Origin of the sequence: Leptospira abararensis (genome assembly GCF_016918735.1) — a bacterium.
GTDB lineage: Bacteria > Spirochaetota > Leptospiria > Leptospirales > Leptospiraceae > Leptospira_A > Leptospira_A abararensis.
Window position 1 is genome coordinate 1 of the sequence record NZ_JAFFPR010000005.1, and the last position, 43,785, is coordinate 43,785.

Here is a 43,785-nt window from a genome sequence, read left to right on the forward strand (position 1 = left end):
CTAAATTAGTTCTAATTCGTAGCCATGGTTTTCTCAACTTTCCTTTCAGACTTAATTCTTTCCTTAATTTCCTTAGCGATGGCTTACCGATTCGTTGGGAAGTCTTCGATCCCTTCTCGTTCTGCTTTTTATGGATTTGCCATCATCGGTATTTCTGCAGGACTTGGATCCATCCATTTTTTAGGGATCAATACCCTTGATTCCATCTATCGATTCTTTGTAGGATTGTCTGGATGTGTGGGTGTTCCGCTTCTTGGACTTGCATTCTTTCATTTTACTTTCCGATCCCTTTCGGAAAAAACTTTTTTCCTTTTCATTGCCGTAGCATTCCTTCTCTACTTAGCATTCTCTTATCTATATCCACTTCCTATTTACTCGACTGTTGTTGGTGGATTATCTATGTTTATCATTCTAATCAGTTCACTTGTTCGGTTTCCTAGAAAATCAAATGCAGCAGTGATGGGAATCATAGGATCTGTTTTGTTTATTGTTGCAGGCCTTGTGATCGGAACTAAAGGTTCAACTGGCCCTGTTCTGAACGTTGATATCTTTCATATTTTACTTGCGATTGCTAATTATTGTTTAGCAGAGGGAATTCGAAAATTAAGCTAGATCAAAAGAGAGGAGTTTAAAATATATTTCCAAGTGTATCTATGGAAAACTCCTCCGATTCAACATTAGAAAAAATACTAAAACTCCAGACAGAATTAACTGCAGCCAAACCAGATGTCCCGTTTTTATTAGACCTCATCACTCTCCGAGCCAAAGAAATTACAAGTTCGGAAGGTGCTGTGTTTGAACTTGTGGAAGGAGAAGATTTAGTTTACCGTGCGGCTAGTGGAATTGCTGAAAAACAAATTGGACTTAGAATTCCAAGGGAAGGTAGTTTTTCCGGCCTTAGCCTTCAGTTGAAAGAAACATTGTATTGTACTGATTCCGAAGTGGATGATCGAGTCAACAGAGACGCATGTCGTGTTGTTGGTCTTCGTTCTATGATTGTACTTCCCTTGTATTTTGATTCTGAAGTATTAGGTGTATTAAAAGTCCTTAGCTCTGAAATTGGTGCATATACGTCTAACGATTCTTATGTGCTCAATATGTTGTCCGGCACTATGGCTGCCATTTTACATAATGCTTACCGATGGGCCGAAAGAGAAAAAAAACTACAAACTATGGCATACTTGGCGAGCCACGACACCCTCACTGGGGTTTACAATCGCTCTGCATTTTATGACTATCTAAGGCGAGGACTGCATCGAATTCAAAATGACAAGTCCAATGTTACAATAGCTCTGTTTGATTTAGATGATTTGAAAGTGGTGAATGATACTTACGGGCATGCAGCGGGTGATTTTTATTTATCCAAATTTGCAAATCGCCTTTCCCATTTGCTTCCAGACCAAGATGTTTTGGCTCGTCTCGGAGGAGATGAATTTGGCCTTATTATGATCCATCAAGAATCAAAAGATTCTGTCATCGCAGATCTTGAAAACCTAACAAAAATGGTTGAGGGAGAAGTTGAGTTCGAAAATACAAAGCTCAAAATCAAAACCAGTGTAGGCGTTGCTTTTTATCCAGAGGATGGGTCAGAGCCGGAAACTTTAATGGCCATTGCAGACAGCCGAATGTATGAAAACAAACAATCTCGAAAAAAAGGACAAAATCCTTAAGATTCATCTATTCTTTATCCATTGATTTCGAAAAAGGAGGTTTTCGATTTCAGGATGCAAAAGAAGTCATTTCCAAAATACAAACGTTAGGTGTCGATTTTATTGAATTGTCTGGAGGAAATTATGAAGCTCCTGCTATGCAAGGTGAATCTCGGGATGGTTCTACACTAGCAAGAGAAGCATACTTTCTTGACTTTGCAAGTGAGGTGGCAAAAACGGCAACGGTTCCCATTCTTGTGACAGGAGGAATTCGAAGAAAACAAATTGCAGAGTCTGTTTTGGAATCAGGAGTTCCCTTGGTAGGCATTGCAACGGCTTTGGCTCTCAATCCAAACCTTCCCAGTGATTGGAAAGAAGATAAACAAATTGTGGAAAGTTTGCCTGATCCTCAATGGAAATCAAAAACATTAAAAGGATTGGCTAATATGGCCATGGTCCGTTACCAATTGAATCGTTTGTCAAAGAACCAACTTCCAATAGTGAATGTTTCTCCTTTGATACGACTCATATTAGACCAACTTCGTTTGTCGAGGTTAACCAAAAGGTACCGAAGCTGGATCAAAGGCCGTTCTCATTGAGAATCGTTGAGAACGGATCTGCATTTACGAGAGTTTGGTATTTTCTTTATAAAATTTGTTCCTAAATCCTATCGCAAATTTAACGAGTAAAATAAGAGCTGGCACTTCGATGAGTGGGCCAATCACTCCCACGAAGGCAACTCCACTTTGGATTCCGAAGACACCGATGGCTACAGCAATCGCCAATTCAAAGTTATTACCAGTTGCCGTAAAACTAACGGCCGCATTTTTTGAATAATCCACACCGAGTTTGTATCCAATCCAAAGGCTTACAAAAAACATAATGCCAAAATACAAAAGTAGGGGAATCGCTACGCGAATCACATCATCCGTTAAATCCAAAATCATTCCACCTTTCAAACTAAACATAACGATGATGGTGAATAGAAGTGCAGATAATGTTACTGGCGAAATTCGAGGAAGGAATTTTGTTTCATAAAACTCTTTGGCACCGAATTTTTCAAATCCATAGCGGGAAATAAAGCCTAAGAAAAATGGAATGCCTAAATAAATTCCCACAGTTTCTGCAATATCCGAAATCTGTATAGAAACTTCCGTTCCAACCAAACCAAAGTGAGGTGGTAAAATAGTTATGAATAAATAGGCATAGAAACTATAAAAGAAAACTTGAAAGATACTATTCAGTGCTACAAGAGCTGCCCCGTATTCTCTGTCTCCATTTGCCAAATCATTCCAAACTATCACCATGGCAATACATCTAGCCAGACCAATTAATATGAGTCCCGTTCTGTACTCCGGTTCGTCTGCCAGAAAAAAAATCGCTAATAAAAACATAAGGATGGGGCCAATAACCCAATTGAGAACCAGAGAAAGGATGAGTAACTTTCCATCCTTAAATACTTTTCCCATTTCTCTATACTTCACCTTGGCAAGCGGGGGATACATCATCAGTATCAGTCCCATCGCCAAAGGGATATTGGTAGTTCCAATCGATAGAGAAGAAAATTCTAAAACAACGGAGGGTAAAAAATTTCCAATGAGTAACCCAATGGCCATGGCACCAAAGATCCAAAGGGTTAAAAATCTGTCTAAAAAAGAAAGTTGTTTCATCTAACAGCAGCCTGCTGGTTCACTAATGTCTTCTCGTGATACTTTAGGAGAACAACAAGAGGCACTGGTTTTCTCTAATTTTGGAAAACTAACCACATCTTTTGGTAAACCACAACTGACAGATGCTTTACATTCTGTTTTTCCATCTTTTAAGTGGATGAGAAGAGAGTTTTCTTGTGGCTTCATCTCCGATACAAAGTATTGCCTCATCGCTGTATCTTCATTTCCAAATTCAATTCGTAAGGTAGCCTCTTCTGGTATATTCATAGAATTTGTTACTTTTTTTATAATGGAATTCACTTTTGCGAGAGTCATAGACTCGGTATCTTTTTCCACCTTTGGCTCTAATACTTGTAAAATGATCTCGGACCAAGAATCTGATTTCCCACCACAATCAACAGATTGGATATTTGCTAATTTGAATTCGGTAATATGATAGTTTGGAAATATGTTTTGGTTTTTGCCATATTCAAATTTTAATTGAAGTTCTGGATATAAATCCAATTTCGTTTTAAAGTCTTTCCATGTGAGTGTATTCATTGTATCCTTCTTTATCCTTTATAGTTCGTTCTTTATAAAATTTTCGCAGTAATTTCTGATCTCTTCTCTGGTTTCTGCGAAGGCTTTTTTAATTTCTTCTTCTGATCCTATCTTTTTGGATGGATCGGTAAAGTTATGGTGGAATTGTTTTGCATTTGTTGGGAAATAAGGGCAGTTTTCTTTTGCGTGGTCACAAACTGTAATTAAAAAATCAAACTGGATTTCCTTGTATTCGTTTATATGATTGGATGTGTGATGAGAGATATCGATTCCTGCTTCTTTCATAGTCGCAATAGCTTTTGGATTCACACCATGAGTTTCGATTCCTGCACTATAAACATTGGCCTTGTCTTTTGCAAAAAAACGCATCCAACCCTCTGCCATTTGGCTCCTGCAACTATTTCCGGTGCACAGGATTAAAATATTTTTTGGATTACTCACAACAGTTTCCTTCCTTATTATTTTTAAATTTTTGAATGAATGCAATATGCTCTGAAAATTCACTATAGGCCTTGGATAAATTTTCCCAATGGATACAATAACAAGAAGATGTTCCTTCAACCTCTCCCTTAACTAGCCCGCCCTCTTTTAGTTCCTTTAAATGTTGGGATACAGTGGATTGGGCGAGGGGAAGGATCTCTACAATTTCTCCACAAACGCAGGTTTGTCGGCTTGCCAATACTTCTAAAATAGCAAGCCTTGCAGGATGGGAGAGTAGTTTGGTGAAGGAAGCAATCCTTTGGATATTTTCCGGAAATTCCGATTTTTTATTCTGGGCCATAGTTTATCGTAAATATACGATAAACTGAACCTTCCAACTTCCGTCAAGGGAAATTGGAGATTTTCTGAATTTGGATTGGAAACTTTTTTAAGGTTCTCGGAGTGAAATTGTCTATCTAGAGTCCAGAGTTATCGGGAATGACCACAGGTTCATCAGAAGTAGGGGTATCTGGTTTTACATCGGCTGGAGTGTACCCGCTGTCATTGGGGGATGGTTTGGTACGGTTGTCCCATTCGCCTGTGCCCGGTTTTTTGTTTCCTTCCACAGAAAACAACCATTCCTCATCTTGTTTGTTTACTACCCCGTGTTCGTGAGGATAGGAATCAATGGGTCTTATCGTAATGGAGATGTATTGGATGATCCTTTCGTCTTTGATCGGATCAAGGTATGCCAAACTATCATTGCGCCATCGGTTTTTAGTCCGAGTTTCGCGGCGAAAACTTTTCATCACAAGGTCTAGGTCTTTCGAATACTTTGCAAAAAAGGCACGGGGTGTTTTTGCCTGAATTACATAGTACAATCCACCCTTTCTATGGAATAAAAATCGATTGGAAACAATTTGTTTGTGTTCCGTGTAGTGTAACACAACAAAGACGGATTCATCAAATCCGGCCACTTCATTCTCTAACATTTTTTCTCGGACTAATTTTAAGTCCGGGTATTTTGTTAAGAATGTATCTACTGTTTCTTCAATGAAACGGTCGATATCATAGTCTTTGGTCCTACGAGCGACATCAACTTGCAGGATGGCTTCTCTGTTGGTTTTGGAAAATTGGATTCGGACTGTGTCGGGGTGTCGTAAAACAGACTTTGCCCATCCTCTTGGATATTCAAATGCAAAACTCAAAGAATCTTCGATCCAGGTTGCTGCATCCAAATGAGAAAGAGTAAGACATAATAAAACAAGTAGGCAAAGTCGCTTTTTCATACTTAGAATATCGGCCCCCAGTACCTTAATTATTGATAGTCAGTGAGGCCTTTTCGTAAATCTCGTTCTGGAAAAATTCCTAAATTTTCAAAGGATTGGGAATCATAAATGGCTACCGATTCTAACAAAGGTTGGAGAGGGGAACCGTGGAAGGGTTTTCTTCTGAAAAAAGAGAGAAGTCGGAAAGCCAATTCGAAAAATTTGGCCCAAAATCCACCCACGGGAATGGGAATGAGGAAGTCTCTTGCGATCCCGAGTTCCTGAAATGTTTTTATCACTTGGTTTACTGTCACAAATTCGGGGTGAGAAAATACATACACCGGTTTTGGTGGTTTCCCACCTAGTGTTTGTTTGGTCCATGTCACTATAACTTTTGTGGCATCATCAATATGGAGAAGGGATTTTTTACGGTTGGACGAAATGAACGGATAAACCCCTCGTTTGGTGAGGGAGCGTAGTTTTGAAATAAAACTTTTTGTCCCCTTACCATAGATACTCGCCATTCGAAATATAGAGTAGGCCTTACCCGAATTTAATACATAATCTTCTGCCAAAGCTTTAGTTTTAGCATAAATGGTGGTTCCAGACCTTTCACTACTTATGTTCAAATTGATTTCTTTGGATCCATAGACAGAAACAGAACTCACAAATCCAAAATGGGGAACATTTTTTGATTTTGCAAATTCCACAAGTAATTTTGTGGAATTAACATTGATTTGGTGGTATATTTCTTCTGTGACTTTGACTCCAGAAACAACAGCAGCTAAGTGGAGGATCAAATCGATAGATTCTGGAATCAAAAAATCTTCGATTTTATGGATGGAAACGAGATCTCTTTCGTAAAATTTGAAATTTTTATGGAACCGGATGGAATCGGGAAAACTCGCATAGTTTTTCCCAATGGCTAAAATTTTATAGTCTTCGATCAAGTCCGATAATAATCTTTTTCCAAGAACACCACTACCACCGGTGATGAGAATTGTTTTTGTCATACAATAAATACCATTTGAAACCATCCCACCATAGCACCGAGTGCTGCACCTACTAAAATTAATAACAATTCATCTTCTTGAAATGCAGATCGTAAGATGGATTCAAATTCTTTGGGAGGAAGGGCTGACATTCTGTCCCCCATCATCTTTTCTATCTCCAAGGCCTCACCTAAATATTCTTCTAAGTGAAACGATTTTTCCACGGCATTGTCTGCCATAGCAACAGCAATCCTTTCTTTTGCAGCTTCAAACTCTTCGATCTTTCCAGCTGCGTAAAGCGCCGGTTTTGCGAGAAAAGTAATGGTATCCACATGTTGGATCACCTCTTTTCTGATGATGGTAATGATATCATTAGAAGCCTTTCCAAAAATTAGTTCAGACAAAATGTTTTTAGGAGTTAGAATTTTTTCGCTTACCAGCTTTGCATAAAGTCTCGAAACTTCGGATTGTCTTTTCAAAAACAAACCTTGGTAAGTGAAAATTCCTAAAAACTTTTTCGGGATTAGCGGTCGAAAGATCATTTCTAAAGCTAGGTAATTGGTTAAATAACCCACAATCACACCTTGGATGGGAAGAGTCCATGGTACGGGAAAATAAATCATAAAAACCATTTGGACAAGACCAAGTAAAAATCCAAAATAAAATCCAGACCGTTCAATGAAACGAAACTCAGGGGCTCCTACTTCTTTAAAAAGTTCTACCACAAGGCCTACATTTTTGCCGGAAAGTTTTTTTAATACTAAGGCTTTTACATCAAATAAAGAATCGATATCTCTTTGGAGTTTTCGAATCACTTTTCGGATCGTGACACCACTTTCCCTTTTGACCTTATGATAGATTTCTTCTCGAACCACTTCGGGAATCATATCCCAAAGTTTGGGATCCAAACTATCGGAAAATTCTCTCATCGTATAGCGAATGCTAGTTTCTAGTGCTGGTAAAAAAACCAATTCTGCTTTTTTCGGGTCTACTTTTAAAAAGACTTCTCTAATATTGAGGAGGCGTTCCGTAATCACATCCACTGATTTACTGGCCATCTTATGGGCCTTTCTAGGAATGATGCCTTGCCAGCCCAAATAGGGTGGGATTCCCACAAACTGAATTGGATAAAAGGTCATTTTTAGGGCAAGCCAGTTCGTCACCCAACCCACAAACCCATAGGTAAAGGGAATCATGAGGAGTTTCCACTGTTCTGGTGTCATCCAATTCTCCCACATATTCCGCTATGAGTAAGCTAAAAAAACAAAGGCAAGTGCAATACAAATTCCTCTCCGAGTTCTATTTTTCACTAATTTCGATAAGATTTGGTTTTTTTTTGCCGATACCCCTAAAAAAGATTTGATTTGTGTACGGAAACGAACTACAAATAGTACACTTCAGGTGTTCTTAGGTATTTCCCGAAGTGAAGTGGAAAGTCAGTGGTTCAACCACAAAGCGAATTTTGATTAGAGGGTAAGTCTATGCGCGTTCGAGGAATTTTTACAATTCTCGTTCTCATCTCTTTGGCAGTTGTGGGTTGTTCCCGCAAAAAGAAATCCATGCCGTTTTGGTTCCTACTCGGGACTGGTGGTGCTGTCTCTGATGCAAGTGCTGGTGCTTTGACTCCTCCCGATTCTAATGGTGTTCCCCTTCCTACTCCCGGTGATTCTGTCGGAGTGACAGATCCTGATGAAGTCCCAGGCAACAATTCTGAACAAGAAGTTCCTAACCATGGTCCCGCTCGTGTGATGGGAACCATCGTTCCTGTGGTTTCGGGTGTTCCTGCTAATATTATTTGCGGAAACCCTGGAGCGCCCCAATCTCCTGGATGTATTGATCTTACTTTAATCTCTGTTAGGATTGAGGTTGCCAATGGAGAGACAAACACTCTCGTTGCTTCAATCAATGCAGAATCCAATGGAAAATTCCAATTTGATTTAACTGACCTTCCTAATAACAACTATCGTGTGTTAATTAATACAGGATATGGACTCAACTATACATACCAAGACTTTTCATTTGTTTTTGATCCTACACAAAATCCTTATACCCTAGTCAATGTCGGAAATCTTCTCGCAGAACGTTTGTATTATGGGCAAGGTCCTGCGCAGTTTACTGGTATAGTCACAAGCCCTGGATTTTCTGGTAGTAGTGTCACTGTGCCTGCAGGTCCCATTGCTGGAATTACTGTTTCTATCCTGGATGCCAACGGAAACACAGTAGGAACAGGGGTGACCAATTCCAATGGATCCTATGTTATTTCTATCAACCCATTGCCTAACGGAAATTATACGGTTGTGTATTCTGGAGATTCTGTAGAAGTTTCTGGTCAACCTTTTGCCAATACTACAGAGTTCATTCATTTTACCTTTCCTGGTACCAATCCAAACACAGTGGCACAAGTGGATTTGGGAGAAACAAGCCTTCCTTGGATGGCAGCAACGGAAAGTGATCTTCACCTGACGGGAAATATTATTAATGGTGCCATTCCTTCCGATTCCACTACAGCGTTCACAATCAAATTAAAGAACGAACAAGGCGCCGTTTTACAAACAGTGCAAATTACGGGGAATGGGGGTTTTGCCATTGAAGGAAGTGATCTTACTAACGGTGTGTATTATCTAGAAGTAACCAACCCTGTTTTTTATACTGTCTCTAGATCCTTTTTGTTTACTGCTTCTCCGACGGGGGGAACCAAAAATGTAGCTCTGACAGATCCGATCTACATCGTTGCAAAACCTTCGCTTGTTACCGGCTTTGTAAAAGATTCTGGTGGAAATCATGTGGCAGGAACTGTGATCAATGTAAGGCCTTCGGCAAACCAAGCCCCATCTCGTCTTTTGTATTTAAAAGATGATCCTACTTTAGGAAACGCCATCAAACTTTGGATTGTGGAAGCACTGAGTGCAGTCGCTGGAACTAATTGTTCTTTAAACCAAGCAGGTTCTATTTGTTCTTGTGCAGTGAATCCGACTGCTTCTTGTTTGGCGGCTGTGCAAGGGCCCGGTCCTTGGGTTTACCAAACTTATGGAAACAAACTTTATGAAGTAAATCCAACAACTAAGGAAGTTTCGTTTCTTGGAGCTAGTGGTCTTTGGGCTTATTATATTTCGGCCCCTGGATTTGAAAATTACTGCGGATCCAATGCCTCTCCCTGTTCTTCCTATCCATTACAAGTGAGTTTGAACGGTGGTAACTTCAATGCGGGAACGATTTCATTGACATCGATTGCAGCTCGTTCCCAAATCCTTGGATCTATTTCCGTTCGTGATACAGCACCCACTTCGAGCGCCGTCCATACAAACCAATCAGGACTTTTTGTTGTATTACTCGGGAACACTTCTCTAGACGGATCCAGTCTTGCTCATATCACAACCACTTCTGCTGGCCAGTTTAGTTTTGGTGGTAGTTCCTATGTGGTGACTTTACCTGCGATTCTTCCGGTCCCTTTTACCAATGATGAATCGGGTCGTGTGGGTTATGCTTTGTATCAATTAGGTTCTGGCCTTGCGACAACCCTTTCGCAAACACCAGGTGTGGCTCGAGCAAATGATAACACTGCATCGATTGATATCATCAATGGAGACGAATACAATTTCCGCCAAAGTTCCTACCAACTCATCGTTGTGGACCGAGTGGCGCCGACTTACCAATCCAGTTATTTATCTTCCGCCAGCCTACGTGTAGATACTTCTACTATAGCTACAAACCAATATGCATCTAGTCCCGCAGTGTTTACTGTGAATGGAGTGGTAATGCACAGTCCAAGAGCTACTGTAACTGGTGTTGTCACTGACGCAGTATCCACTCAAAATGTAAGTGGAGCCACTGTGACTCTTGGCCGATTGGTTGGTGGAAATTTTTCCGCTGATGTTCACCGTGACTGTTCGGGTGGATTTGATTCTCCGAATTGTTCTGTTTCCTCCGCAAGGACTTCCGGCTCTGACCAAGTGGTTGGTTCTGTGACTTCACAATCAAACGGAAGTTATAGCTTTCCTTTTCTTTCTCCTGGGTCATACCAACTTCGTGTGGAAAAAAATGGAATCACCACTTACTTCCCTGTAGAAGTAGGAACTGGTGGTGGCACTGTCGTTGTAAACACGCCTGTCATTACTAATGATGGTCGTGGTCATCTAACAGGATCAGTACGAACTCCTGGTGGATTTTCATTCCTTGGAACTTATTCCTTAGAGATTGTAGATCCGAATGGAGGCACACGCCGTCCATCAGCAGGGGTACAACCGACTTCCATTGCCACGGGAGCCACAATATTTTCCAATGCAAGCCAATACACAATCTTTAATATCAACGCGGGTCGTTGGAAGGTTCGTTTTGTTTCTGCTGGTTACCAAACAGTTGAAGGAATTGTAGATATTCAAGCAGATGTCACCACAAATTTTGATATCATTACTTTTGTTCCAGGAAGCCAAACCAGCGGATCCATTTCCGGAAGGGCTTTGTCGGCACTCTACAATACTGGAGTTTGTAACCTAACAGCACGGATTCGACCAGGTGTAAACGTAAAGTCTGGTCCTTATGCAATCGATGCCAATGGAGTGACCATAACTTCTGTTAAAACTTCTACTGATGGTTCTTATGTGATTCCATCGGTTCCTCCAGGTAACTATACTTTAGAAGTATCAGGTGCAGGAAAAAGAGGGGATTGTACTTCCGTTCAGGAAAGTTATTTAACTACTTACCGAACCGTAGTTTCCGCAGGATCAGAAACACCGGCAAACCAAAACATACTTGTGACTCCTATCCTTCCTGACAACGAAATGCGAGTGGTGCTTTCTTGGGGTGCCAAACCTCGCGATTTGGATTCCCACCTGCAATATGGAAATTCTGCGAATGATCGCATCGTTTGGAATAATAAAACTCCACTCGGTGCAGGCAATGGAAGTTTGGATTATGATATCACAACGGGTTATGGTCCAGAAACCATCACCCTCCAAGGATCTGTTTGGAACCAACCCAATCGTTATTACAGTATTTACAATTGGTCTGGGGAAGCCCTTATGGGAATTTCTGGGGCAAATGTTCGGATCTTTAAAGGAAGTGTAGGAGAGGTGAGAAACTACTCCATAGCTCCAAATCATTCCAATCGTTGGTGGAAAATCTTTTGTATCGCACAAGACAAATCCATTTCTGATGTGGGGACGGCAGGTTGCACGGCTTCCAACTTTATTGAAAGATCCATGTATTCTCGTTAGATGGTAATATTTGATAAGCTGTAGCCAAGTTTGGATATAGCTTGAGCTTGGTTTTTGCGGATAGAGGACTATTCGTAATCTGAATCAATCAAAATTGAATTAGGAAAGGACAGTAACGGAATACTGTCCTTTTTTTTCGTTTACTTGGAGTTCCAAATCATAGAGATCTGATAGGTTTTTGTCCGTTAATACTTTGTTTTTCTCTCCAAAGCTAAGAACTTTCCCTTCTTTCATTAATAGTACTTTGGAAAAGTCTTCTGGAATTTCTTCAATTCTATGAGTGATAAGAATCCTTGTTAGATGAGGGTTATTGGTTTTTAATTGCGATAGTGATTTTCCAAAATCAGTCCTTGCTGTGATGTCTAAGGTGGCGGTGGGTTCATCCAAAACGAGGATTTCTTTTCCCACGCCAAATGCCCGCAAAAGTAAAACCTTCATTTTTTCCCCAGAAGAAAGTGTGCTATAGGTTTGGTCGATTTTATGACCAAGGCCTATGGAATGTAACAGGGATTCTGCGGTTTGCTGTTGTATTTTTGTTGGTTCTTTGTAAAGGCCTAGGGTTCCAATCACACCGGTGAGAACCATTTCAAAAGTAGTGAGCCTTTGTAATAAGGATTCTTGGTGGCCTGGTTGTACCATTCCAATTCGATTTTGTAAAGGTGCCATTGGTGTTTCGCCATATGTTTCCCCGAAGGCAGATATGGAACCTGTTGTGGGCCAAGAATAACCGAAAAGAAGGTTGATAAGAGTTGTTTTTCCCGCACCATTGCGGCCAATGATGGCTAAAGAATCTCCTTGGTTTAAGGAAAAATTGATTTGCTCTAATATCTTTTTGTCGTTTCTAACAAATGAAACAGAATCAAAAAGAATTACTTCACTCATTTGATTTTTTGAATAGGAGTTCAATTTTAGTAACGGCTGCAGAAAACACATCGATATTATCTAAATTAAACTTTGCGAGTAAGTTTTTATCAATGGCATAGAAACCTTTTTTCTGTTCATGGTAATCGGCCATCATATTAGCCATATAAATGACTTCTACAAGGTCACGCAATTCCGGTGGTGCTAAAAATGGTTTATGATGGTATTCGATAGCCACACGAAGGTCGAGAGGAAATTCCCATTTTTCGGCAAGAAGAGCACCGAGTTGAGGATGACTGAGACCAATTGCCATCTCTTCCAATAAAGTTGAGTTTGCAGAATCGGCACCTCTTTGGTAGGTTTCAATTTTTTTAAAAAATCCACGGTCCACAGAAAGCAAAAGAAACTTTCCTATATCGTGTAACAAAGCACTGACGGCAATGATATCGGCAATTTTATTTGTGTGATTATTTTCCGTTGCCAGATACCGTGCATAATAACTGCAACGACTTGAGTGGTCCCAAACATCCATCATTTTGCCGTATTGGCCATCCATTATTTTACGAACCCCAGATACATAGAGTAGGTTCCGTAAGTTTTTCAGACCCACTACCTTCACAGCTTGTAGGATAGAACTCACTTGGCTTCTGTTCGCAAAAAAAGCGGAGTTAGAAAGTTTGAGTAAGTCTGCTGATAAGGCAGGATTTCTTTCAATTTCTTGAGAGATCATATGTAAGTCAGAATCTGGATTGTTACAAAGTAGAATGATTTTTGTAAGAGAATGAGGTAGAGGTGGTAGGCCATCAATTTCGTTTAGAAGTTTTGTTTTTAGGTCAGTTTGAATTTCTACTGGCGTAGTGACTTCCGGTACAGATAGTGTAGCGCGTGTTATTTTGTCATTTGTGAAGATTTTGAATTTTTCGGAACCAATTCCAGAATTCTTTAATAGAAGTTGGATGAGTACTAATCCTAAACCAGCTGACTCTGTACTATCCGAAACGTCAGTGAACGCATCGGAAAGGTCATTGTAGTTCTTCGCAACTTCAATCCTTCGATTAACTCGTGCTAATTCTTCTTTGGTGATGGGCGCGTTGTTTTCGACGGCAAAGTGGATGGACTTACCTTCCACTTTCATGAGTAGGCTAATGTAGTAATTTCCGCCGTCTAACCTACTTAGCTGTTCATTCCATTTCATGATGATATTTTCTTGGAATCGGGACATTCCTTTTGCATAATCACCAGAGTTTTGGATGTCTAAATTTTCTCGGGTAAAATAATCACGTTTTGCATTGGCCTTATTGGCATTCATAAGAAGCTCTTTTAAGACAGTAAAGATGACTTCTACTAAATAGAGTTTGTCCATATACCCCATTACATGGACAAGTAATGCGTATATCTCCTGATTTTGTTCTTCTGTAACAAAGTAAAAGTTAATTCTCGATTCTTTTGCAGTTTCTAATTGAGAGATAATATCTTGAAAATTCACAAACGCTTTTTCCCGTAACACTCTTATATTTTAATTTCTTTTGGACGCAATAGATATTTTTTTCTCATCCAATTTCTATTTTGTCCCAGGGAAATTGTATAGTGATTACAACAGTGGAGGAAATCACTATGGATATGTTAGACCAAATGAATTTGCATTTACTCATGCAAGAGAGATTGGAAAAAATTCTTGAGGATATAGAAAGAAGACCTAAGGGGAAATCCAAAAAAACAAAAGTTTTTGATCGAATTCCCGCAAACAAAGAGCGCGCTGAGTGGAATCTACAAGAGATACCGGTTCTATTTGGTGCTTAGCTTAGTGAAAACCGCAACCAAGTGGTGAGGGTTTTTCGATGGATGATGCCGGAATGGTCTTGGTTGGCCCACTTTGCCAATTCCGCTAATGATGGGGGAAAACCCTGAAAAGATTGCAATAATTGCGTTGTTTTATATTTAGTTTGGAAACTTTTTTCTTTGGATTCGGAGAGAAACTGAATGTTTTGTTTAGATTCCTTTTGATTCAGCTCATTCCAAGCAATCTGATTTTTCCCTTTCCTTTCACCAGAATACAAACGTTTGGTGGTAAGTTCTAAACTTTTTTTCCGATTGGTTTCTGGTAAATAAAATCTTTCGTATCCGGTCCCCGCACAATGGGACTTCCCTCGTTCTGCCAAATAACTAACACCGCTCACAAAAAATTCTCTGTTTTCGATATTCTCTGTTATCGATAAAACCATACCGAGTAAATTCAAACTAGGGTTGGAATAATGAGGCCATTGTTTTCCAATTTTTTCCCGAAATAAATGTTCCAAAATTTGGTCTAGAGGGTGGCCTGTATTTACTAAAATTTTGGGATTTGTTAGATCAAAAATATAACTCGATCCACCTAACCAAGTAATAATGGGAATATGTCTCGGTATATTTAATAAAAAATGATAAGCGGTTCCCCGCCCAGAATCAAATGAAACTATATAATCGGGGATCAAATCATTTGTTAGCAAGAATCCAAGGGCGGTGTCACTGGAAAAAATAAGAAAGGACTCCCGTTCTTTCTGAATGGTTTTCAAATCCAATTCCAACCCTGGACTTGCTCCCACAAATAAAACTCTGGTTTTATTTGATGTAAAGTATTGGAACCATTGAATACTTCTATCGTTATAGAATAGTGTGATTCGATTTTTTAAGTAGTTATGAGTCCATAACCTCTGGAAATGTTGGATTGTGTTTTGGTTGACCCCATCGGAAAGAAACTGCGATCGAAAAGCCTTGCTGCATTTGCTCACCAGTTCAGGAAAAATTCGTTCGTAACTAGGAGTAATGTACAAACTCCATTTGGAAAGAGCTGATGGGGATGTATTCGAGATGTTTTGGACTTTGTTTTTTAGTTCCGACCAATTTGGGGATAATCCATCGACAAAAAATACAGAAATTCCTTTGGTTTTTGCAAGATTTTCCCAACTTTTTATTTCTGTTTGGAATTCATTTAATTCAAAAATTTCATTATATGGTTCCCAAAAAACAATGATTTGGTGGTCCTTTGGGTTTTCTACAAAAGAGCGGACATTGTGTAAGGCACCTACACCTAGGATAACAGGAATGGAATCTGTGTGAAGGGAAGACAAAAATCGGGAAGCCTCCTTTTCAGGGGAGACTTTCGAATGTAGGTAAAAATTGTCGGGAGTTTGAAAATTATAGAGGAGTTTGTTTTGAAAGTGAGGGATTAGAGGAATGGGAGTAACCTCTTAGTCCTCTTCTTCCTCATCAGTTTCTGCTTCGTCATCGGAGTCGTCGTCGAAATCGTCATCATCGTCGTCGTCCTCTTCTTCCTCTGCTTCATCACCAAATTCATCCTCAAAACCATCTTCGAGTTCTGGTTTACGAGCTTCTTCTTCAGGGATAAAATCTTCTTCAATATCTTCTTCTGCATGAGGAGCAAAAGACGCTCCTGCAGTAGAAGTAACTCCAGCCAACTTGTCTTTTTCTGCTTGGAGAATCGCTTTTTCTTCAGAGGAAAGGTATTTCCACTGAACCATATCATTGGTGAGTGCGTATAATGCTTGAACCGTTAATTTACGGTTTTTTAATTTTTTTGGGAGAGTGATCTTATCAATTTTATCGATCGTGCTGAAACCGGCCACGCAAGTTTCGTATTTTTTTTCCCGGCAAAGTTCTATTAAGGATACGATATCGAAGTCTTCTTTGTGCGATTGGCTCATTTTTTTGATTCCCTGATGGAAGAGAGTGGAATGTTAGACCAGGTTGAGGGGCAGGGGTCAGATGTCAAGGTAAAGTTCGAAAACGGGCTTTACAGGCCTTCTTATAGTCCAAACCATGGGGATGGACCGTCCAATAAATGGGATTTATGAAAGCCTCCCTCATCTTAACTGTTAGTTTATGTCTCATTAGCTGTGCCCCCGCGAAATCCTCCTATTTTGGAGAGGAGTCTTGGGTTGGCCTTACCACCACTGGTGCCGAAATTTCTTTTTCCCGACTGGAAAAAGAGGAAATTGCACTCAATGTATACTCCCCCGATTGTGTTCCTTGTTGGAAAGAGATCCCAGCACTCAATCTCCTACATGCGGAAATTCAAAGTCGGTTTCCTTCGAAAGCTTTATTCATGATCGTAGATCCGTATCAAATTGTTCCAGACATCACCGAAGATCGCCCGTTTGGTGAAGTATATAAGTTGGCAAAAGAACGGATGGAAAATGAAGTCAAAAATAGAAAAATCCTAGTTCCGATTGTATTTATGAAGCCACCTTTCCGAGTGAAAGAAGGGGGGCTCATCACGGGAACACCGGAGACAATGCTCTTTGTCACAAAACCCATGCGATTGTATTATAATTTTTTAGGATCGATCTCGGAACAAGTTTCTGCAGATCTTATTCGCAAAGATGCTAAGTTCAATTTCTTTCGCTATCAGTTTGGAATGGAATCATTATGAGAGCAGTATTCATCAGGTTTATCGATTGTGAAGGTCCAGGGATTTTAGAACCAATACTTCGTGAAGCAGGATATCGGATCAGTTATCAAAATGCTTATGATAGACGAATCCATTTGATGCCAGAAATTCATTTGAATTTTGATTTGATTGTTATGTTAGGTGGTCCTCAGTCTGTTGCGGATCCAGCGGAACAAGAGTTTTTTAAACCATATTATGATATCGTAAACAATGTGGTCGTCTTACCAAACAAAAAATTAATAGGGATTTGTTTAGGTTCACAAATCATTGCCAAGGCGTTAGGCGCCAATGTTCGTCCGGGAACCAAGGGTCCGGAGACAGGTTTTTCTGAGTTACAAATTTTAAAATCAGAACACCCGATATTTAAAGGTATTGAAACAGAATCCATTTTAGCCTTTCACCTTCATGAAGATATTTTTGACATCCCTGTGGGTGCAGAACATTTGCTCGCAAGTGGGTATTATGCGAACCAAATGTTCGCATACAAAAACAAAATTTTTGCTTTTCAAACTCACCTGGAACCAACTTTAGAAATGTTAAACGTTTGGCAGTCGGTTCATAAGGATTTTATCGCAAAAGGGACTGGTGATTTTTCTGAAATCGCCACCAAACAGAAAGCAATGGCAGAAACTGCCACTACGATATTTCGAAATATTATAAAATTATAACGGACTCGGTATGTTTCAAAAAATATTAACAATTTTATTCGGCAGTAAGTATGAAAGGGACTTAAAAAGATTAAATCCTATTGTAGAGGCTATTAATTCATTTGAGCCGGCAATCAAAGCGATGGACGATGAAACCTTATCTCTGCAAACTACAAAGTTTAAAGAAAGGTTAGCAGCTGGCGAAACTTTAGATGATGTTTTGCCTGAAGCATTTGCCACTGTGCGTGAAGTTGCATATCGAACCTTAGGAATGAGGCATTTTGATGTGCAGATGATGGGTGGTATTTCTTTACATTGGGGAAATATTTCTGAAATGAAAACAGGAGAAGGAAAAACTTTAACTTCGACCTTACCCATTTATCTCAATTCCCTTTCTGGAGAAGGTGTTCATGTTGTCACAGTAAACGATTATTTGGCAAAGCGGGATGCGAATTGGATGCGACCTGTATTTGAATTTTTAAAAGTTTCTGTTGGGGTGATCCAACATGATATGGATCATGAAGAGAGAAAGGTAGCTTACAATTCAGATATCACTTACGGAACCAACAACGAATTTGGATTCGATTATTTACGTGATAACATGGTTAGTTACAAAGAACACCGCGTACAAAGACAACATAACTATGCGATCGTAGATGAAGTGGACTCCATTTTGGTGGATGAAGCTAGGACCCCTCTTATCATTTCTGGTCCTGCGGAAGAATCGACAGACAAATACCTCAAAGTAAATAAAATTATCCCTAAACTTGTTGAAGGGGAAGACTACGAGATTGATGAAAAAGCAAAAAATGTAATTTTATCAGAAGCGGGTGTTCATCATGTGGAAGAATTGTTAGGTGTTGAAAATTTATACCAGGCTGAAAATATTGAACTAGTTCACCACGTGCAACAAGCGTTAAAAGCCCATAAGATTTTTTATAGAGATAAAGATTATGTAGTTCAAGATGGTGAAGTTATCATTGTAGATGAATTCACTGGTCGATTGATGAAAGGAAGACGATACTCCGATGGATTACACCAATCCTTAGAAGCAAAAGAGGGAGTGGCTATCGCTCGTGAATCGCAAACCTTAGCATCCATCACTTTCCAAAATTATTTCCGTATCTATAAGAAATTATCTGGTATGACGGGAACTGCAGATACCGAAGCCGAAGAGTTCAAAAAAATCTATAGTTTAGATGTGATTGTGATTCCTTCCAATTTGAAAATACAACGCCAAGACATGCCCGATCGTGTTTATAAAACAGAACGCGAAAAGTTTGATGCCGTTGTTAAAGACATCCAAGAAAAAGTTTCCAGAAAACAACCGGTGTTAGTGGGAACAATTTCTATCGAAAAATCAGAGGTTCTTTCTAAACTTCTAACCTCTCATGGAATTCCGCACAACGTTTTAAACGCAAAACAACATGAAAGAGAATCGGAAATTGTCGCAAACGCGGGTCGTCCCGGTGCTATTACGATCGCTACAAACATGGCGGGTCGCGGAACGGATATTGTCCTTGGTGGTGCACCAAAATACAAAGAAGATTTGGAAAAGTTGGATGAACTTTGTGATTCATTGGGTATTAAAGCCAAAGTGGAATTAGAAGTCGTTTATAGTTTTCGAGAACATCTCATCAAACAAAAGTTTGAAGAAGCTGAATCAAAAATTTCAGAAATCCGTAACGAAAACATCAAAAAAGAATGTAACAAGATTTTAGCAGAAGCTAAAAAATGGAAAGTGGATCATGACTTTGTGATTGGTGCTGGTGGTTTACATATCATTGGTTCGGAAAGGCATGAATCCCGCCGTATTGATAACCAACTTCGTGGACGTTCTGGTAGACAAGGGGACCCTGGTTCTTCTAGATTTTATTTATCCTTACAAGATGATTTGATGCGAATTTTTGGTTCGGATCGAATTGCTCGTATTATGGATACACTCAAAATGCCAGAAGGTCAAGAGTTAGAGCATAGTATGGTATCTAATGCCATTGCACGTGCACAAAAACGTGTGGAAGGTCATAACTTCGACATCAGAAAGCACTTGTTAGAGTATGATGACGTAATGAACCGCCAAAGGATTTATATTTATGGAATTCGCAATGAACTTTTAGACAAAGGAAACATGTCACGAACCATAGTAGATTTCTTTGATGAAGTGGTTGAGAACCAAGTCATTCTGTATTGTGAAGGTAACAATGTGGATGCTTGGGAAGTGGATTCTCTTAATGAGTGGATTCAAAGTTTAGGTATCACTGAAACTATTGATCCAAAACAATTCAAAAAAGAAGCAAATCCTCAGCTAAAAGTTTTTGAGATTTTATCCAAATTAGTAAAAGATTTATACGAATCCAAAGTTTCTTCCATAGGAGAAGAGGTTTGGCGATCGATCGAAAGGAATGTGTTCTTAGATATTTTAGACCATCGTTGGAAAGAACATCTTTATGCCATGGATCATTTGAAAGAAGGAATTTGGACCGTTGGTTACGGTGAAAAAAATCCTTTGATTGAATACAAACTACAAGGGTTTAAGATGTTTGATCAGTTGGTAGAAAGTCTTAAAAACGAAGTGGTTTCTTTCTTGTTGAAGATTGAAGTTACCGATTCGGATCGTAATCAGGATGAATCTACACCTAAAGAATACAAAAAGATTGGTGAGGAACAAAGGGCGGAAGTGGATATGTTTGGAAATGAAATCAAATCCAACAAAACCAAACCGCAAGTTTCTTCTACAACTAGTTCTGGTGGTGGATCTGAAAGGAAATCGAGTCGTAGAAAGAGGTAAATAAGTTTTATCTCTTTTGTTTTTAGATAAGTCCAACTCTGATGTGAGAAAATTTCTCGTTGTTTTAGAGTTGGACTTATAAAGTTTCATTTGGCCTTAATTGAATTCTGAATTCGGAAATTGAAACTCCAAACCATTAAAATCAGTTAAATCTGTTTTATTGACTTAATGTTTTCCAATCATTCCACTGATTTTGCAACCACCCCATCAATATCAGCTCCATTATTATAGGAATGTGGATAAACATATCCTGATCCTGTATTTGGGTTGGTCACAGCAGATGCGGAAATCATTTTGATAAATTTAAAGCCATTGGTTTGGACATTCGTACGAGCTGCTGCATCACAATTGGCACCAGGTCCACCAACGATTAAATCATCAAGATTGAACCCATCGCCGCCTCCGACTAAAAATCCATTTCCTGAAGATGTAAACAATTCATCCAAGTTAAATGGTTTGGTGGCCATATGGTAAAGAACGGGTCTAAGTCCACCAAATCCTGGCCAGGAAGAAATTAGATTACTATCGCCTGCACTTGGATTAAACCCACTGAGATCAAATCCACAGTAGTTTGTCCCGTCAAAAGATACTTGCACTACCATTGGATCAAACGCATATCGATCGCTAGTTTCTGAGACTCTAAAAGGATTTTCATATACAATAAAATCAATTCCCGTAACGTTCTTTACTGTTTTACCTCCCCATGATAATACGATTGTTGCACCAGCGCCCGTTAAATTTAATGCATAAACATCCAAAGATCCTGAAAATTCTCCACCACCGCAAATGCCATTGATTGCTTTAGATGAGTCGTTGAATCCATTCACAGTGGAATTGGCCGTGACAACTGTATTTGCAATGGGTATCGTTGTTGGAAGAGTTGTCGGCGGGCATGGACCCACAGCAGTAGAGTTTGTCAGTGGAAGCGCTAGTAAAGGTAATAAGAGGTCATTATTTTTGTTTTTCTCAGTACATTGCAATAAAAACAAAGTGAATAATAATAATGATTTTTTTTGAAACTGGCACATAAATCGTCTCCTATTTGCCTTTATCCAAATGAATAAAGGCAAAATTTCTGAATTTAAAAAGTTCTAGTTAAGAAATTAAATGCAAATGATCCATTGCAGCCTGCTGCTTTTGGATTTGTCGTATAAACTGTTCCAGATGCTTTTCTTGAGGCAAGATCTGTTTTAGTTTCAGCTAATGTTGGTTTGCCGTTAAACACGTCACAAATTAATATTTCATTTTCAGCGTTGATAGTCCAAATTAAGGCCGAAATGTTTACACTGTTTTTTGGTTTATAATAAAGCACTCGATCTATGTTGCTAAATTCCACGATTTCCGCGTTTACTCGATATGTTGAGGTACCAGCACCATTTACATAATCAACATATAAATATCCTGTTGTGGTTCCGAAGTTAGATTGGATAGAAACTGTGTTGGAACCTGGTGTGTTACATGTTCCTGCAGAACAGCTAGCTTGAAAGTATGTTCCTCTAATTTCAATTTGGCCTGCTTCTTTTGCAGATGCCTCTGCTGTTTTCAATAATCCTAGTACTAAATTATTGTCAGCTTCCGATTTATCTACTTTGCCTGCATCAGCACATGCCGTAAGTATTGTCATTGCTAAAATAGCAATTGTTAGTTGAATTGTTGTTTTCATTTAGATTCTCCTAAATCTTGGTTTGAATTTAGGGGAACACGAACAGGAAATAGGTTTATTCTCGTCAGAAGACGGGAAATCTTAAAATCTATAGATAGAAATGTAAGTAATGTTTTTTCCATACGGGTGCCCCGAATTTACCTTCGGGGCCCCTTTACATCATCTGTGAGACAGATAAATGTAAGTGTGCAAAGTTCCCAATCCACGGAGAAAACATTGCGGGGAAGATCTGGCTTATCACCTAATATAGATTATACTATAGTTGGTGCATCACAGTTGCGGGTCAGCACAGGACTTTCACCTGTTTCCTCCCTGAAGGTAATGCCAGAGTTCCCACCTCAATATATTTTGTCAATGGATTTAGTTTGACTTTGTTTTATCTGATAATGATTTCAGAAAGTGAACAATCATTTCGATTTCTGAATCGTTCATAGCGCGGTTCAGTTTGTAATGATTCATCCGTCGCACTGCCTCTTTGAGTGTGGGAACGCTGCCATCGTGAAAGTAGGGAGCGGTCAATGCGACATTTCGAAGAGGTGGAACTTTAAAGAAATAATTGTCATCTGGATTCCCGGTAAATTCAGATCTTCCTAAATCATTAGGATTGTATGGATACACTGTATCTAATTTTGAAAATTGTGATCCACCGAGTAAACTCTTGTTATGACAGTTTGTACATCCTACATCAAGAAATACTTTTAATCCATCTAACTCAGCTTTATTGAGAGCGAAGGGATTGAATTCTATAAAATCGTCAAATCTTGACTTTGAGACAAGGGAATTTTCGAAGGCAACCAGTGCAAGACGGATAGAATGGATACTTGGGCTCGGAGAGTCAGGATAAACATCTGCAAATAAAGTTGTATAACTAGAATCATTTTGGACGCGCGATAACAATTCTGCTTCTGAGGGGAGTGACATCTCCAGAGGATTAATAAATGGATCAGTTGCTTGGTTGTATAATGTATCTCTTCTTCCATCCCAAAAAATTATTGGTAAAAAACCAACGTTAAGAATACTAGGAGTGTTTCTTTTTCCCGGTTGGCCAAAGGTTCCACGCGAAGTGGATTGTCGATCCATACCAGCGGCACTTCCATCAATAGGATGGCAAGTAAGACAGGATTGCACATGGTTAGATGAAAGTTTGTTATCTCTGAAAAGTTTGTTACCTAAATTAATTTTCGCTATTGAGTCTGTTTCGGAACCAGGGACAGAGTTTGGTAAGCTGCCAATTTTCGATCTAACAATTACTTGGAGTTCCGAGGCATATATGAAATCAGATGAGATGCTTAACGTAATTAAATTGTTTACGATTTCATTTTGATCAGATTCAGTTTTCAGAAATGTGCAACTAGCAAACGTTATACATATTAGATGAGAAAAAAGTAGCTTAAATATTGATTTGTGAAAGGGAAAGGATGGAAGTAAAACCATAGAAACCAAACAGGGAATTTATCCCGAATCCATCAATTCAAATTTTGGATCCGGTTTTTATTGGTAGCATTGAAATTTAGAATAAGGACTTTCTATTCTAAGACCTCAAACCACATTATTTTCTAATGAGTGTGAAAGGAATTTGTGACTGAAGCAATCGTTTCTGCAATTTCTCCAATCTTTTGGCTTACTTGATTTAAATCTTCTGAATTGTTGGCAAGTTCTTGTGCACTACCGGAAAGTGTATTGATGGTGTTCACCATATCTTCCGATGCTTTTTTTTGCTCACGACTTGAAAACTCAATGGTTTCTGCCATGTCTTGTAGTCCTTTGAGTTCAGTAGTGACACTAATTAAACTATTTGTTTGTATTGTCATTTCCTCTTTTAAATGATCTACACCAGATTGCATTCTGTTGGACTGTTCTACAATTTCGCTAAGTGCGTTGACAGTTTCATGCACATGAGTAGTGCCGATGTTCACTACGGAATTACTTTTATCAATAAGTCGTTTAATGTTTTTAACGGATGATTGGGTTTTATCGGCTAATTTAGAAATCTCTTCTGCTACTACGGCAAAACCCATTCCTGCTTCACCAGCGCGAGCGGCTTCAATACTTGCGTTTAATGCTAGTAAGTTGGTCCTTTCTGAAATTTCGGTGATAAGATCAACAATTCCAGTGATGTCTTTGGTCACAGAACGAATTTCGGACATGGCATTATCCGTATTTTGAACGGAAATATTGCCGAAATTGGCTAAATTTGTAGAAGTGACGGACTGATCGGTTAATTGTAAGAGAGCTTTTTCGATATTAAAAATGGAACCTTCAATGTTTTTCATTTCTTCCGTAATTTTAACAATGTTTTTGGTTTCATTCGTAATGAATTCAAACATAATTTCAAAGGATGTTGTGAGCTCTTCTAAGGAAGCTGCCGATTCTTCGGAGATGGAAGCAAGTGAGGAAGCGTTGTCTGAAACTGAAATTGCATCTTGTTTTAATTTATAAGAGACTTTCTCTGCATCACTTACTGAGATTTTTAATTGGTTCATGATGTGATTGAGATTTTTTAGAAAAAGGTTGATCGAATCTGTTATTTTTCCAATTTCATTGTTACCAAAGTTAGGAAGAGTTTTTGTTAAATCAGCCTCTCCACTAGAAAGTTCATTTACCTTAGAAAGAACAGTGACTAACGGGTTATTGATACTTCGAAAAATAAATATTACAAATAAACTCGAGATAGATAAAGATATCAAAACTAAAAATATGTTCATATTTCTCTGAAAGGATAATAATTGGATTCTATCGTTTACTAACTTTTCTAAAATTCCAATGGAACTCTCATGGATTTCGCCTGCGATCAAAGTTCCTTTATGAATTGTGGCAAATAATTTCTCTGAGGAACTTGGTTTCACTTTGGAAAGGATGAACGTTTCTTTTAGTTCGCGAATATAGTTTTCACAAGAAATCTTAGAAACTTCATTTGCTTTTTTTAATTCTTCTACATAAGGAGAAATATCTTCAATGGATTTTGTATTGGATTTTTGAATCTCGTTGCATGTGGACTCAATAAAATTAATAGAAATCAGTGCTCTTGTAAAATTAACACTAGAGTATTGTTTGTTTTTGTTATTGGCATTCGAAAACTCATCACGAGCAATCTCCTTTAAAACTCCGATATTTTTGAGGATTTCTGGCACTCTGAAAAAGGTAATCTCCATTTGATAATAGGAGTTAACTTCTGGATCCAGGATTAAGTTAGAAAAGTCACCTATTTTCAAAGCAAGTTCTTGTGTATCATAGAGGAACTTTGTAGCAGTAGGTTGGTCAAAACTTCCGATTTTTGTATATTTATCCCAAGCTGTCAGTTCTTTCGTATCACTTGGGAGTAGGTCCGTTTCTTTGATTTTCGTTTGAGCGGCTTTGATCAGAGGAACCAAATTATCGGTGTTTTCTTGTCCAATTTTTAGTCGTTCCAATCCCTCTCGGTAGGCAAGATAGATGGGCCTCAATGCATGGATTCCTAATTGTTCTTTTTCGGAGAACTCAATCGTTCCATTCAGTGAACGTACTAAAATAAGCAAAATGATGAATAGTGATGCAACGAGTGGTATAGGTAGCAGCAAGAGCCTGGTTTGAATGGAAAACTTTGAAAGAAATTTGGACATAGAGCTGTGTATCTTCCTATAATGGACGAAAAAAATCCACTTAACTTCTAACGATTATTGATGTTCAATAAATCAATCATTTAATTTTATAGGTGTAAGAATGGAGGGTTTGTGAACAGATCCCTAATACTAATTACGTTATTTACTACTGCATCTTGTGCTCGCACTTTGGAAGTAAAAAACCAAGACAGTCTTTTTGAAAATTGTATGAAGACTTTTCAGGATGAAGTTAAATGCCGAGAATTTATGTCGACATCTGCAAAAGACATCCAATCGGAAGATCAAAAACGAGAAGAAGTTTTAGCTCAACTAACAGTGGAACAACTAGCAGGTATGAAACTTCGAAAAGAGATTAAGGACACTTTACCAGGTAAAAATGGGAACTTTGTCCGAGAATATATCGGTGATCCAGATGAAGTCAAACGTGGTGGGGACAGAGAGTACTGGGTTTATAAACGACCCATTAGCAAGTTCTCAGGTGATTCTCTTCCAGATAAAGAAATTACAGTAATCTTCCGGAGATCTTTTGTGGAGAAAGTAGACTACAAAAAACCATAAATCCTTTGTCTCTGCTCTGATTGGGGGAGGTAACTTACTTCCCTTGCACATTATTTCTATCCAAAGACTGCCTTTACCATTGAATAAAAGTAAACTTCTCACGTTTTTATTTCCATAAATAAATTCGTGAGTGTATCACTAAAGCTACCTAAACAATTTAATACGAGAAAGCTAAGACTCGCAAGAGTAGTTTTATTATCATGTGATCTGGCTGATCTAAAAACAATTCAGAAGGGGATGGATAGGAAGGAATAAAGTAGTCAGGAGAGGTCATCCCCTGACTTAAGTTTTGTTAGTATACTAGGTAACTGGTCAAGTCGACTGTTGTACCAGCAGCTGTTGTATACGAAGTGTTACAAGCGGCAAACGCACCCGCAAGGGCTTGTTGCGCAAGGCCATAAGTAAATTGTGGTAAGTTACAAGGCTGAATTGGGTCATTGACTTTTTTAAGGACACATTCTTTCAATGCATTCAAGTCAGCTGTTGTTTTACCATCCAATTTTGTTAGAGAACAACCTGTTCCTGCGTTGAAGTATTCTTTTCCACCGACGCAAGAGTTTGCTGCGATATAAGAACCGACGCAGATTTGTTGAACTTCGTTGAAACTCGCAGAGTTATTGACTAGGTAAAGTAGAGCCGTTGGGTTATCTTCTTTTTTTGCACCAGATTCCGTGCAGCCAACTAAGCTAGCTGCCAAAAGGAGTGCCAAAGAGATTCCTACTAAACCAGATTTAAAGGATTTCATATTCTTTTTCATTGTTTTCTCCTTAGAATTTTGCTACCATACCGACGATGATTCCATTTTGGTGGGAAGCAGGTCTTCCGGAAGTATCTATGAATTGTTGACCAGGACCCCAATCTCTTCTTAAGTCTACTTTCACTTGGAGGTTTTCCGTTAAGTCAAAAGTAGGTGTGAAAGTAAGAGTTTTGATTTGTCCGTAGTTACTAACTGCTCTCATTCCGATAGAGTCTTGGAACTTGAGGTCATATCTGTCTGCAGGTGTTACTGCAAATAGAGGAGGGTTTACCGCAAGTGATCCACCGTAACGTTTGTCATCAAGATACTCAAAACGGAAACCAAGTGCAAAGAAGTTTGTAAATTGGTACTTCGCTTGTAATTGGTAAGTTTGGTAAATTCGTTTGATTTTGTTTTCACGAGTTAAATTGGTATCTTTTGTGAAACCAGCAGCAACTAATCCTGGATCTAATTCAGGAACAAGACCTGGAAGCGCAGAATCTAACTTTGCTTTGGTAAGTCCGCTTGCTTCGTATCCAAAAGCTGCTGTGTTTGTTTGACCAGTTCTTTCACCATAAGTATAGTCAAAGATGGTAGTCAATTTATCAGTAGGTTTGAAGATCAAAATCAAGTTTTGAATCATCCAGTGGTCAGTTTTGAAAGCTGATTGTTTTGGAAAAGAAGTTCCAGTTGACTGCTCAAGATAATAAAGAGAGTTATTTTGTCTCCCTTTGATGTTATCGTTAGCTTGCAAAGTGTTCCAAACTACTTGGAATTTGTCAGGAACTACATCATACTTCACTTGTGTTCCAATCGCTCTTGTAGGGTTTGGACCATCAGCGTAAGCATGTTGTTGCGTGCTAGTTAAACTAGATCCACCTGCCGCATCACCATAAGCTGCCAACCCGCTGTAACCAAATTGTTGACCGTTTCCAGTGTAACCAGTTCCTTGCGCACTGTTGTATAGGTAAAGACCAGTGGAAAGTCTATCGTTAATTTGGAGGTTTGCTCTCGCACCAGTGTGGATAAACGGGATTGTGTTAAAGAACACATAACCAATCGTGTAAGCGATGTTATCCTTTGAGTCAAGTAGTTCCAATCCAATATGTGTTGCCATCTTACCTACGTCAACTGTCAACCCTTTCAAAACTGGGAAGTATGCTGAAACATAAGCTTGTTGTAACAACTGCATATTATGAAGCGAGTTTGTTGTTTGATACGGACGTTCTTGGTACATGTTGTTCTGTCCGTTTTGCATATCCAAACGGAAACCCCATGGACTTTCTTTATCCGCCAACTTCTCCATAGAAAGTTTTACTGCATTCACAGCAAACTGCTTGTTGTAAGTGTGGAAAGTTCCCGCTGTATCTTGGGTAGCCCCTTGCCGGTTGTTTGTAGTATAGTTATAGTATACATCCACATATCCGGAAAAATTTACCAACTCATACCAAGACTTATCCTTTTCCTTTTTATCCTGAGCAAAAAGGGAAGCCTGGGAAAATAAGGTAGCAACGATCGTCGCCAACAGAGTGTATTTATTTCTCATTTGCCATTTCTCCTATGTGAACTTGTTGTGCAAGTTGTGTACCAGGTTGGCGGAGTTTCTTCCGAACCAAGGAAGAAAAAAAGAGAAACACTGTATTTGAATGGGTTCTAGGGAAAAAAAAATAAGTTTCTGATTAATTTAAGGGCAATGGGAGGGTTCATTTGGTAAAAAAAAACGAATTATTTGGTCAAATTGCCTATAAAATGAGCAGAGTGACGCAATAGTCTTGAATATTCATTTTCTTTAGGCGAGTGTAGGACAAGGTCTAAGAGATAATTTAGAACCATTCCATAATTGGTTTTTGCGAGTTTAGGGTAAGTTTCGGCAAGATGGTTGCCGTTGAACTTCATATCCGTAAGGAGTAGAGGTGGTTCCTCTTCCCAAATTGAAACCATCTGCCGAGTCATTTCTCCGAAAATGGGAGTAAGTTTTAGGATAAATTCTCTATCAATAGGGAACCGAGATTGGAAGTGGCGCTTAACGGGCGCTAGATATTCTTTTTTTAAAATAAATTCATCTATGTTGGGAACATTCTGATCCTTTTCCCACTTGGTTAAAAATTCGAAGAACAATAGACAGTCCTTTGTATTCTGGCCTGAGAATTTTAAAGTCCTTAGAATCGTTTCTAATTCTTTTAAAGCGACATTCTCCCATAGCGCATAAAAAGCTAAAGCCAACTGGATTCCAATTAAATCCTTGGAAGATTGATCTAACCTTTCGAGAACATTTTGTTTAGGGGAAAGTTGTTTCTGGATATTCGGAAGAAAAATTTGAAAGATTTCCTCTTCCGCTAAAAGTTGAATCATTCGTGAAGGTTTGGGGCCAACGAATGCTTTCAGCACTTCGTCTTGGAAACGTTCTAAAGATATTTTTTTTGTAATGTGTTTTGTTTCGTGAATTGCCTTTTTTGTTTCTGGTTCAATAAAAAAATCTAAAGTGCTGGCAAAACGTAAAGCACGAATCGGACGTAATCCATCTTCGGTAAAACGTTGGATCGGATTTCCTATGGTACGAATGGTTTTTTGTTCAATATCTCTGATTCCAAAATGTTCATCGACAATCAGTCCCGTTCTTAGATCGAATGCGAGCGCATTCATAGTAAAATCTCTGCGTTTTAGATCTTCCGACAAAGTGGTACCAAACTCTACATGATCGGGCCTCCTTCCATCAGTATAGTCTTTGTCAATTCGGTAGGTTGTGATTTCATAATTGATTTTGTCTAAAACAACGGTTACGGTACCATGTTCGATTCCCGTGTCTATTACGGTCCGAAAAAGTTTCTTTACCTGTTTGGGTTCTGCATTTGTAGTTAGGTCGTATTCTTTGGGAATTTTCCCCATAACTAAATCCCGTACGGATCCTCCGACAAGATAACATTCAAACCCCGCTCCTTTTAGTGCGGAGTCAATTTGTGACAGATGATTTAAGAATTTTTCGGGAACTAACGATGGAATGTCTATTGGCAATTTCTACATTTGCCTCTAAACACAATTTCAACTGATTCCGTGGAAAAACCTTTCAAGTGTTTGGCGGAAGGAATTCCATTCCAAGGATCGTCAATACATTCTATTTTACCACAAACATTACAAATCAAATGCCCATGAGCTGCTGAAACAATATGGTTCCCATCTGACTTTAACTCAAAGTAGGTGACTCGATCTGTGGAGTGGAGAGAGTTTAAAAGGTTCTTTTCTTCTAAATCAGATAAGGCTCTGTAGATGGTAACTCGATCCCAAGATTCCTCTTTGGGGAGTTTTTCCATAATTTCCTGGTGGTTTAACGGTCGAGGGGATCCTTGTAGAATCGATAGGACTTGTTCACGATTTTTCGTTACTTTGAGTCCGATTTTTTTTAATATTTGAGAAGGGTCTCCAGCCATGATTTGTTTATCCTGCGATGGGGGAAGATTGTCTATTCTAAAATCACGTTGGCTTTCCAGATTTCCCAATACCGAATTCCCAACCGAGTATGGACTTGTAAAAACTCCTCGATTTCCTTTCCTTTATTTTTTTCTACAATCACTGGCGCAATGCCCAAATCTAATCTTCGATTCAGAATGGAATCGATTTCTTCTTTTGCCGACCTAGTGACTCTTTCACAGTCTTCTCTTCTTTCGGAAAGTTGGAGTTTGTTTTTTTCGCAGAAGGTTGCCGATTGGAAGGATGAACCAGATTCTAGTAGATCATCCAATTGGCGAGTGACTGATTTTTTACAATGGGATAAAAAAAATACCATCACTATAATCGCGACTGAATTAGTCAAAATCCGAAAAATCAAACCTTTGCATCCTGTGCTAAGTTTGCTAATTGGTCGGCTCTAGAGTTTTGTTCACGTGGGATGTATTGGATGTCAAAATGTTGAAAGGAAGATTTTAAAGATTCACATTTGTTTTTGAAAATGAGTAAGTCTTTATTTTTTACTTTGTATTCACCTTTCATCTGTTTGACGACAAGCTCAGAGTCCAATCGAAACCTAATTTTTTGTAGATTTTGTTTGATTGCTTCTTCCATACCTCGATGTAAGGCTTGCCATTCTGCCACATTGTTGGTTGCATTTCCAATTTTTTCAGATAGAGAAAAAAATTCGATTCCATCATTGTCTTGAAAGGAAACACCTATGGCAGCAGGACCTGGATTTCCGCGGGAACTACCGTCGCAGTAAATGAAGGTGGTATCTTTAGTAGACATAGCCGACAGTCTTTTCCGTGATCTCTCTCTCACCAATCAAAAACACGAACTGGATTTAAAAAAATCTTTTGGATTTTGATTTATGAAGGACTTTTTTGCGGTGCCGTGGTAAACGGAGCGTATTGGGTGGCGGGTGGATTACCCCACCCAGTCTATATAGGGCGGGGACATCTATCTAAAATTCCCAAAAAAACCTCCCCTAAAAAAAGGAAAATTCATGACCGAACGGGGATTTGGTGCCCTTACCATGTTTGAGAACCGCCTTCGTAAGCTGAAAAAAGAGCGCGAAAAGTGGGCAAAACGAGAATCTGTTACTTGTTACCGAATTTACTCGGAAGACATCCCACAAATATCCTGCATTTTGGATCGATATCCCAATGGTTTGGTTTTGTATGATAAAAGTTCCTTACGTTTTCAAGCAGAAGAAGGACATGATGAACGGTTTGATCGAATTGCCTCTATTGTTCGTGATGTATTCCAGATCTCAGAAGAACAACTGTTTCTAAAAAGACGTAAAAAACAAAAAGGCACAGATCAATATGATAAATTATCCATCGAAGGAAACTTTGAATGGGTAAACGAATCCAATTTAGAATTTCGAATCAATCTCTCGGATTATTTAGATACAGGCCTTTTTTTAGATCATCGGATCACAAGGGATTGGTTGAGGAAAGCTTCTAAAGGAAAATCAGTATTAAATTTATTCTCTTATACTGGAGCATTTTCCGTCTATGCTGCGTCAGGTGGAGCCACAAAAACGAAGAGTATCGATCTTTCTAAAACTTATTGTGATTGGGCGTTACAAAATTTAGAACACAATGGTTTTAAATCTACAAACCATCAAATGATCAATGCTGATATTTTGCAATGGATGGAAGAAGAAACAAAAAATCCCAACAGAGAACGTTATGATTTAATTTTTCTCGATCCACCCACATTTTCCAATAGCAAAAAAATGAGAGAAGAGTGGGACGTACAAACGAAACATAGGAATCTTCTTTTGTTACTTTTAACAAAATTCCTCTCCGATGCTGGGGAAATTTGGTTCTCTACTAATTTTAGAAAGTTCAAAATGGAAGTGGATGAGGAAGAGTGGAAACAACGCGGATTCCAATGTATCAATCGTACAAAGGAATCAATTCCGGTAGACTTTCGAGATGAAAAAATCCATCAGTTGTATTGTATCAAACCAGATCCAAATTTTTAAACTTCAGTATTTAACAAAAGGATCAATTCGTTCGGCAAGGATCCTTCTGTTTTCACCTGATTGTAAGGAAAGAATCCCTCTCATGATGGCTTGACGTTCGTTACTTTCTTGTTTGGCGACAACTTTCAATTGGTTAGAAATAGGCAGTAAAATTAGATTGGCAAAAGAAATTCCATAGAAGGTTGCAATGAATGCAGTTGCAATTCCTTGTCCAAGGACTTTGGTCCCGCCATCTAAGTTTTCCAAAACAGTTACAAGGCCAAGTACGGTTCCGATAATTCCTATAGTTGGAGAAAATCCAGCTGCAGTCTCAAATACTTTAGCCGATTTTAAATCATTTTTTTCTTCTTCTTCATGTGCTTCCCAAAGAATTTCTTCAATGGTTCTCGGATCGGAACCATCTACAATCAGTTGAATTCCCTTTTGTAAAAAGGGATTGTCTAGTTTTTTGGCTTCATCTTCTAAAGACAATAATCCATCTTTTCTTGCCTTTTCCCAAAAACGAAAGAAAATCAGTTTTAGATCCTTTTCTCGTCTTCTTGAAAGAGCAAATCGAATATCTTTAGCCGCTTTGGTTACCTGGGAAATGGAGTAAGATGCAAAAGTAGCACCTAAGGTTCCGCCGACGATGAGTAACATAGCTGGTAAGTGAAAGAAGGATCGCAAGGAAGCGCCTTCAATCAAAATAGCAACAAACACCGACAAAACGGCTGCGAGTATTCCGAGTAGTGTGGAATGGATCATTGGATTCTTGCCTCTCTTGGATCAGGTCGAGTGCTCAACCTTCGTAGTGAATCTTTTTTTTCTATAACTTCGTTTTTGAGTCGTTCCCAAATCACCGAATCTGGATTCTCTCTCATTCTTGCTCCGATGACGGGCTCTACTTCTTTCCAGTTTTCTTGGTTGATAAACAATCGAACGCGAGCTAACTCTAGTTCGTTTGCTTGGTCGATTTGATTGTTGGATCGATAAAACTTTTCCAAAGAACTCATTGTAAGAAGTGCATGATTCCAATCTCCCAAAGATTCAAACATGGGAATCAAAGAGTTCCAAGCAAATTCTTGAAATTCAGTATCCGAACTAAGGTCTTCAAGGATGGGAATATATTCTGCTTCAGGTGTAGTGAATTTTAAACTGTTAAAGGCAATGCGCAGTAAATCTGGTTTAGGTGTTTCAAATTTTCTTGCGACAGCAATTGCATCTAACGCAAGTTTGTTCTGTCCGATGTTGTGGTAAAATCTTGCATATTCGGCAAAGGACTCATAATACAAATGTTTGATTTCTAAAGCGTCTTTTCGTAAATCACCGGATGAATACTTTAAAATGGAATCGAGTACGGCAACTACTTCTAAGGTTGTGGCATTGTCTAACTTCTCTGCAAAATACTTTAGTTTCCAATCTGATGGAAGAGTTGTGGCAAATCCAATTTTTGATTCCATATAATTCGGATAATAAATATCGAAGTTCCAATAAGACTTCCTGTTCAAGAGAGACAAGGCATTGATATGATGAAACTGATTCGATTTGTTTCTGGTTGTAAGGATGAGGAACGGATGTTGCTCTTGGCTTAGTCTTTCTATGTAAGAAATGATTTGTGATTGGTTTGAGCTCAGTCCCAATACAACAGTTTTCCCTTTGATTTCTGAATGTTTTGGTAAAAACGGATTGGATTCAAAAGGTAAAACAGATTTATAATAAATATATTCCTCTTCATTGAATGATATGTTGGTAATGGCAAAAGGAATGGGGTCAAAGATTTCTTTTTTCGAAAATGGGGAATTGGTTCTTATTGTTGGTGGTGAAAAAAAGAGCAACACGATAAGGACCGCCGTCACTAACATCAAAATTCTTGGTAGACGCACAATATGTTTTTGTATCAAGTAGGGATACATTAAAACCGGAACAAATAACAATGCGGAGATGGTTCTAATCCCCATCGGTAAATTCCAAAAGTATAACAAAAAGGAAAGCCCCAGATAGATACTGGTCTCTAAACCAACAAACAGATACTCTTTGTAAACAGTTTTGTTTGGTTTAAAAAATCCAACGATGGAACCTGTGATGATACAAAGGGCAATGAAGAAGGAACTCCAATAAGTTTGGTAGATAAAAAAGAAAAAGGCAAATAGTAGTGCCACCCTTCCAATTAAAAACACTGCTTTGGTTTCTTTTTTTAAGCCACCGAGAAGGGACAAAACTCTACCGAAGATCACAGAAAACGATACAGATAGAATCAGTGGTATTTTCGGTCCGGGTTGGAAGTATAAATGTAAAATACAATACGAGATGAGGAGGGATAACGCAGATCTATAAAACGGTGCAAATAACGGATGTTTACCGATTTTGGAGCGAATTTTGTAGAATTTGCTAGAATACGGACTATGTTGTACAAAAGTACTAATGAGATATAAGGATAATAGTATATAGAGAACAGCCAACAAAACCTTCATGGAATAATTTTGATTTGGTTCGAATAAAGAGTAGAAGGTAAATACTGTCACTCCCAGGGCAAAACTTAAAAATCGAAAGTCACGTAAAGACCCTCCATAAATACCTACTGAAAATGCAGATAAAACCCCGCTGAGTAAAACCCATTCAAAGGAAAAAATATAATCAATTAGGAATTCAGCAGAATTGGCTCTTAAAAACCAATAGACCTGGATGATCGCGGCAACCAAAAGGGCAATCGCCAAACTTGCAGGTAACGTTTGTTTGTATTTTCTGTAGATAAATCCAATAGCAAAAGAGACAAGAAGCAGTATCTGTAAAACGGGATAAGCTGTATCTGTTCGGTCGATGAGAGCAAGTTCAGATCCGGCTACATAAAAAAATAGAGAAAGTACATAACCAATGGAAAGGCTAAGACTAAACTCCAGTGAGGGGAAGAGGCCGGTTTCCCAGAAACGTTTCCATTGAGAGTCCATAGAATTAGCTACCAAAGATGTTTTATGGGCCACAATCGCAAACTAAAGAAAATCTTATTTTATTTGGCGGTGCACAAAATGTTTGACCAAATGGGCCCTTGTGCCGATTTTGACTATAACTATGCTAACGTTTTTATCTATATCCTTTTTGGTTCTTTACGGTTTCGACATTTTGGTTCTGTTCTACTTCGGTCTGCACACTTACCTCATGGTTTTTTTGTATAGCAAATACAAAGAAAACTGTGCGGAGGACGAAACGAAACTCCTTTCATTCAAGGACAAAAACCTTCCTACGGTTACGGTTCAGTTGCCCATCTTCAATGAATTCTATGTTGTGGACCGTTTGATTGAGTCAGCATGTAACCTTGAGTATCCTGCAAAAAAACTCCAAATTCAAGTCCTTGACGACTCTACTGATGAAACAGTGGAGAAGGTGTCTCTGCTTGTGGCCCAGTACAAGAAAAAAGGAATTTGGATCGAACACGTTCATAGAACCAATCGCAAAGGACACAAAGCCGGAGCTCTAGATGAAGGAATGGCAAAAGCAAAAGGGGATTATATCGCTATTTTTGATGCTGACTTCACTCCCGATTCAGACTTTCTCCTTCGCACTATGGGATACTTTGAAGACGAATCCATAGGAATGGTCCAAACACGTTGGGGCCATATCAATGAAACATATAATATTCTCACCAAAGCACAAAGTTTTGGAATCGACGGTCACTTTATGATCGAACAAGTCGCAAGAAATGGAGCGAGCCTTTGGATGAACTTCAATGGAACTGCGGGAATCTGGAGACGGACTTGTATTGAAGACGCAGGTGGATGGGAACATGACACTCTCACCGAAGACTTTGATCTTTCTTACCGTGCCGAACTCAAAGGTTGGAAATTCCGTTATATTAAAGATGTAGTTTGTAAGGCAGAAATTCCTGCCACTATGAACGCTTATAAAGCGCAACAGTTTCGTTGGTGCAAAGGGTCAATCCAAACCGCAGTGAAACTCATTCCACGCATTTGGAAGTCCAAGGAATCTTGGAAGATCAAAGGGGAAGCGATCACCCACCTCATCAATTATTCAGTGCATCCACTGATGATCATCAATATCTTACTTACGGCACCACTTCTCCTTATGGAATTTTGGGCAGGGTTTAAGATGGATGACCTCCCGATGGAAATTCTTTTTGGATCAGCCGCTGTGCTTTCCATTGGATCGATGGGACCTGTCATTTTCTACGCTTACTCCCAACGCGAAATCCACAAAAACTGGAAATCCAAATTGGTTTACCTTCCTATCCTTGTGATGATTGGAACAGGTATCGCTGTCATGAATACTTACGCTTGGATGGAAGCTGTTTTTGGCATCCAATCCGGTTTCAAACGCACCCCAAAACTCAGAATTGAGAAAGAAGGGGATAGTTTGCAGGACAAAATCAAATATGTGGTTCCCGTAGATTACCGAGCTTTTCTCGAGTTTTTTATGGGCGCTTATTGCGTATTTTGTATCTACCTTTCCTTTATGGTCGGAAAACCATACATGATCGGTTTTATGGTTCTTTATTCTATTGGTTTTTTCTATGTCTCATTTCTTTCTGTGGCGGAGTCGTTTTGGAAATTCAAACCGGCAACCAAGGCAGAAAAGGAACTACGTGCCGTCGCTTAGGAAAGAGCGATGGTACTTACTTGACGAAACCTTTCCTTCCAAAAAGCTGTAAATTCAACCTAGGTCCAGGGGTCATCCATGAGTGAAAAAGTCTACTGCGCGAACTGTTTGCATTGTGTTGTGGTTCGCCAATACGAATCGGAGCAAGATAAATACATTCTTCGAGTCAAATGTAACAAGAAGAAATGGTCTAAACGTTCCGGTGAAGAAAAACTTTATAAATACTTTACAGTGGCTCGCCGTATGCAAACCAACTGCGAGTATTATGAAGAAATGGGAGAGATTCTACCTTATATCAAGAACTTGAAAAAAGAACTCCCAATCAAAGATGAAATCTACATGGTGAAAGCCGTCTAAATTATAACCGGCGTGTTGTTCCCCAGGTTACCTCGCGCCTTCGCTCGCAAATTTCATAAAACTGAAAACAAAAAAGAACGGACGATTCAGGGTCAATTCCTGATCCCCGTTCCTGCGGGCAGCGTTCTCTCTGATTCCTATCCCACTCGAGTTACCCATGGTCAAGTTATGCTCGCACATAACGGGAAGAAGGTGCTTGCTCCTGTCAATGGGGTAGCGAGTCTTACACCAGACCAAAAATACTTTCAAATCAAACAAGATGGGTCTTGGTCGACCACATCTCCTTATCATTTCCGACAGTATGATTTTCCTACCCTTTTAGAATCCTTTGATGAAGGTGGATTGTATTCTTTGGATTTGATAGAGACTCCTCTTAAGGATTACTTTCAAAACTTTAGGAAAGAACCTTCCTTTAAAATCGTTTTATCACCGTTTTGCAGATACCAACATCTCAATTTTGAAGAGATGATCCTGCGTGATATGAAGGATGCTTATTTATCATTCATTGAACTTTTGAAATCGATATTCCCTAAAGCGGAAGTATCCAATTTTTTTGAAAATCCTTCTTTAGATTTTGAACATCCTAACGGAATTCCTGAATTTTTTCTCCACAAACAGTTTCATCAAGGTGTGGATAAAACTAGGAAGTCGTTAATTAGGCATGAGGTTTTATTTTTAGGTGCAGAAACAATCTTTCATATTTTACGAAAGTTATACTATAACGAACCTTTTACGAAGCGACATTTAGCCGTATTTTTAGTGGATCGTAAAGGCAGAATGGATTTAGAACCTCGTCAGTTCTTTTTAACCAACGGCCAAGCTTTGGCCTTCATTCCAGCAAACTTAGACAAACGATATAAAATTGCCTCCTTTGAAACTGTGTTCGAAGAAGTAAAACCTATGGACGTGAGTTCTCTTGGTTACTTCAATATTTATGAACATTATTCTATTACTTTATATGAAAAACTTCCCGCAGCAAGAAAAGAATTCAGTTGTATTGATTGTATGGAGTGTAATAACTATTGTCCCACCCATGCAAATCCAGTGCAACTCATCAAAGGGAAAGTAGAAGAGTTTGAAAAGAGTCAATGTATTTCCTGTGGGATTTGTACGGTGTATTGCCCTTCTGGAATTGATATTCGGAAACGAATCGAAGGAGTTGTTGTTTAACAATCATTAAATTATGTTAAAGAACCTTTATATTCTATCTGAAAATAGTTGGGGAGTTAAATCTTCCGAGATATTTGCTGATTTTTTTTATTTTCTGACTCTCATGGGATTTCTTGGATACTCCCTTGCTCATGTTTTCCCAATTCCTATTTTGCCCATTGCCATTGGATCGATACTCACACTTGTCTATTTAGGTTTTTGTATTCGTGCGAATCAATCGCCGTATTGGTTGGGACTACTTTCTCAATTACTGATCGTCTTTTTGATTTTACCAACAACTTGGTTGCATCCGATTTTATTACCGTTAGCGTTTCTTTTTGCTATGACGGTTCATTATTTTCTCGGTCAGCAGTATTCTTTACGAGTTCCTATTTTTAGTTTGGTTCTCCTCTTTGTTCTGGTTTGGGACAGTGTTTTCTCCTTACTTGGATATTCTTTTCGAACTCCTGTGGAACTGAATCCTTGGACGGGGATTCCATTTGAGTCTTCGCTTTTGCCTTTGACCTTACCTTGGTTCTCTAATCTTCCTTTGAAAGGACTTACGTTTTTATCTTTTGCTGATAACATAGGTATTTATGTTTTAGTGGGAATTGCTTGGGTATCTTTTCGAAGAACGATTCTACTTGGATTTTTTTTGGGATGGCTTTTTCTATTTTCCCTCTGGGGGATTGGTTCGGGTCAGTTAGGCTTGAATTGGATTCTTTCCTATTCCGCACTTGCTTTCTTTTTGCATATGAGTCCGGGCCGGAATTTTTACGGATCGTATTATGTTTCCTTACTTAGTTTTGTCATTTTACTTCCCTTAGCCTTTTTTGTGGGTAAAATGGGGATCAGTGCAGTTTTGGTGCTCGTTGTTTTTTTTCTATTAGAAGGCTTCTTAGTCAGGGTTTTTCTTGGAAAATAAGTCGATCTTGAAAAGGTGGGAGTAAGTTATACCATATGAATCAACTTCTGGAGATTCTGGACCCTAAAAATATCATTTTCGAATTCAAAGCATCTACAAAAGAAGATGCCATTCGAAAAATGATCTCCCATATGGTCACCACACAATCGTTAGATCCAAGTCATGAAGAAGAAACAGTTTCTTCTCTAATGAATAGAGAAAAGTCCATGTCTACCGGCATCGGAAGTGGAGTTGCCATTCCACATTGTTCTGTTCATTATGTGAATGAGTTAAAATGCGCTATGGCCATTGCACCACAAGGGATCGACTTTGATGCACTTGATCACGGTTTAGTGCAAATTTTTATCATGCTCATTGATCCTAAAAATAAATTTCAGGATCATATCAAAACATTAGCTTTGATTGCGAAAACACTCAACATTCCTGAAGAAAGAGAAAAACTCATCAAAGCCAAAAATTTCGAAGAAATCCAAAAGGCATTCCTTTCGAAAAGTTAATCCAGTGAAGTCGGAACTTTTCCGTTTTCTGTATTTCCTACTACTGTTATCTTGTATCAGTAGTTTTGTTTCGGAGTTTCACACAAAAGATAAATCCTATTTGTATGCTGATGCGGGTATAGCAGAGGTACAAAGTCAGGAAAAAGGATTTTTGTCTTCCTACCTTCAGTTCTGGAAAGCTTTGGTTTTGGAATCAGGTGGCAAAACAGAAAATGGAGAGACTGTTTACTCTCATATCGGAACCCGTTTTCTTTCTACCTTACACTTAGCAATCTTTAGTATATTATTTGGTTCTGTCCTTGCTTTTGCACTTTCTCTTGCAGCGACCTACTTCCGATCTGGATTATTCTATGATATTGTTTCTTTTAGTTCTCATCTGATTCTTTCGACACCTGTTTTTATCGTCGCCATACTGTTGTTACTTGTATTTTTTTACCGATTGGAATGGTTCCCTCCCGGTGGATATGAATCAGGTAACACCTATTATGTTGTTTTGCCTGGGATTAGTTTGGGTTCACGAATTTACGCAAGAATGTCCTTATATCTATTACCAGAAATTCGTAAAGAAGCAGATTCGAAGTATGTGCAGTTATTACAAACAAGGTCTTATCCCTGGAGCCATATTGTGGGAAAAGAAATTTTCCTAAAAGTCCTACCGATTGCACTTATCCTCTTAGTTTTAGATTTTGGGTCATTGTTGTCAGGAGCAATGGTCGTCGAAGAGATTTTCTTTTTTCCTGGGATAGGGAAGTCTTTATATTTTTCCATCAAATCAATGGATACAAGGTTACTCGCAACACTCCTTATGTATTCGGGGATATTATTTTATATTTTGAATCGGGTTGGGTTTTATCTGCAAAGATTTTTTTCAGGTGGGGTATGAACGTGCTTTCAGTCCACACGCTGGTGCGGTTTTTATTTTTTGGGTTGGTTCTTCTTGGCGTGTTTGTTTTACCAGCACCTACTAATGTAGATTTGGCCCATAATAATCTGCCCATTTTCTCTCCTGGTTTTTTTGCAGGTACAGACCGGTTGGGTCGTGATAATTTTGCTTTATTCTGTTATGGATCTTTAGCAACCATTACCCTTGTGGTTCCGGCACGTATATTTACTATTTTCGTTTCGTTCCTTATGTCTGCCTTTTCTCTCTTCTTTCCTAAAAGGTCAGACTTTATCCTTTCAGGAATTGTATCTGTTTCCCTTGCCATTCCTTCTTTATTGTCTGCTCTTGTTGTGATGAGTTTGTTACCTGACAATCCGTTTGCTATATTCATTGCTATCTTAGTTTCCGATTGGGCATTGTCGTATGAAACGCTCACCGCGAAGATTCGCGAAATCAAACAAAGCCCTTATTTATCGGCCTCCCTATGTATGGGAGCTAAACCGTATCAGTTACTTCTTTTGCATTATCTACCAGCACTTAGGGACATGTTTGGTTTTTTGTTTTTTTCGGGATTACCTGCCGTAGTAATGACAACAGCTTTGTTTTCTTATTTAGGAATTCAAACATCACTTGGAGATACTGGCCCGGGACTTGGAGAACAGATCTCATTTTCTAAAGATTATTTTGACAAGTCACCCGTTTCCGTTTTGCTTCCGATCGTTGCCATTTTAACTTTGGTGTATTCTTTGGGATCTAACCAGAAAAAGAATGAAACATAAAATTTCAGCATTACTTATTATCCTTGGGCTTTTATGCAATGTATTGCCATTGTATTCCATTGATGATTATTATAATTTTCCGAACCAGAGTTACAAAGGGACTGTCACCTATGAGTCCTCTCGTAATTTATGTTTATTCTCTTTCGTTGCCACTACTCCCGATCCGACCAAAGAATATTTAGTCAAAGGCATTCCTTCCGTTTTACTTTCGGAACTTCGTAGTTTAGAATATACCTACGTGGAACATCCTAAGGCAAATGTAGTTTACCATTCCTTTGGGGAAGCACCAGTTTTAACTTTGCAAGAGAAAATTGATGCCGAATCCCAAAATGTAAAACGTAAAAAGAAAGAAATAAATGATGAGAGGGATTTAGAGGACCTTCGATCTGGAAGAAAACAACTCGCTCCAGAAAAAGACCCTCGTTATGTAAAGGTCACCATCAAACAATTTTGGGAAAGGAGAGCACCGTCTCCCGATGAATCATTTGGTTTGGCTAGCAAACTAAACTGTGATTATATTTTGACAGGTTCTTTTGAGATTCGAGATAACGAATTGCTAACAAAAGTTTTTCTTTTTGATGACTTTGAAGGAAAAATCACCCCTTTCGAACACAAAACCTCTGTTACTCGAGCCTATCAAGAAATGGGGCCACTCGGGGAATCTATTCGTGAAAAACTGCAGGGTAAAGAAACAACTACTGTTGAAGTAACAGCCGCAGGAGAAGAGGGGGCTCTTGTTTATCTAGATGGGATTTATTTGGGAAAAACTCCCTTAAGTAATAAAAAATTCCCCGTCGGTAAAAGGGCATTGTTTGTTTTTAAAGAGGGGTTTTATCCTTATAAACAAGAAATTCAATTGGAGAAGGGAAAATCTTTTCAATTGGATGTTAAACTTTCCATAAAGTTAAGTAATTCATACATTTCTGTTAGTTCCAATGTCGAATCGGATGTGTACTTAGGAATTCAATATTTAGGCAAAACACCATTGAATCATATCGCTATTCCTGCCGGAATGAATCGATTGCGAATTTCCAAAGAAGGTTATATCGATAGTTTTCGTGCAGTGGATGCTCGTGACAATGAAGAGGTTGTAGTTGATGTAGAAATGAGAGAAGGAAAAACAGATATTTATTATAAAAATAAACAAAATGTTTTTCTGGATCATACTTATAAAGACTTCGCCACCTATTCATTGTATGGTTCTCTTTTGTTTTATGTAAGTTATGTGTATTTAAATTATGCATCGAGACAGGCCTATTCGGCTGCTCGGTCTCAGGTGACTCTTGTAAATGCTACCGCCATATCTTCTTTTTATCAAAACAAGCCAGATGAATTTTTCTTTTGGTATGGGGTTCAAAATTCAATCATTGATGATGCCGAATCAAAAGCTAGAAGTTTGAAAAGTATGGCGGGGACTTTGCCGATGGAAAACCGCAGGGATAGACAATTGGTAGGGGGGCCCATGGTCATTATGATGGGACTCATGTTAGTTTCCGCTGCCACTTTTTATATCCTGGGACTTGATGAGGAAACGTTGGAGTTTGGGTACCTACCTGTGAGTCCATCCGCTGTCAGTTACGGCCAGAATGCACGCGAGGGTTATGGTTACATGCAGTTTAACGTGCGTTATTGACAGTATACTCTCCCCGCCCTGATCAGAGGGTGGGGAACTAGACCCGCCACCCAATGGCTACCTTCTATCATAGATTTCTCAATCCATCAAATACAAACCGATTCCTTGAAAATTTTCTCTGTACAAGTTCATCTTTTCGTCCGAGACCTTGGTTTTTAGTTTAACAATGGGTAATCCTGGTTCAGGTTACCTGCGTACACCGGCGATCGCTTGTTATTCGCCACGCCTGACTTCTTTGTGGGTCGACTAACTCTTGTTATTTATTCGCCGGACGTGTGTTATGTGACAACCCCTCTGCTACCCATCCCGTCACCGGATTATGTCTCATTGCCGCTACTAACCAACACCAAATCATATAAAAAAAATCTTATTGTTCCCTATGAACTGCGAACTTTTTTATAAAACCTTGTTGACTGCTTAGGTTTTGAAATTACTTTGGTTTTTACCGCATGGATCTTTTCGATTCATGAAACCGGTAGCTTGC

41 protein-coding genes and 1 riboswitch are annotated in these 43,785 nt (G+C 38.8%); of the genes, 18 read left to right on the forward strand and 23 right to left on the reverse strand.

Going from position 1 to position 43,785, the window contains the following annotated elements; translation table 11 throughout:
* Nucleotides 1–24 precede the first annotated feature (24 nt).
* The 3 genes from JWG40_RS00545 (at nt 25) to JWG40_RS00555 (ending at nt 2,248) form a co-directional block, all read left to right on the forward strand.
* Nucleotides 25–612, forward strand: a complete 588-nt coding sequence (locus tag JWG40_RS00545; protein WP_205283949.1) for a DUF6962 family protein — start codon at nt 25–27, stop codon at nt 610–612.
* A 41-nt stretch (nt 613–653) separates the two neighbouring features.
* On the forward strand, nt 654–1,670 hold the full coding sequence (locus JWG40_RS00550) for a GGDEF domain-containing protein (RefSeq protein WP_205283950.1): 1,017 nt from the start codon (nt 654–656) through the stop codon (nt 1,668–1,670).
* 107 nt (nt 1,671–1,777) lie between these two features.
* On the forward strand, nt 1,778–2,248 hold the full coding sequence (locus tag JWG40_RS00555; protein ID WP_232369070.1) for a HisA/HisF-related TIM barrel protein: 471 nt from the start codon (nt 1,778–1,780) through the stop codon (nt 2,246–2,248).
* A gap of 24 nt (nt 2,249–2,272) precedes the next feature.
* On the opposite strand, the gene arsB is transcribed toward JWG40_RS00555, so the two are convergent.
* The 7 genes from arsB to JWG40_RS00590 all read right to left on the reverse strand — a co-directional run bounded on the left by arsB (nt 2,273) and on the right by JWG40_RS00590 (nt 7,735).
* A complete protein-coding gene (gene arsB, locus JWG40_RS00560) occupies nt 2,273–3,319 on the reverse strand; it encodes an ACR3 family arsenite efflux transporter (protein ID WP_205283951.1) in 1,047 nt (348 codons plus the stop codon).
* Nucleotides 3,320–3,859 carry a DUF6428 family protein gene (locus JWG40_RS00565; protein WP_205283952.1) on the reverse strand — a complete coding sequence of 180 codons (540 nt, stop codon included), beginning with the start codon at nt 3,857–3,859 and terminating at the stop codon, nt 3,320–3,322. It lies immediately after the preceding gene.
* An 18-nt stretch (nt 3,860–3,877) separates the two neighbouring features.
* Nucleotides 3,878–4,300, reverse strand: a complete 423-nt coding sequence (locus tag JWG40_RS00570) for an arsenate reductase ArsC (protein ID WP_205283953.1) — start codon at nt 4,298–4,300, stop codon at nt 3,878–3,880.
* Nucleotides 4,293–4,640 carry an ArsR/SmtB family transcription factor gene (locus JWG40_RS00575; RefSeq protein ID WP_205283954.1) on the reverse strand — a complete coding sequence of 116 codons (348 nt, stop codon included), beginning with the start codon at nt 4,638–4,640 and terminating at the stop codon, nt 4,293–4,295. Before JWG40_RS00575 ends, JWG40_RS00570 begins: the two co-directional genes overlap by 8 nt.
* 115 nt (nt 4,641–4,755) lie before the next feature.
* Entirely contained in the window at nt 4,756–5,568 is an 813-nt protein-coding gene (locus JWG40_RS00580) for a hypothetical protein (RefSeq protein WP_205283955.1), read from the reverse strand.
* 29 nt (nt 5,569–5,597) lie between these two features.
* Nucleotides 5,598–6,560 carry an NAD-dependent epimerase/dehydratase family protein gene (locus JWG40_RS00585; protein ID WP_205283956.1) on the reverse strand — a complete coding sequence of 321 codons (963 nt, stop codon included), beginning with the start codon at nt 6,558–6,560 and terminating at the stop codon, nt 5,598–5,600.
* Nucleotides 6,557–7,735, reverse strand: coding sequence for a DUF445 domain-containing protein (locus tag JWG40_RS00590; RefSeq protein ID WP_205283983.1), 1,179 nt, complete (start codon nt 7,733–7,735; stop codon nt 6,557–6,559). Before JWG40_RS00590 ends, JWG40_RS00585 begins: the two co-directional genes overlap by 4 nt.
* 285 nt (nt 7,736–8,020) lie before the next feature.
* Here JWG40_RS00590 and JWG40_RS00595 point away from each other — a divergent pair, with 285 nt between their 5' ends.
* Nucleotides 8,021–11,752 (forward strand): Cna protein B-type domain protein, encoded by a 3,732-nt coding sequence (locus JWG40_RS00595; RefSeq protein WP_205283957.1) that lies wholly within the window; start codon nt 8,021–8,023, stop codon nt 11,750–11,752.
* Between the two features lie 99 nt (nt 11,753–11,851).
* Here the strand turns inward: JWG40_RS00595 and JWG40_RS00600 are convergent, their stop codons facing one another.
* Both JWG40_RS00600 and JWG40_RS00605 read right to left on the reverse strand, forming a co-directional pair.
* Nucleotides 11,852–12,634: an ABC transporter ATP-binding protein gene (locus JWG40_RS00600; protein ID WP_205283958.1), complete on the reverse strand. Its 783-nt coding sequence runs from the start codon at nt 12,632–12,634 to the stop codon at nt 11,852–11,854.
* Complete coding sequence (locus JWG40_RS00605; protein ID WP_205283959.1) at nt 12,627–14,099, reverse strand: HDOD domain-containing protein; 1,473 nt, start codon at nt 14,097–14,099, stop codon at nt 12,627–12,629. Before JWG40_RS00605 ends, JWG40_RS00600 begins: the two co-directional genes overlap by 8 nt.
* A gap of 101 nt (nt 14,100–14,200) precedes the next feature.
* Between JWG40_RS00605 and JWG40_RS00610 the strand changes: the two genes are divergently transcribed.
* Nucleotides 14,201–14,413, forward strand: coding sequence for a hypothetical protein (locus tag JWG40_RS00610; RefSeq protein ID WP_232369080.1), 213 nt, complete (start codon nt 14,201–14,203; stop codon nt 14,411–14,413).
* On the opposite strand, the gene JWG40_RS00615 is transcribed toward JWG40_RS00610, so the two are convergent.
* On the reverse strand, nt 14,410–15,720 hold the full coding sequence (locus JWG40_RS00615; protein WP_232369073.1) for a 6-hydroxymethylpterin diphosphokinase MptE-like protein: 1,311 nt from the start codon (nt 15,718–15,720) through the stop codon (nt 14,410–14,412). The two genes, JWG40_RS00610 and JWG40_RS00615, sit on opposite strands and share 4 nt — an antisense overlap.
* A gap of 120 nt (nt 15,721–15,840) precedes the next feature.
* Nucleotides 15,841–16,314, reverse strand: a complete 474-nt coding sequence (locus JWG40_RS00620) for a DNA primase (RefSeq protein WP_205283960.1) — start codon at nt 16,312–16,314, stop codon at nt 15,841–15,843.
* A gap of 146 nt (nt 16,315–16,460) precedes the next feature.
* Here JWG40_RS00620 and JWG40_RS00625 point away from each other — a divergent pair, with 146 nt between their 5' ends.
* From JWG40_RS00625 to secA, 3 genes are read left to right on the forward strand one after another with little or no spacing between them, the layout of a single operon-like run.
* Complete coding sequence (locus JWG40_RS00625; RefSeq protein WP_232369074.1) at nt 16,461–17,042, forward strand: hypothetical protein; 582 nt, start codon at nt 16,461–16,463, stop codon at nt 17,040–17,042.
* On the forward strand, nt 17,039–17,728 hold the full coding sequence (locus tag JWG40_RS00630; protein ID WP_205283962.1) for a type 1 glutamine amidotransferase: 690 nt from the start codon (nt 17,039–17,041) through the stop codon (nt 17,726–17,728). The genes JWG40_RS00625 and JWG40_RS00630 overlap by 4 nt, the downstream gene beginning before the upstream one ends.
* A gap of 10 nt (nt 17,729–17,738) precedes the next feature.
* Nucleotides 17,739–20,495 carry a preprotein translocase subunit SecA gene (gene secA / locus JWG40_RS00635; protein WP_205283963.1) on the forward strand — a complete coding sequence of 919 codons (2,757 nt, stop codon included), beginning with the start codon at nt 17,739–17,741 and terminating at the stop codon, nt 20,493–20,495.
* Nucleotides 20,496–20,674: 179 nt separating this feature from the next.
* On the opposite strand, the gene JWG40_RS00640 is transcribed toward secA, so the two are convergent.
* The 4 genes from JWG40_RS00640 to JWG40_RS00655 form a co-directional block, all read right to left on the reverse strand.
* Nucleotides 20,675–21,523, reverse strand: coding sequence for an LIC_13355 family lipoprotein (locus JWG40_RS00640; protein WP_205283964.1), 849 nt, complete (start codon nt 21,521–21,523; stop codon nt 20,675–20,677).
* A gap of 53 nt (nt 21,524–21,576) precedes the next feature.
* A complete protein-coding gene (locus tag JWG40_RS00645; protein WP_205283965.1) occupies nt 21,577–22,158 on the reverse strand; it encodes a hypothetical protein in 582 nt (193 codons plus the stop codon).
* A 203-nt stretch (nt 22,159–22,361) separates the two neighbouring features.
* Nucleotides 22,362–22,514, reverse strand: a riboswitch (cobalamin riboswitch).
* Between the two features lie 4 nt (nt 22,515–22,518).
* Entirely contained in the window at nt 22,519–23,592 is a 1,074-nt protein-coding gene (locus JWG40_RS00650; RefSeq protein WP_205283966.1) for a cytochrome-c peroxidase, read from the reverse strand.
* 122 nt (nt 23,593–23,714) lie between these two features.
* A complete protein-coding gene (locus JWG40_RS00655) occupies nt 23,715–25,757 on the reverse strand; it encodes a methyl-accepting chemotaxis protein (RefSeq protein ID WP_205283967.1) in 2,043 nt (680 codons plus the stop codon).
* Between the two features lie 207 nt (nt 25,758–25,964).
* On the opposite strand from JWG40_RS00655, the gene JWG40_RS00660 reads away from it, so the two are divergent.
* Complete coding sequence (locus JWG40_RS00660) at nt 25,965–26,315, forward strand: hypothetical protein (RefSeq protein WP_232369075.1); 351 nt, start codon at nt 25,965–25,967, stop codon at nt 26,313–26,315.
* Nucleotides 26,316–26,607: 292 nt separating this feature from the next.
* Here JWG40_RS00660 and JWG40_RS00665 read toward each other — a convergent pair whose 3' ends face one another.
* The 6 genes from JWG40_RS00665 to JWG40_RS00690 all read right to left on the reverse strand — a co-directional run bounded on the left by JWG40_RS00665 (nt 26,608) and on the right by JWG40_RS00690 (nt 31,284).
* Complete coding sequence (locus JWG40_RS00665; protein ID WP_205283969.1) at nt 26,608–27,072, reverse strand: hypothetical protein; 465 nt, start codon at nt 27,070–27,072, stop codon at nt 26,608–26,610.
* 10 nt (nt 27,073–27,082) lie between these two features.
* Nucleotides 27,083–28,597, reverse strand: coding sequence for an outer membrane beta-barrel protein (locus JWG40_RS00670; protein WP_205283970.1), 1,515 nt, complete (start codon nt 28,595–28,597; stop codon nt 27,083–27,085).
* A gap of 179 nt (nt 28,598–28,776) precedes the next feature.
* Nucleotides 28,777–30,063, reverse strand: coding sequence for a CCA tRNA nucleotidyltransferase (locus tag JWG40_RS00675; protein ID WP_205283971.1), 1,287 nt, complete (start codon nt 30,061–30,063; stop codon nt 28,777–28,779).
* Complete coding sequence (locus JWG40_RS00680) at nt 30,054–30,476, reverse strand: Fur family transcriptional regulator (protein WP_002973507.1); 423 nt, start codon at nt 30,474–30,476, stop codon at nt 30,054–30,056. The genes JWG40_RS00675 and JWG40_RS00680 overlap by 10 nt, the downstream gene beginning before the upstream one ends.
* A gap of 32 nt (nt 30,477–30,508) precedes the next feature.
* Complete coding sequence (locus tag JWG40_RS00685; RefSeq protein WP_205283985.1) at nt 30,509–30,832, reverse strand: hypothetical protein; 324 nt, start codon at nt 30,830–30,832, stop codon at nt 30,509–30,511.
* A 38-nt stretch (nt 30,833–30,870) separates the two neighbouring features.
* Nucleotides 30,871–31,284, reverse strand: a complete 414-nt coding sequence (locus JWG40_RS00690; RefSeq protein WP_205283972.1) for a ribonuclease HI family protein — start codon at nt 31,282–31,284, stop codon at nt 30,871–30,873.
* Between the two features lie 217 nt (nt 31,285–31,501).
* Here JWG40_RS00690 and JWG40_RS00695 point away from each other — a divergent pair, with 217 nt between their 5' ends.
* A complete protein-coding gene (locus JWG40_RS00695; protein WP_205283973.1) occupies nt 31,502–32,491 on the forward strand; it encodes a class I SAM-dependent methyltransferase in 990 nt (329 codons plus the stop codon).
* 3 nt (nt 32,492–32,494) lie between these two features.
* On the opposite strand, the gene JWG40_RS00700 is transcribed toward JWG40_RS00695, so the two are convergent.
* Together JWG40_RS00700 and JWG40_RS00705 are read right to left on the reverse strand one after the other, a co-directional pair.
* Nucleotides 32,495–33,235 (reverse strand): motility protein A, encoded by a 741-nt coding sequence (locus JWG40_RS00700; protein ID WP_205283974.1) that lies wholly within the window; start codon nt 33,233–33,235, stop codon nt 32,495–32,497.
* Nucleotides 33,232–35,415 (reverse strand): hypothetical protein, encoded by a 2,184-nt coding sequence (locus JWG40_RS00705; RefSeq protein ID WP_205283975.1) that lies wholly within the window; start codon nt 35,413–35,415, stop codon nt 33,232–33,234. The genes JWG40_RS00700 and JWG40_RS00705 overlap by 4 nt, the downstream gene beginning before the upstream one ends.
* A gap of 121 nt (nt 35,416–35,536) precedes the next feature.
* Between JWG40_RS00705 and JWG40_RS00710 the strand changes: the two genes are divergently transcribed.
* The 8 genes from JWG40_RS00710 to JWG40_RS00745 all read left to right on the forward strand — a co-directional run bounded on the left by JWG40_RS00710 (nt 35,537) and on the right by JWG40_RS00745 (nt 43,301).
* Entirely contained in the window at nt 35,537–37,078 is a 1,542-nt protein-coding gene (locus JWG40_RS00710) for a cellulose synthase family protein (protein ID WP_205283976.1), read from the forward strand.
* Nucleotides 37,079–37,156: 78 nt separating this feature from the next.
* Nucleotides 37,157–37,435, forward strand: coding sequence for a hypothetical protein (locus JWG40_RS00715; protein ID WP_002973362.1), 279 nt, complete (start codon nt 37,157–37,159; stop codon nt 37,433–37,435).
* Between the two features lie 168 nt (nt 37,436–37,603).
* Nucleotides 37,604–38,605: an ATP-binding protein gene (locus JWG40_RS00720; protein WP_205283977.1), complete on the forward strand. Its 1,002-nt coding sequence runs from the start codon at nt 37,604–37,606 to the stop codon at nt 38,603–38,605.
* A 13-nt stretch (nt 38,606–38,618) separates the two neighbouring features.
* Nucleotides 38,619–39,509, forward strand: coding sequence for a hypothetical protein (locus JWG40_RS00725; protein ID WP_205283978.1), 891 nt, complete (start codon nt 38,619–38,621; stop codon nt 39,507–39,509).
* A 35-nt stretch (nt 39,510–39,544) separates the two neighbouring features.
* Nucleotides 39,545–40,006, forward strand: coding sequence for a PTS sugar transporter subunit IIA (locus tag JWG40_RS00730; protein ID WP_205283979.1), 462 nt, complete (start codon nt 39,545–39,547; stop codon nt 40,004–40,006).
* A 4-nt stretch (nt 40,007–40,010) separates the two neighbouring features.
* Nucleotides 40,011–40,889, forward strand: a complete 879-nt coding sequence (locus JWG40_RS00735) for an ABC transporter permease subunit (RefSeq protein WP_205283980.1) — start codon at nt 40,011–40,013, stop codon at nt 40,887–40,889.
* A complete protein-coding gene (locus JWG40_RS00740) occupies nt 40,886–41,668 on the forward strand; it encodes an ABC transporter permease subunit (protein ID WP_205283981.1) in 783 nt (260 codons plus the stop codon). The genes JWG40_RS00735 and JWG40_RS00740 overlap by 4 nt, the downstream gene beginning before the upstream one ends.
* Entirely contained in the window at nt 41,658–43,301 is a 1,644-nt protein-coding gene (locus tag JWG40_RS00745; protein WP_205283982.1) for a PEGA domain-containing protein, read from the forward strand. Before JWG40_RS00740 ends, JWG40_RS00745 begins: the two co-directional genes overlap by 11 nt.
* The last annotated feature ends 484 nt before the right edge of the window (nt 43,302–43,785 follow it).

Bases quoted from the DNA above. Each gene is read 5' to 3' on its own strand.
- JWG40_RS00545 (WP_205283949.1), top strand. From the start codon at position 25: ATGGTTTTCTCAACTTTCCTTTCAGACTTAATTCTTTCCTTAATTTCC.
- JWG40_RS00550 (WP_205283950.1), top strand. From the start codon at position 654: ATGGAAAACTCCTCCGATTCAACATTAGAAAAAATACTAAAACTCCAG.
- arsB (WP_205283951.1), bottom strand. From the start codon at position 3,319: ATGAAACAACTTTCTTTTTTAGACAGATTTTTAACCCTTTGGATCTTT.
- JWG40_RS00565 (WP_205283952.1), bottom strand. From the start codon at position 3,859: ATGAATACACTCACATGGAAAGACTTTAAAACGAAATTGGATTTATAT.
- JWG40_RS00575 (WP_205283954.1), bottom strand. From the start codon at position 4,640: ATGGCCCAGAATAAAAAATCGGAATTTCCGGAAAATATCCAAAGGATT.
- JWG40_RS00580 (WP_205283955.1), bottom strand. From the start codon at position 5,568: ATGAAAAAGCGACTTTGCCTACTTGTTTTATTATGTCTTACTCTTTCT.
- JWG40_RS00585 (WP_205283956.1), bottom strand. From the start codon at position 6,560: ATGACAAAAACAATTCTCATCACCGGTGGTAGTGGTGTTCTTGGAAAA.
- JWG40_RS00590 (WP_205283983.1), bottom strand. From the start codon at position 7,735: ATGATTCCCTTTACCTATGGGTTTGTGGGTTGGGTGACGAACTGGCTT.
- JWG40_RS00595 (WP_205283957.1), top strand. From the start codon at position 8,021: ATGCGCGTTCGAGGAATTTTTACAATTCTCGTTCTCATCTCTTTGGCA.
- JWG40_RS00600 (WP_205283958.1), bottom strand. From the start codon at position 12,634: ATGAGTGAAGTAATTCTTTTTGATTCTGTTTCATTTGTTAGAAACGAC.
- JWG40_RS00620 (WP_205283960.1), bottom strand. From the start codon at position 16,314: ATGAGCCAATCGCACAAAGAAGACTTCGATATCGTATCCTTAATAGAA.
- JWG40_RS00625 (WP_232369074.1), top strand. From the start codon at position 16,461: ATGAAAGCCTCCCTCATCTTAACTGTTAGTTTATGTCTCATTAGCTGT.
- JWG40_RS00630 (WP_205283962.1), top strand. From the start codon at position 17,039: ATGAGAGCAGTATTCATCAGGTTTATCGATTGTGAAGGTCCAGGGATT.
- secA (WP_205283963.1), top strand. From the start codon at position 17,739: ATGTTTCAAAAAATATTAACAATTTTATTCGGCAGTAAGTATGAAAGG.
- JWG40_RS00640 (WP_205283964.1), bottom strand. From the start codon at position 21,523: ATGTGCCAGTTTCAAAAAAAATCATTATTATTATTCACTTTGTTTTTA.
- JWG40_RS00645 (WP_205283965.1), bottom strand. From the start codon at position 22,158: ATGAAAACAACAATTCAACTAACAATTGCTATTTTAGCAATGACAATA.
- JWG40_RS00650 (WP_205283966.1), bottom strand. From the start codon at position 23,592: ATGGTTTTACTTCCATCCTTTCCCTTTCACAAATCAATATTTAAGCTA.
- JWG40_RS00655 (WP_205283967.1), bottom strand. From the start codon at position 25,757: ATGTCCAAATTTCTTTCAAAGTTTTCCATTCAAACCAGGCTCTTGCTG.
- JWG40_RS00660 (WP_232369075.1), top strand. From the start codon at position 25,965: ATGAAGACTTTTCAGGATGAAGTTAAATGCCGAGAATTTATGTCGACA.
- JWG40_RS00665 (WP_205283969.1), bottom strand. From the start codon at position 27,072: ATGAAAAAGAATATGAAATCCTTTAAATCTGGTTTAGTAGGAATCTCT.
- JWG40_RS00670 (WP_205283970.1), bottom strand. From the start codon at position 28,597: ATGAGAAATAAATACACTCTGTTGGCGACGATCGTTGCTACCTTATTT.
- JWG40_RS00680 (WP_002973507.1), bottom strand. From the start codon at position 30,476: ATGGCTGGAGACCCTTCTCAAATATTAAAAAAAATCGGACTCAAAGTA.
- JWG40_RS00685 (WP_205283985.1), bottom strand. From the start codon at position 30,832: ATGGTATTTTTTTTATCCCATTGTAAAAAATCAGTCACTCGCCAATTG.
- JWG40_RS00690 (WP_205283972.1), bottom strand. From the start codon at position 31,284: ATGTCTACTAAAGATACCACCTTCATTTACTGCGACGGTAGTTCCCGC.
- JWG40_RS00695 (WP_205283973.1), top strand. From the start codon at position 31,502: ATGACCGAACGGGGATTTGGTGCCCTTACCATGTTTGAGAACCGCCTT.
- JWG40_RS00700 (WP_205283974.1), bottom strand. From the start codon at position 33,235: ATGATCCATTCCACACTACTCGGAATACTCGCAGCCGTTTTGTCGGTG.
- JWG40_RS00705 (WP_205283975.1), bottom strand. From the start codon at position 35,415: ATGGACTCTCAATGGAAACGTTTCTGGGAAACCGGCCTCTTCCCCTCA.
- JWG40_RS00710 (WP_205283976.1), top strand. From the start codon at position 35,537: ATGCTAACGTTTTTATCTATATCCTTTTTGGTTCTTTACGGTTTCGAC.
- JWG40_RS00715 (WP_002973362.1), top strand. From the start codon at position 37,157: ATGAGTGAAAAAGTCTACTGCGCGAACTGTTTGCATTGTGTTGTGGTT.
- JWG40_RS00720 (WP_205283977.1), top strand. From the start codon at position 37,604: ATGCTCGCACATAACGGGAAGAAGGTGCTTGCTCCTGTCAATGGGGTA.
- JWG40_RS00725 (WP_205283978.1), top strand. From the start codon at position 38,619: ATGTTAAAGAACCTTTATATTCTATCTGAAAATAGTTGGGGAGTTAAA.
- JWG40_RS00730 (WP_205283979.1), top strand. From the start codon at position 39,545: ATGAATCAACTTCTGGAGATTCTGGACCCTAAAAATATCATTTTCGAA.
- JWG40_RS00740 (WP_205283981.1), top strand. From the start codon at position 40,886: ATGAACGTGCTTTCAGTCCACACGCTGGTGCGGTTTTTATTTTTTGGG.
- JWG40_RS00745 (WP_205283982.1), top strand. From the start codon at position 41,658: ATGAAACATAAAATTTCAGCATTACTTATTATCCTTGGGCTTTTATGC.